Source organism: Streptomyces sp. CAI-85, from assembly GCF_013363615.1.
Lineage (GTDB): Bacteria > Actinomycetota > Actinomycetes > Streptomycetales > Streptomycetaceae > Streptomyces > Streptomyces antibioticus_B.
Genome location: NZ_JAANNX010000013.1, coordinates 1 through 53,847 on the forward strand (window position 1 = coordinate 1; position 53,847 = coordinate 53,847).

At 70.3% G+C, this 53,847-nt stretch carries 63 protein-coding genes and 1 tRNA gene; 37 read left to right on the top strand and 27 right to left on the bottom strand.

The features are described 5' to 3' along the window. The coding region (locus G6W55_RS17175; protein WP_175521725.1) for an Hsp70 family protein at positions 1-145 on the bottom strand (145 nt) is incomplete at its 3' end. A gap of 95 nt (positions 146-240) precedes the next feature. Beyond that, complete coding sequence (locus G6W55_RS17180) at positions 241-1,458, bottom strand: MraY family glycosyltransferase (RefSeq protein WP_175521726.1); 1,218 nt, start codon at positions 1,456-1,458, stop codon at positions 241-243. A gap of 240 nt (positions 1,459-1,698) precedes the next feature. Between G6W55_RS17180 and G6W55_RS17185 the strand changes: the two genes are divergently transcribed. From G6W55_RS17185 to G6W55_RS17195, 3 genes are all read left to right on the top strand, one after another. Next, the gene (locus G6W55_RS17185) at positions 1,699-3,975 is read left to right on the top strand and encodes a heterodisulfide reductase-related iron-sulfur binding cluster (protein ID WP_175521727.1); all 2,277 of its coding nucleotides are present in this window, start codon (positions 1,699-1,701) and stop codon (positions 3,973-3,975) included. Between the two features lie 45 nt (positions 3,976-4,020). Further along, on the top strand, positions 4,021-5,109 hold the full coding sequence (locus G6W55_RS17190) for a Yip1 family protein (protein WP_175521728.1): 1,089 nt from the start codon (positions 4,021-4,023) through the stop codon (positions 5,107-5,109). A 391-nt stretch (positions 5,110-5,500) separates the two neighbouring features. Then, positions 5,501-6,124 (top strand): hypothetical protein, encoded by a 624-nt coding sequence (locus G6W55_RS17195; RefSeq protein WP_175521729.1) that lies wholly within the window; start codon positions 5,501-5,503, stop codon positions 6,122-6,124. Positions 6,125-6,159: 35 nt separating this feature from the next. On the opposite strand, the gene G6W55_RS17200 is transcribed toward G6W55_RS17195, so the two are convergent. After that, positions 6,160-6,669 carry a phosphoribosyltransferase gene (locus G6W55_RS17200; protein ID WP_175521730.1) on the bottom strand — a complete coding sequence of 170 codons (510 nt, stop codon included), beginning with the start codon at positions 6,667-6,669 and terminating at the stop codon, positions 6,160-6,162. A 7-nt stretch (positions 6,670-6,676) separates the two neighbouring features. After that, positions 6,677-7,252 (bottom strand): dCTP deaminase, encoded by a 576-nt coding sequence (dcd, locus tag G6W55_RS17205; RefSeq protein WP_085212264.1) that lies wholly within the window; start codon positions 7,250-7,252, stop codon positions 6,677-6,679. A 511-nt stretch (positions 7,253-7,763) separates the two neighbouring features. On the opposite strand from dcd, the gene G6W55_RS17210 reads away from it, so the two are divergent. Beyond that, positions 7,764-7,834, top strand: a tRNA-Gly gene (locus tag G6W55_RS17210). A gap of 66 nt (positions 7,835-7,900) precedes the next feature. Here the strand turns inward: G6W55_RS17210 and G6W55_RS17215 are convergent. Together G6W55_RS17215 and G6W55_RS17220 are read right to left on the bottom strand one after the other, a co-directional pair. After that, entirely contained in the window at positions 7,901-8,224 is a 324-nt protein-coding gene (locus tag G6W55_RS17215) for a hypothetical protein (protein ID WP_175521731.1), read from the bottom strand. Then, a complete protein-coding gene (locus G6W55_RS17220; protein ID WP_309243743.1) occupies positions 8,221-9,438 on the bottom strand; it encodes a Shedu anti-phage system protein SduA domain-containing protein in 1,218 nt (405 codons plus the stop codon). Before G6W55_RS17220 ends, G6W55_RS17215 begins: the two co-directional genes overlap by 4 nt. Before the next feature lie 555 nt (positions 9,439-9,993). Here G6W55_RS17220 and G6W55_RS17225 point away from each other — a divergent pair. Both G6W55_RS17225 and G6W55_RS39415 read left to right on the top strand, forming a co-directional pair. After that, positions 9,994-10,773 (top strand): hypothetical protein, encoded by a 780-nt coding sequence (locus tag G6W55_RS17225; RefSeq protein WP_175521732.1) that lies wholly within the window; start codon positions 9,994-9,996, stop codon positions 10,771-10,773. 203 nt (positions 10,774-10,976) lie between these two features. After that, positions 10,977-11,822 carry a tetratricopeptide repeat protein gene (locus G6W55_RS39415; RefSeq protein ID WP_175521733.1) on the top strand — a complete coding sequence of 282 codons (846 nt, stop codon included), beginning with the start codon at positions 10,977-10,979 and terminating at the stop codon, positions 11,820-11,822. Positions 11,823-12,003: 181 nt separating this feature from the next. Here the strand turns inward: G6W55_RS39415 and G6W55_RS17235 are convergent, their stop codons facing one another. Together G6W55_RS17235 and G6W55_RS17240 are read right to left on the bottom strand one after the other, a co-directional pair. Next, complete coding sequence (locus tag G6W55_RS17235; protein ID WP_175521734.1) at positions 12,004-12,342, bottom strand: XRE family transcriptional regulator; 339 nt, start codon at positions 12,340-12,342, stop codon at positions 12,004-12,006. After that, positions 12,339-12,725 carry a type II toxin-antitoxin system RelE/ParE family toxin gene (locus G6W55_RS17240; RefSeq protein WP_175521735.1) on the bottom strand — a complete coding sequence of 129 codons (387 nt, stop codon included), beginning with the start codon at positions 12,723-12,725 and terminating at the stop codon, positions 12,339-12,341. The genes G6W55_RS17235 and G6W55_RS17240 overlap by 4 nt, the downstream gene beginning before the upstream one ends. Positions 12,726-13,094: 369 nt before the next feature. Here G6W55_RS17240 and G6W55_RS17245 point away from each other — a divergent pair, with 369 nt between their 5' ends. Continuing rightward, positions 13,095-13,775 carry a calcium-binding protein gene (locus G6W55_RS17245; protein WP_309243744.1) on the top strand — a complete coding sequence of 227 codons (681 nt, stop codon included), beginning with the start codon at positions 13,095-13,097 and terminating at the stop codon, positions 13,773-13,775. Between the two features lie 26 nt (positions 13,776-13,801). On the opposite strand, the gene G6W55_RS17250 is transcribed toward G6W55_RS17245, so the two are convergent. Then, a complete protein-coding gene (locus G6W55_RS17250; RefSeq protein WP_175521737.1) occupies positions 13,802-14,113 on the bottom strand; it encodes a hypothetical protein in 312 nt (103 codons plus the stop codon). 93 nt (positions 14,114-14,206) lie between these two features. On the opposite strand from G6W55_RS17250, the gene G6W55_RS17255 reads away from it, so the two are divergent. Together G6W55_RS17255 and G6W55_RS17260 are read left to right on the top strand one after the other, a co-directional pair. Continuing rightward, positions 14,207-17,479 (top strand): BTAD domain-containing putative transcriptional regulator, encoded by a 3,273-nt coding sequence (locus tag G6W55_RS17255; RefSeq protein WP_309243745.1) that lies wholly within the window; start codon positions 14,207-14,209, stop codon positions 17,477-17,479. Positions 17,480-17,687: 208 nt separating this feature from the next. Continuing rightward, on the top strand, positions 17,688-17,936 hold the full coding sequence (locus G6W55_RS17260; RefSeq protein WP_254876305.1) for a hypothetical protein: 249 nt from the start codon (positions 17,688-17,690) through the stop codon (positions 17,934-17,936). Between the two features lie 21 nt (positions 17,937-17,957). On the opposite strand, the gene G6W55_RS17265 is transcribed toward G6W55_RS17260, so the two are convergent. The 4 genes from G6W55_RS17265 to G6W55_RS17280 form a co-directional block, all read right to left on the bottom strand. Further along, on the bottom strand, positions 17,958-18,806 hold the full coding sequence (locus G6W55_RS17265) for an aldo/keto reductase (RefSeq protein ID WP_175521739.1): 849 nt from the start codon (positions 18,804-18,806) through the stop codon (positions 17,958-17,960). 28 nt (positions 18,807-18,834) lie between these two features. Further along, positions 18,835-19,521: a GAF and ANTAR domain-containing protein gene (locus G6W55_RS17270; RefSeq protein ID WP_175521868.1), complete on the bottom strand. Its 687-nt coding sequence runs from the start codon at positions 19,519-19,521 to the stop codon at positions 18,835-18,837. Positions 19,522-19,679: 158 nt separating this feature from the next. Further along, entirely contained in the window at positions 19,680-20,063 is a 384-nt protein-coding gene (locus G6W55_RS17275) for a DUF5994 family protein (RefSeq protein ID WP_175521740.1), read from the bottom strand. 461 nt (positions 20,064-20,524) lie between these two features. Continuing rightward, complete coding sequence (locus G6W55_RS17280; RefSeq protein WP_175521741.1) at positions 20,525-21,229, bottom strand: hypothetical protein; 705 nt, start codon at positions 21,227-21,229, stop codon at positions 20,525-20,527. A gap of 198 nt (positions 21,230-21,427) precedes the next feature. On the opposite strand from G6W55_RS17280, the gene G6W55_RS17285 reads away from it, so the two are divergent. The 10 genes from G6W55_RS17285 (at position 21,428) to G6W55_RS17330 (ending at position 26,894) form a co-directional block, all read left to right on the top strand. Further along, complete coding sequence (locus G6W55_RS17285) at positions 21,428-21,763, top strand: hypothetical protein (RefSeq protein ID WP_375372454.1); 336 nt, start codon at positions 21,428-21,430, stop codon at positions 21,761-21,763. A 38-nt stretch (positions 21,764-21,801) separates the two neighbouring features. Further along, positions 21,802-22,326: a DUF5994 family protein gene (locus tag G6W55_RS17290; protein ID WP_375372457.1), complete on the top strand. Its 525-nt coding sequence runs from the start codon at positions 21,802-21,804 to the stop codon at positions 22,324-22,326. After that, the gene (locus tag G6W55_RS17295) at positions 22,323-22,679 is read left to right on the top strand and encodes a PRC-barrel domain-containing protein (protein ID WP_175521742.1); all 357 of its coding nucleotides are present in this window, start codon (positions 22,323-22,325) and stop codon (positions 22,677-22,679) included. The genes G6W55_RS17290 and G6W55_RS17295 overlap by 4 nt, the downstream gene beginning before the upstream one ends. Before the next feature lie 39 nt (positions 22,680-22,718). Then, the gene (locus tag G6W55_RS17300; protein ID WP_175521724.1) at positions 22,719-22,892 is read left to right on the top strand and encodes a hypothetical protein; all 174 of its coding nucleotides are present in this window, start codon (positions 22,719-22,721) and stop codon (positions 22,890-22,892) included. A gap of 102 nt (positions 22,893-22,994) precedes the next feature. Next, positions 22,995-23,333, top strand: a complete 339-nt coding sequence (locus G6W55_RS17305) for a MerR family transcriptional regulator (protein WP_175521743.1) — start codon at positions 22,995-22,997, stop codon at positions 23,331-23,333. Between the two features lie 232 nt (positions 23,334-23,565). After that, on the top strand, positions 23,566-23,769 hold the full coding sequence (locus tag G6W55_RS17310) for a cold-shock protein (protein ID WP_005483357.1): 204 nt from the start codon (positions 23,566-23,568) through the stop codon (positions 23,767-23,769). A gap of 277 nt (positions 23,770-24,046) precedes the next feature. Beyond that, positions 24,047-25,648 carry a DEAD/DEAH box helicase gene (locus G6W55_RS17315; RefSeq protein ID WP_175521744.1) on the top strand — a complete coding sequence of 534 codons (1,602 nt, stop codon included), beginning with the start codon at positions 24,047-24,049 and terminating at the stop codon, positions 25,646-25,648. Positions 25,649-25,781: 133 nt separating this feature from the next. Then, on the top strand, positions 25,782-26,117 hold the full coding sequence (locus G6W55_RS17320) for a CBS domain-containing protein (protein ID WP_051780160.1): 336 nt from the start codon (positions 25,782-25,784) through the stop codon (positions 26,115-26,117). Between the two features lie 15 nt (positions 26,118-26,132). Continuing rightward, positions 26,133-26,489 (top strand): hypothetical protein, encoded by a 357-nt coding sequence (locus tag G6W55_RS17325; RefSeq protein ID WP_175521745.1) that lies wholly within the window; start codon positions 26,133-26,135, stop codon positions 26,487-26,489. A gap of 183 nt (positions 26,490-26,672) precedes the next feature. After that, complete coding sequence (locus tag G6W55_RS17330; protein ID WP_175521746.1) at positions 26,673-26,894, top strand: hypothetical protein; 222 nt, start codon at positions 26,673-26,675, stop codon at positions 26,892-26,894. 299 nt (positions 26,895-27,193) lie between these two features. Here the strand turns inward: G6W55_RS17330 and G6W55_RS17335 are convergent, their stop codons facing one another. After that, positions 27,194-28,021, bottom strand: coding sequence for an inositol monophosphatase family protein (locus tag G6W55_RS17335; protein WP_175521747.1), 828 nt, complete (start codon positions 28,019-28,021; stop codon positions 27,194-27,196). Positions 28,022-28,104: 83 nt separating this feature from the next. Between G6W55_RS17335 and G6W55_RS17340 the strand changes: the two genes are divergently transcribed. The 3 genes from G6W55_RS17340 to G6W55_RS17350 all read left to right on the top strand — a co-directional run bounded on the left by G6W55_RS17340 (position 28,105) and on the right by G6W55_RS17350 (position 29,247). Beyond that, positions 28,105-28,317 carry a DUF4287 domain-containing protein gene (locus G6W55_RS17340; protein WP_175521748.1) on the top strand — a complete coding sequence of 71 codons (213 nt, stop codon included), beginning with the start codon at positions 28,105-28,107 and terminating at the stop codon, positions 28,315-28,317. A gap of 56 nt (positions 28,318-28,373) precedes the next feature. Continuing rightward, a complete protein-coding gene (locus G6W55_RS17345; RefSeq protein WP_175521749.1) occupies positions 28,374-28,784 on the top strand; it encodes a VOC family protein in 411 nt (136 codons plus the stop codon). A gap of 103 nt (positions 28,785-28,887) precedes the next feature. Beyond that, a complete protein-coding gene (locus G6W55_RS17350; RefSeq protein ID WP_030781776.1) occupies positions 28,888-29,247 on the top strand; it encodes a carboxymuconolactone decarboxylase family protein in 360 nt (119 codons plus the stop codon). Here G6W55_RS17350 and G6W55_RS39575 read toward each other — a convergent pair. Together G6W55_RS39575 and G6W55_RS17355 are read right to left on the bottom strand one after the other, a co-directional pair. Then, positions 29,148-29,549, bottom strand: coding sequence for a three-helix bundle dimerization domain-containing protein (locus tag G6W55_RS39575; protein WP_354798518.1), 402 nt, complete (start codon positions 29,547-29,549; stop codon positions 29,148-29,150). The two genes, G6W55_RS17350 and G6W55_RS39575, sit on opposite strands and share 100 nt — an antisense overlap. A gap of 36 nt (positions 29,550-29,585) precedes the next feature. Further along, complete coding sequence (locus tag G6W55_RS17355) at positions 29,586-30,206, bottom strand: phosphoribosylanthranilate isomerase (protein WP_175521750.1); 621 nt, start codon at positions 30,204-30,206, stop codon at positions 29,586-29,588. A 156-nt stretch (positions 30,207-30,362) separates the two neighbouring features. On the opposite strand from G6W55_RS17355, the gene G6W55_RS17360 reads away from it, so the two are divergent. Continuing rightward, positions 30,363-31,139, top strand: coding sequence for a hypothetical protein (locus tag G6W55_RS17360; RefSeq protein WP_175521751.1), 777 nt, complete (start codon positions 30,363-30,365; stop codon positions 31,137-31,139). A 16-nt stretch (positions 31,140-31,155) separates the two neighbouring features. Here G6W55_RS17360 and G6W55_RS17365 read toward each other — a convergent pair whose 3' ends face one another. After that, positions 31,156-31,521, bottom strand: coding sequence for a signal peptidase I (locus G6W55_RS17365; RefSeq protein WP_175521752.1), 366 nt, complete (start codon positions 31,519-31,521; stop codon positions 31,156-31,158). Then, a complete protein-coding gene (locus G6W55_RS17370; RefSeq protein WP_175521753.1) occupies positions 31,518-32,795 on the bottom strand; it encodes a wax ester/triacylglycerol synthase domain-containing protein in 1,278 nt (425 codons plus the stop codon). Before G6W55_RS17370 ends, G6W55_RS17365 begins: the two co-directional genes overlap by 4 nt. 206 nt (positions 32,796-33,001) lie before the next feature. On the opposite strand from G6W55_RS17370, the gene G6W55_RS17375 reads away from it, so the two are divergent. Then, positions 33,002-34,180, top strand: coding sequence for a macrolide family glycosyltransferase (locus G6W55_RS17375; RefSeq protein WP_175521754.1), 1,179 nt, complete (start codon positions 33,002-33,004; stop codon positions 34,178-34,180). Between the two features lie 109 nt (positions 34,181-34,289). Next, positions 34,290-34,775, top strand: coding sequence for a VOC family protein (locus G6W55_RS17380; protein ID WP_175521755.1), 486 nt, complete (start codon positions 34,290-34,292; stop codon positions 34,773-34,775). A 578-nt stretch (positions 34,776-35,353) separates the two neighbouring features. Here G6W55_RS17380 and G6W55_RS17385 read toward each other — a convergent pair. The 4 genes from G6W55_RS17385 to G6W55_RS17400 all read right to left on the bottom strand — a co-directional run bounded on the left by G6W55_RS17385 (position 35,354) and on the right by G6W55_RS17400 (position 42,066). Further along, complete coding sequence (locus G6W55_RS17385; RefSeq protein WP_175521756.1) at positions 35,354-36,019, bottom strand: SMI1/KNR4 family protein; 666 nt, start codon at positions 36,017-36,019, stop codon at positions 35,354-35,356. A 252-nt stretch (positions 36,020-36,271) separates the two neighbouring features. Next, entirely contained in the window at positions 36,272-37,585 is a 1,314-nt protein-coding gene (locus G6W55_RS17390; RefSeq protein WP_175521871.1) for an LCP family protein, read from the bottom strand. A gap of 398 nt (positions 37,586-37,983) precedes the next feature. After that, the gene (locus G6W55_RS17395; RefSeq protein WP_254876306.1) at positions 37,984-39,681 is read right to left on the bottom strand and encodes a lysyl oxidase family protein; all 1,698 of its coding nucleotides are present in this window, start codon (positions 39,679-39,681) and stop codon (positions 37,984-37,986) included. A 222-nt stretch (positions 39,682-39,903) separates the two neighbouring features. Further along, entirely contained in the window at positions 39,904-42,066 is a 2,163-nt protein-coding gene (locus G6W55_RS17400; protein WP_175521872.1) for a TerD family protein, read from the bottom strand. Between the two features lie 199 nt (positions 42,067-42,265). Between G6W55_RS17400 and G6W55_RS17405 the strand changes: the two genes are divergently transcribed. The 5 genes from G6W55_RS17405 to G6W55_RS17425 all read left to right on the top strand — a co-directional run bounded on the left by G6W55_RS17405 (position 42,266) and on the right by G6W55_RS17425 (position 46,393). Further along, on the top strand, positions 42,266-42,673 hold the full coding sequence (locus tag G6W55_RS17405; RefSeq protein WP_175521758.1) for a YciI family protein: 408 nt from the start codon (positions 42,266-42,268) through the stop codon (positions 42,671-42,673). 8 nt (positions 42,674-42,681) lie between these two features. Further along, entirely contained in the window at positions 42,682-43,827 is a 1,146-nt protein-coding gene (locus G6W55_RS17410; RefSeq protein WP_175521873.1) for an RNA polymerase sigma factor, read from the top strand. 254 nt (positions 43,828-44,081) lie between these two features. Next, on the top strand, positions 44,082-45,122 hold the full coding sequence (locus tag G6W55_RS17415) for a glycosyl hydrolase (protein ID WP_309243746.1): 1,041 nt from the start codon (positions 44,082-44,084) through the stop codon (positions 45,120-45,122). A gap of 126 nt (positions 45,123-45,248) precedes the next feature. Then, on the top strand, positions 45,249-46,136 hold the full coding sequence (locus G6W55_RS17420) for a M23 family metallopeptidase (RefSeq protein ID WP_175521759.1): 888 nt from the start codon (positions 45,249-45,251) through the stop codon (positions 46,134-46,136). A 68-nt stretch (positions 46,137-46,204) separates the two neighbouring features. Further along, entirely contained in the window at positions 46,205-46,393 is a 189-nt protein-coding gene (locus G6W55_RS17425) for a hypothetical protein (protein ID WP_175521760.1), read from the top strand. A 37-nt stretch (positions 46,394-46,430) separates the two neighbouring features. On the opposite strand, the gene G6W55_RS17430 is transcribed toward G6W55_RS17425, so the two are convergent. Then, positions 46,431-46,916 (bottom strand): hypothetical protein, encoded by a 486-nt coding sequence (locus G6W55_RS17430; RefSeq protein ID WP_175521761.1) that lies wholly within the window; start codon positions 46,914-46,916, stop codon positions 46,431-46,433. 172 nt (positions 46,917-47,088) lie between these two features. Between G6W55_RS17430 and G6W55_RS17435 the strand changes: the two genes are divergently transcribed. Together G6W55_RS17435 and G6W55_RS17440 are read left to right on the top strand one after the other, a co-directional pair. Next, on the top strand, positions 47,089-47,595 hold the full coding sequence (locus G6W55_RS17435; RefSeq protein ID WP_175521762.1) for a hypothetical protein: 507 nt from the start codon (positions 47,089-47,091) through the stop codon (positions 47,593-47,595). 4 nt (positions 47,596-47,599) lie between these two features. Then, a complete protein-coding gene (locus G6W55_RS17440) occupies positions 47,600-48,607 on the top strand; it encodes a hypothetical protein (protein ID WP_175521763.1) in 1,008 nt (335 codons plus the stop codon). Here the strand turns inward: G6W55_RS17440 and G6W55_RS17445 are convergent. Continuing rightward, the gene (locus tag G6W55_RS17445; protein ID WP_175521764.1) at positions 48,582-49,178 is read right to left on the bottom strand and encodes a dihydrofolate reductase family protein; all 597 of its coding nucleotides are present in this window, start codon (positions 49,176-49,178) and stop codon (positions 48,582-48,584) included. The genes G6W55_RS17440 and G6W55_RS17445 overlap by 26 nt on opposite strands. Positions 49,179-49,259: 81 nt before the next feature. Here G6W55_RS17445 and G6W55_RS17450 point away from each other — a divergent pair, with 81 nt between their 5' ends. Both G6W55_RS17450 and G6W55_RS17455 read left to right on the top strand, forming a co-directional pair. Beyond that, a complete protein-coding gene (locus G6W55_RS17450) occupies positions 49,260-49,832 on the top strand; it encodes a TetR/AcrR family transcriptional regulator (RefSeq protein ID WP_175521765.1) in 573 nt (190 codons plus the stop codon). A gap of 47 nt (positions 49,833-49,879) precedes the next feature. Continuing rightward, entirely contained in the window at positions 49,880-50,296 is a 417-nt protein-coding gene (locus tag G6W55_RS17455; protein ID WP_175521766.1) for an SgcJ/EcaC family oxidoreductase, read from the top strand. Positions 50,297-50,310: 14 nt separating this feature from the next. On the opposite strand, the gene G6W55_RS17460 is transcribed toward G6W55_RS17455, so the two are convergent. Genes G6W55_RS17460 through G6W55_RS17470 form a run of 3 tightly spaced genes read right to left on the bottom strand, consistent with a single transcriptional unit; the run spans position 50,311 to position 51,495 of the window. Then, entirely contained in the window at positions 50,311-50,448 is a 138-nt protein-coding gene (locus G6W55_RS17460) for a DUF397 domain-containing protein (RefSeq protein WP_175521767.1), read from the bottom strand. Next, complete coding sequence (locus tag G6W55_RS17465) at positions 50,445-50,636, bottom strand: DUF397 domain-containing protein (protein ID WP_175521768.1); 192 nt, start codon at positions 50,634-50,636, stop codon at positions 50,445-50,447. The genes G6W55_RS17460 and G6W55_RS17465 overlap by 4 nt, the downstream gene beginning before the upstream one ends. Before the next feature lie 7 nt (positions 50,637-50,643). Next, the gene (locus G6W55_RS17470; RefSeq protein ID WP_175521769.1) at positions 50,644-51,495 is read right to left on the bottom strand and encodes a helix-turn-helix transcriptional regulator; all 852 of its coding nucleotides are present in this window, start codon (positions 51,493-51,495) and stop codon (positions 50,644-50,646) included. A 153-nt stretch (positions 51,496-51,648) separates the two neighbouring features. On the opposite strand from G6W55_RS17470, the gene G6W55_RS17475 reads away from it, so the two are divergent. The 3 genes from G6W55_RS17475 to G6W55_RS17485 all read left to right on the top strand — a co-directional run bounded on the left by G6W55_RS17475 (position 51,649) and on the right by G6W55_RS17485 (position 53,831). Next, positions 51,649-52,062 carry an ATP-binding protein gene (locus G6W55_RS17475; RefSeq protein WP_175521770.1) on the top strand — a complete coding sequence of 138 codons (414 nt, stop codon included), beginning with the start codon at positions 51,649-51,651 and terminating at the stop codon, positions 52,060-52,062. A 32-nt stretch (positions 52,063-52,094) separates the two neighbouring features. Continuing rightward, complete coding sequence (locus G6W55_RS17480; protein ID WP_175521771.1) at positions 52,095-52,997, top strand: hypothetical protein; 903 nt, start codon at positions 52,095-52,097, stop codon at positions 52,995-52,997. Between the two features lie 153 nt (positions 52,998-53,150). Then, on the top strand, positions 53,151-53,831 hold the full coding sequence (locus G6W55_RS17485) for a DUF6445 family protein (protein ID WP_175521772.1): 681 nt from the start codon (positions 53,151-53,153) through the stop codon (positions 53,829-53,831). Positions 53,832-53,847 lie beyond the last annotated feature (16 nt).

Consider the following 53,847-nt stretch of genomic DNA (forward strand, 5'->3'; position numbering starts at 1 on the left):
GCACCTCGCCGTTCTTGGCGAAGGCGACGACGGACGGCGTGGTCCTGGCGCCCTCTGCGTTGGTGATGACGGTGGGCTCGCCGCCCTCCAGAACGCTGACGACGGAGTTAGTCGTGCCCAGGTCGATGCCGACCGCACGTGCCATGGTGATCTTCCTCCAACTGACTTGAGTGGAACGGACTCAAGTGTGCACGACGGCTCCCGCCCGGTCAACAGACCTGAGTCGTGCCCACTCAACTCTTATCCGTTCCTTACACGCAAGGAGGCGCTGACCTGCGGCGACACCCGCTGTCCATGACGACCGTCACTCGATCCGGGGAGCCGTACGGCGGACTCGGATTGACGACGCGGGGCGAAGAGGGGCGCCCTGCGGGGGTGGGGGCGCGGACTCTTGCGGGCACGCGTGCGTGCGGCCTCCTCTTCACCGGTACGCGTGCGCGCGGCCTCCCTTTCACGGGCACGCGTGCGCGCGGTCCCCTTTTCACGGGCACGCGCGTGTGCCGGAACCCGCAACAGCCCCAGGACGGCGGCCAGCGCCCCGCCCGCCACCCACCACACGGCGTACGGCCCGGCCCAGCCGCTGTGCACGAGCGTCCCGACGAGCACCGCCGAGAAGGCCGCCGCGCCGAGCAGCACGGTCGCCCCCTGAGGGGTGATCCCGAGCCGCCGCAGCCGGTGGGCGAGATGGTCCGGGCCGCCGCGCAGCAGAGGTCGTCCGGCCAGCCGCCGCGCCACCACCACCAGGACGGCGTCGGCACCGGCCACCGCGGTGAGCGCGAACAGCACGCCCGCCCCGACGGTCTCCTCGTAACCCGCGCGGGCGGTCACGGCCGCCGAGGCGAGCAGAAACCCCGCGAACAGCGAGCCGCAGCCGCCGAGCGCCACGCGCGCGGGAGGCCAGTTGTGCATGAGGAAGCCGGTCAGCGCGGCCGCGAGCACGCTGAGCAGCACCGCGAGTCCGTCCAGGACCTCGAACGCCGCGCACGCGGCCACCCCGAACGCGGTGACCACACCGACCGTGCCGGCCACCCCGTCCGCGTGGTCCAGGGCCCGGAAGGCGAGCGCGACGAAGGTGATCCAGGCGACGGCCACCGCCCCCGCCCAGGCGCCGGTGTCGCCGTACGGCACGACGAAGGCCGCCGCCACCGCCGTACCGAGGACCAGGAGCCGCGTCCTGAGCCGCCACAGGTCCGCGACGAGCCCGAGCACGGCGACGGCCGCGGCGGCCAGCACCAGGGCGCCGATGTCCGGGCCGAGCGGGGCGATGCCGGACCAGTCGCCGGCGCCCGCGACCAGACAGGTGGTGAGCACCACCGCGACACCCCCGGACAGCGGAACGCGGCGCTGCCGCCGGCGCCGGTCGACGAGCCCGAGACGCAGGGCGGGCGGACGCAGCAGCGCGGCAAGGACGGCGGCGAGGAGCAGGGCGGTGGTGGCGGCGGCGATCCCGTAGAGCACGGATATAAATTAGTCATAAATGTACCAATTTGGTACGAATAACACGACGAGATCGCGCCCGCCTAATCCCTCTTTGGCCACTACGGTGGCCACGTCGGCACCCATGCGAACTGAGGTGACCCTCAGCGACTCAGATCACCCCATGGCCAGCTACAGTGCGACGCGGGTTGGGGGTAGTCTCAGACGGACTGCATAAGTTACCGCTTAGTAATTTCCCTCGCAGGCCCGAGGAGCCCCCTCATGCAACTCGCCGCGATCATCGTGTCGCTGGTCCTGACCGTGGTCGGCGTCGCGCTGCTCGCACGCGCCATCGGTCAGTTCGTCCGGTACTTCAAACTGGGCCAGCCGGTTCCGGCGGGCGCCCGTACGGACAACCCCTACGCGCGCAGTGTGACCCTGGTACGGGAGTTCCTCGGCCACACCCGGATGAACCGCTGGGGCATCGTGGGCTTCGCCCACTGGTTCGTCGCGGTGGGCTTCCTGACCCTGCCGCCGACCCTGGCGCAGGCGTTCGGCCAGCTCTTCCAGGCCGACTGGACGCTTCCGGTGATCGGCGGCTTCCTGCCGTTCGAGCTGTACATCGAGTTCATCGGCGTGATGACGATCCTCGGCATCGCCGTCCTCATCGCGATCCGTCTGCTGAACCTGCCGAGCCGTCCGGGCCGCAAGTCCCGCTTCGCGGGCTCCAAGGCGGGCCAGGCGTACTTCGTCGAGTACGTCATCCTCACCATCGGCCTCGCCATCTACGCGCTGCGCGGCCTCGAGGGCGCGATCCACCACGTGGAGCACTACGAGGCCGCGTACTTCGCCTCGTACCCGCTGGTCCTGGCCTTCAAGGGACTGAGCGTCGGCACGCTCCAGAACCTGATCTACCTCACCGCGATGGTGAAGATCAGCACCTCGTTCATCTGGATGATCGTGGTCTCGCTCAACACCAACATGGGCGTGGCCTGGCACCGCTTCCTGGCGTTCCCGAACATCTGGTTCAAGCGCGAGGCGACCGGCGGCACGGCCCTCGGCGGTCTCCAGCCGATGACCTCCGGCGGCAAGCCGATCGACTTCACCGACCCCGGTGACGACGACGTCTTCGGCGTCTCCCAGGTCGAGCAGTTCTCCTGGAAGGGCCTGCTGGACTTCTCCACCTGCACCGAGTGCGGCCGCTGCCAGTCGCAGTGCCCCGCGTGGAACACCGGCAAGCCGCTCTCCCCCAAGCTCCTCATCATGTCCCTGCGCGACCACGCGCACGCCAAGGCGCCGTACCTGCTCGCGGGTGGCGGCAAGACCATGGAGGGCGAGGAGAAGGCGTCCGAGGAGCAGCTCAAGGACGTCCCCGCCGCCGCCCTGGCCGAGGCCGAGCGCCCCCTCATCGGCACCGCCGAGGAGAACGGCGTCATCGACCCGGACGTCCTGTGGTCCTGCACCACCTGCGGCGCCTGCGTCGAGCAGTGCCCGGTGGACATCGAGCACGTCGACCACATCGTCGACATGCGCCGCTACCAGGTGATGATCGAGTCCGCGTTCCCGTCCGAGGCGGGCACGATGCTCAAGAACCTGGAGAAGAAGGGCAACCCCTGGGGCCTGGCCAAGAAGCAGCGCCTGGAGTGGCTCAAGGAAGTCGACTTCGAGGTGCCGGTCGTCGGCAAGGACATCGAGGACCTGTCCGAGGTCGAGTACCTGTACTGGGTCGGCTGCGCCGGCGCCTTGGAGGACCGGGCCAAGAAGACCACCAAGGCGTTCGCCGAGCTGCTGCACATCGCGGGCGTGAAGTTCGCGATCATGGGCGGCGACGAGAAGTGCACGGGTGACTCGGCCCGCCGCCTGGGCAACGAGCCGCTGTTCCAGGAACTCGGCATGGAGAACGTCGCCGCGCTGAACATGGCGTTCGGCGAGGACGACGAGGACGAGTCGACCAAGAAGCCGAAGTCGGCCAAGAAGATCGTCGCGACCTGCCCGCACTGCCTCAACACGATCGGCAACGAGTACCCGCAGCTCGGCGGCGACTACGAGGTCATCCACCACACCCAGCTTCTCCAGCACCTGGTGGACGAGGGCAAGCTCATCCCGGTCACCCCGGTCGAGGGCATCATCACCTACCACGACCCCTGCTACCTGGGCCGTCACAACAAGATCTACACGCCGCCGCGCGAGATCATGACCGCCGTCCCGGGCCTGCGCCAGCAGGAGATGCACCGCCACAAGGAGCGCGGCTTCTGCTGCGGCGCCGGCGGCGCGCGGATGTGGATGGAGGAGCGGATCGGCAAGCGCATCAACAACGAGCGCGTGGACGAGGCTCTGTCCCTCAACCCGGACATCGTCTCGACGGCCTGCCCGTTCTGCCTGGTCATGCTCACGGACTCGGTGAACGGCAAGAAGAACGACGGCAAGGCCAAGGAGTCCATCCAGGTCGTGGACGTCGCCCAGCTCCTCCTGGAGTCCGTCAAGACCCCGGTCGACGACGAGCCCCCGGCGGGCACGGCGGAGGCGGAGAGCGCGCCGGAGCCGGAGCCGGTGAAGTAGGCCACTCTCAGGGGTCCTTGGAGGACCTCGGGGGACCCCTAGGGGATGTCACAGCTCGGCCGCAAAGCCGGGTCCGGGAGCCCGGGCCCGGCACGTCACTCTGCGGGACCAGGTACGTTCGATGACGTGGCTGGATTCAGGATCGGACGCGGCGGACGGAACGACCGCGCCCCGCAAGCGCGACCGCAACACCCTCCCTACGGGCAGCAGGCGCCCCAGGGCCCGTCGGCCGGGCCCTCGGGGCCGTCGTACGGCTACCCGCAGGCACCGCAGCCGCCGTACGGCAGACCGTCCGGGAACGCCGGAGGCGGCTGGCCGGCGGCTCGCAGCGGACACGGCGGCGGTCATGGGGGCGGCCAGGGCGGGTACGGCGGTCATGGGGGCCATGGCGGACACCACGGCGGCCATGGCGGCCAGGGCGGTGAACCGGAGTACTTCGGCGACGGCGGCTACCCGCCCGGCCCCGGCGGACACGCCGCGCACGGCGGTCCTGACCCGTACGCGGCGAACAACCCGGGCCACACCCAGGCGTTCTCCGTCGACGACCACCACCACGCGCCCTACGGCCCGCCGCAGCCGTCCGGACCCATCGGTCCGCGGCTGCACTGGAAGGACCTGCTGCGGGGGATCGTGACGTCCCCCGACCGCACGTTCCTCCAGATGCGCGACTACACGATGTGGGGCCCGGCCCTCGTCGTCACGTTCCTCTACGGCCTGCTCGCGGTGTTCGGCTTCGACACCGCGCGCGAGGACGCGATCAACGCGACGCTGTCCAACGCCATCCCGATCGTCCTGACGACGGCCGTGGCGATGGTGTTGTCGTTCTTCGTCCTGGGCGTGGTCACCCACAGCCTGGCCCGCCAGCTCGGCGGCAACGGCGCCTGGCAGCCGACGGTCGGCCTCTCCATGCTGATCGCATCGCTCACGGACGCCCCGCGTCTGATCGTCGCGATGTTCTTCGGCGGCGACGCGTCCTTCGTCCAACTCCTCGGCTGGGCCACCTGGGTGGCCGCGGGCGCCCTGCTGACCCTCATGGTCCGCCGCTCCCACGACCTCCCCTGGCCGAAGGCCCTGGGCGCCTCGGCGATCCAGCTCATCGCGCTGCTGTCGATCGTGAAACTGGGCACGTTCTAACTCCGCCGGTCGTCAAGACGTACGACGCACAGGGCCCCGGTTCCTCACGAGGAACCGGGGCCCTGCCCACACGCTAGGACCGCCCCCTCCGATGGGTCCCCCACCCGACCGCGGCCAGAATCGTGACGACGAAACCGGCGGCTTCCGTCGTGTCCGCGGTGTCGGCGATGACCCTCTTGAAGCACAGCACCTCAGGGCCTCCAGCCGCTCACCGCCAAGTAGTGGGCTGGGGGCCCTTGTGGGGCGCTGTGATACAACCCTTTCCGGAAAGCTTTTTTGGATTCCTTGATATCGACTTACTAATGATCGCATATATCAAATAATGACGCCCCGTTGGCCTTCAATTACAAGGCTATTCATCGATCTCACCCCTACGGTCTAGGGTTACCGAATGAACAGCAACCCCTGGTTCGTGGTCGAGGACCCCGAAACAGACGGCGAGGAGCCCTGGGCCTTCGACGCGGGCGAGTTGGCCTTCATCGAGGCACTCCAGACCCTGGCCGCCTCCTGGCGCGTGGCTCTGGCCCACAGCAGCGTGGGACGCCCCGAGGACGACTCGTCCCTGATGGTGTGGGTCTCCCTGAGCGACGGTCAACCGCGCCTGGTACTAGGCGAATGGGCGGTGCACTTCTACGGCACACACGTGCGGGCCGGCAGCGTCTGCGACCAGCTCTTCAACCTCGACGAGACTCCCGCGAGCGGCTTCTTCCGCGCGAGCGGGCCGGCGGAACAGCTAGCCGAACGGTGCGCCGCCTGGTTCGAGGCGATCCTGACCCGACCGGTCCTCCGCATGGAGTGGCTGAGCCTGGAGAAGGTGTACGCGACAGGCTGGATCTTCGCGGACACGGCACAACCCCTGGGCGGCAGCAGGGACCACACCCTCACGCCCACGTCCCGCTGGAACCGCCGCACCCCGCACTCCCGCCACCACCGCTGCACCCCGATCCGCGGCGACGCGGAGCCCCAGCCAGAACTCCACGCGCACCTCTGCCCGTACGGCCCGAGGAGACGCTGACGCCGCAGCCCTGCTTGAGAGATCGGCGCCGGTGCTCAGAGCGCCTCTCTGGAGGGAGTGACCGGCTCCCCCGCCTTACGAACCACGGGCAGGACACTCCACGGGAAGTTGATCCACTCGTCGGTCCGCTTCCACACGTACTCGCATTTCACGAGGGAGTGGGACTTCTCGTAGATGACCGCGCTGCGCACCTCGGCGACCGTGTCGAGGCAGAAGTCGCGGACCAGCTTCAGGGTTTTGCCGGTGTCGGCGACGTCGTCGGTGATCAGGACCTTCTTGTCGGAGAAGTCGATCACGTTGGGCACGGGCGCGAGCATGACCGGCATGTCGAGCGTCGTGCCGACCCCCGTGTAGAACTCGACATTCACCAGGTGGATGTTCTTGCAGTCGAGCGCGTACGCCAGCCCGCCCGCGACGAAGACGCCGCCGCGGGCGATGGAGAGGACGATGTCCGGCTCGTAGCCGTCGTCGGCGATGACCTGCGCCAGTTCACGGACGGCGGTGCCGAAATCCTCGTAGGTCAGGTTCTCGCGACGGTCGGTCATCCGGCGCTCACACCTGCGTGCGGTGGAAGTTGAGGAAGGACCGGGAGGCGGTCGGCCCGCGCTGACCCTGGTAACGGGAGCCGTACTGCTCACTGCCGTAGGGGTGCTCGGCCGGCGAGGAGAGCCGGAACATGCAGAGCTGCCCGATCTTCATGCCGGGCCAGAGCTTGATGGGCAGGGTGGCGAGGTTGGACAGTTCGAGGGTCACGTGCCCGGAGAAGCCGGGGTCGATGAACCCGGCGGTCGAGTGCGTGACAAGACCGAGCCGGCCGAGGGAACTCTTGCCTTCGAGGCGCGACGCCAGATCGTCCGGGAGGGTGATCACCTCGTACGTGGACGCGAGCACGAACTCACCCGGGTGCAGGATGAACGGCTCGTCCCCCTCCGGCTCCACGAGCCGCGTGAGATCGGCCTGCTCGACGGCGGGGTCGATGTGGGGGTACCGGTGGTTCTCGAACACCCGGAAGAAGCGGTCGAGGCGTACGTCGATGCTCGACGGCTGCACCATGGATTCGTCGTAGGGATCGATCCGTACCCGCCCGGCGTCGATCTCGGCCCGGATGTCCTTGTCTGAGAGAAGCACGTCCCGAGGATACGCAAGGCGCGCGGACCGACCGCCACCGGACGTCCGCGCGCCTCTGGCCTGTCCTTTACGCCTTCCCGATACCCACGGCCACCGGCACGGGCACCGCGCTGCGGAGCCGGGCACAGCGGGGACACCGGACGAGCCGTCCGGGACCGAGCCGCTCGGCCTGCTGCATCGGGAACGAAGTGGTGCTGAACACGTGCCCATCGGCACAACGGACGACGGTGCGCTCCATCAAGTCCTAGAGTCCCTTCCCCAAGAGCCGCGTCCGACTGCTGCTCGCCGGACACCGAAAGCCACATTACGGGACGAACGGGACGACCCTCCAGGCGGCACTCCGACCCCGTCGGACCCCGCTCGCGGGCCCCCACGGTACGCCCCAACTCCGCCCGCCCGCACCCGGATCCCATCCCCTGAAACGCACTCAGCCCCCGGGCTTCGACGCCGGGGGCCGCACATGAGGTAGAGTGACGGGGCGATCGGACACCGGACGAATCCGGCGTCTTACGCGGGTGTAGTTTAATGGTAGAACATCAGCTTCCCAAGCTGAGAGCGCGAGTTCGATTCTCGTCACCCGCTCTTCTCAAAGCCCCGGACCAATGGTCTGGGGCTTGCTTGCTTATTTATGAGCCGTCGCTTACGTGGTCAGGTCCGTCCCTGCCGTAGATGGCGGGAAGCGGCGAGGCAGGAGGACAGCCATGTCGCCTCCCCACGGTCAATGATCAGGTCCGCAACGGTGATCATCCCGTCCATCGGGCCGTCGAGCCGAATCGAGTGGTCACCGACGGGGAACATCTTCCAGTCCGCGTCGCTGTGCCAGAGTCGAGCGGTTTTCTCGCCCCGCCGCTGCGCGAACACGATTTCCTCTCCGAACTCGTTCATGAAGTACCCGACGTAGTCCTTGTCTGTGATCTCACCGCCGCACAAGCGGGCCAGGAGCTGTTCGATCGCGGGTGGCGTGTCGGTCATGCGAGGGACTCCTCGTCCGGTTCGGGGTCTGCGTCCTGCCGTGCCGATGACAGAGCCAGCATGCGGGAGGCTGAGTCCAGCAGGGTCTCGTATGTGATCACTTCTATGCGCGCCTGATGCGTGTTGTAGGTCCGCAGTGTCTCCGCGATCTCTTGGGAGGTGACGTCCCCAGTCACGTACCGCGGGTGTCCAATCACAACCGTCGCCGATGCCCGCCGGGTGTCGACTCCGTGCTCGGCCAGGATGCTCGGGCGGTTCTCGTCCATGGCCCGGAGGTAGTTCTGCGCCTGGGAGACCGCGCGGTGCGCCGGGGCGCCCAACATGAGGTGACCGGAGCGTCGTATGACCAGGTCCTTGATGTTGGCGCGCTTGAGCTCCACCACGTGCAGGGAACCGTCGCCGCGCAGGAGCGGGATGTCGAGGATGGTGTCCGGGGTGTACTGTCGGCGTGCCAGTTCGGCCACGAAGGCCCCGCCGAAAATCCATTCCTGGTTCTTCAGACAGTCATGGAGGGCACTCTCGGAACTGTCCGGGTCCTTCACCATGGTACGCAGGGACGCGAGGCCGACCTGCCTGGCTCGCAGTTCGAGTAACTGGGCCAGCATGCCGGCGTCGACATCGGCCAGGACGTCGCTCATCATCCGGGCGGCCTCAGCGGAAGCAGGGCGGGGCAGGTTGCGGAGGACCAGTTCCATGTGCCCGTATTCCTGGAGCCGCCTCGTCTCCTTGGTGGAGAGCCGGATCCCGCCCTCCCCGTCCCCAAGGCCCAGGTAGTCGACGGACTGGGCTATGCCGCGAAAGAGGTCACGGGCGTCTGCGGCGCTCGCGCCAGGCTTGTCGCGGCACAGGACGTCCAGGACGGCAACGGCCCTGTCCGCACCCAGTGCGGCCACTTTGCGCATATATTCTTCGCTGCGCTGTCGGGCTTCGTCGTCGTAGTAGTTCTCAAGGGTGTCAAGAAACAGTTCGCCTCCTGCATAGACGGCGAAGCGCTGAAAGCGCTGGGCCAACGCGAAGTTGCCCTGGAGAATGGCCTCTTGGGCCACATCCTCCAAGGCGTTCACCAACGGCCGGCCCTTGCCGTAGGTCCTGCCGCGGCCGCCCATGATGTGCAGCACTGCATCGACGCGCTCCCGGACGCGCGCATCCTCCGTCAGTTCCCGTGCTGTCTGGACCAGTTGCCAGAGTATGGAGCCGGATCGAAATGTCGTCACGCGGGCACACTAGGGCCGACCACTGACAACCACGCGGCAGCAGTCTCTTTGCACGAGCGAGGGCGTTCCTCGACTGGAACGCCAGGCCCAGTCCGGCTCGACTCCTCTGCCCGCCCGAGAAACGCACTCTGCCCACCAGCCTTCGCGCCCCGAGCCCATAGCGTGCCCGTGAGTTCGGACAACCATGGTCTGCAGCGGCGCGATCCAGCTCGCACGACGGCCCCGATCAAATGCCATCTACGCAGGTCATAGGCATAGGGACCAGTCGAGCATCGTCGCTTCCCAAGCTGAGAGCGCGAGTTCGAGTCTCGTCACCCGCTCCATAACAACCCCCGGGTCGATGACCTGGGGGTTGTTTGTTGCCAGACTGGTGCAGGGTGTGGACGCTCCGCCCGCACCGGGTCGGAGCCATGCCGTGGTGATCGAATCGTTGCTGCGTCGCGTACAACCGTGAACAGCCCTTTCCCGTCCGACAGTTAGTCGCAGAGGGATGATCTTCTGGCCGGGGTGCCTATGCGCTCGGTGCGGACCGCAGGGGGAAGGACGGGTTCGAAGATGGGGAAGACGATGTGGCGCGCGGTGGTGGCCGGTGGAGCGGCGATCGTGTTCACAGGGGTGACTGCCGTGCCGGCCGGGGCGGCGGAGGGCGGGGTCTCGTTCAGCCGGGTCACGGTGAACGGCGGGAAGCCGATCGTGATCGGGGTCAATGAGGAGGTCGAGGTACGGGCCGCCTTCCGGATGACGACCAAGCTCAAGTTCGACTTCGGGCCGACGGTGCTTCCTTACCGAGGAAAGCTCAGCTCGGGGGACAGGCTGTACAGCGCCGTCATCACCAGCGACTGCAAGGTCGTGGACAAGGCGAAGGGGATCTGCGACGTCGACGAATGGCTGTACATCGACCCGCGACACGTCGACTTCGGGAACGAGGACGCCGGCACATGGAAAACTGCCGCTCAGGTCTATCTCCCTGGTAACGCCCAGGACATCGACGACGTGAATCTCCCGTTGCAGGTCAAGCGGGCCACACGCGTCACCGTCAACGCCTCGCCGGAGCCGGTCGCGGCCGGGAAGACGCTCACCGTCACCGGACGGGTCACACGGGCGAACTGGAACACCCACACGTACCAGGGGTACGCGGGTCGCACGGTGAGCCTTCAGTTCAAGGCGGCGGGCGCTTCCTCGTACACGAGGGTCAAGAAGGTGACGTCGAGTGGTACGGGGGCGCTCAAAACCACGGTGAAGGCCACCAAGCCGGGGACGTGGCGGTGGACGTACTACGGGAACTCCACCTCCGGGGCGAAGTCGTCGACCGGGGACTACGTCGCCGTGCGGTAGGCGAGCTCTGAGCAGGCGTTCCAGAACCGTGCCAGGTCGTACGGCGAAGACCCGGGGTGCGGGGAGTCTGTGCACGTGAGCCACCTTGATCGACCACCCGGGTCAGGGGCCGTGAGCGGTGGGATTCTGAACCCACGGCGTGGCCCGCGCGGGCGGCCCGCAGATCTGTTCCTCACAGACATCGTCACGTAGCCTCTCGGCCCGTGAAGATCGCATGGGTGATGCGGAGCCGCAGACAGGTAGCGGCCACCTTGGAGGGCCTCCAACAGCTTTGCCTGGAAGGCAAGTACGAGGAGGCCGAGGCCGGAGCCCGAGCGCTGGAGGAAGAAGCGGGGCGCCTACGTCGGCGAGGTCGGCGACTCGCGGTGGGGTGGTACGCCAAGACTCTGGCCACGGCGGTGGCCTGTGCCCACGGGCGTGGGGCACAGGTGCTGGAGGAGCTGGAATCACTCATAGCAGAGTTGCGTGGGATGGACGGTCCCGAGCGGGTACTGCTGCTGTTGATCCGGACCAACCGCATGACGGTCCTCAGCGAGGCGGGGCGCCACCACGAGGCCGAGGCGGAGGGCCTGGACATACTGGGCGACCTGACTCGGCTCAAGCATCTGACACCGGTGTGGCGCCTCGAGCTGAGCGTTCTGGACAACCTGGCCGAGGCGCTGTGCGGGCAGGGTCGCTACGAGGAGGCCGAGGCCATCGCCCGGGGGAATCTTCCCCGCGCCGAAGGGGCGGCCGTCGCTGCTCTGCACAGCGGCTTGGTGCGCAGCCTGAACGGGCAGAAGCGGTACGACGAAGCGCTCACCGAGGCGCAGCGGTTCACCCCGCGCTGGGATCGGGGACGGAGCGGCGATCTGGGCATAGCCACGGCCGTCGCCCTGCATGGCCTGGGGCGCCGAAGCGAGGCGGAAGCGACGGTCCGTGAGGCGCTGAACGAATGCGAGCGGTTTCTGCATCCGGACCACCCTCGTGTCGGGGAGGCCCGCACACTGCTCACCCGCATCACCGCCGAGGATCCTCCGGCGCCGACAGCCGAGCAGGCCACGCACTGACTGCGGCGGCCCCCTCCCGCCAGGTCGAAACCGAGCGGGGGAGGGCTGGCGATGTCCTCACCGCAGACGTCGACCCGACGCCCGTTCGGGGGAGGTCGTGACCGGTCCGCCGGCGTTCGCCGTGTCTCGCCGGTGCCTGTGTTCAGCGGTATGCCCATTGCGTGCCCTCCAGGCCGGGCCATCAGGCGACGGTGTACTCGGCATCCCCGAAGTCTGCGACCACGCGCAGTCGGCCGCCGAGCGCTTCCACGTAGGCCCGGAGGGTCGCGACCTCCGCGCGATCCAGCTCGCCGTGCTCGATCGCGGAGACCCTGGGTGCTGAAACCCCCATCGACGCGGCCACCTGGCGCTGAGTCAGTGCCTGTTCGCGCCTGAGCTCGGCAAGCTTGTGAGCACGTACCTCGGCTGTCAGCCGGTCCATGGCCGCTTGCTTCTCCTGAGCCGACCGCACCGGCAGCCCAGCGGCCGCACGCCGCTCGCGCGCCTTGCGCTTGGTTTCCTCCCAGCCCACGGTGCTCATTCATACTCCCTGGTTTCGAGATCGGCCAGATGTGTCCGATACCGCTCCTCGGCAAGCGGAATGTTGATGTCGTACCAGCGCTGCCAGTTCCCGGCTTTGTCACCAGCCACGAGCAATACCGCCCGGCGCACCGGATCGAAGGCGAAGAGGATGCGGATCTCGCTGCTCCCGGATGACCCTGGCCTCAGCTCCTTCAGGTGATGGTTCTCAGCACCCTTGATCCGATCGACGAGCGGACGGCCGAGCGTTGGACCCGTGGAGGCCAGCATGTCGATCGCGTCTTCTACCTGTTCAGCGCTGTCCCAGTCCTCTTCGGCGAGCGTCTCGAACCACGCCGCGACCTCTCCGACAAGGACCACTTCCCATTGAGCCACAGCCGCCATGTTAACGCAAGCATTAACTTAACTACGGCGATCTGTGAATCCGGGGCCGATGCACGAGCCGGTACTGGGCATGCAGCGACGTGTCTTTCACGCGTCCTGGCCTATGGCCGCCGAGATGCCCGCCATGTGGTCCGTGCCTGCCGATGTACAACCAAGCTGCCGTGCCGGTCGTCTGATCACGCAGGTCAAGTGACTGATCGGATTGCTCGGCCCGACGGAGACAACACGGCGGGCCCTCATACCTACGTGAGGAAACACATGCACAGACAGGTCGCGCCCGCAGTTGTGGCACTCTGCGGTTCTCTGGTTCTGGGTGGGCTCGCGGCCTCTGACGCCAGTGCGGCCGGTAACGGTCCCAAGATCACCAAGGTGGTCGTCAACGGGGGCAAGAACATCGTGGTGGGTCCTACTGCCGTAACCCACTTCACCGCGACCGTGACCGCCTCCGACACCGCTGCCGGCGTGAAGCAGACATGGCTCGACCTCTGGCACGGCAGCGGCGCCTACGACGACCATGACGGCGCGATCGCCCGCGCCGGCGAGCTCAAGTGCACCGTGGTGAGCTCCACTACGACCACCTGCACGAGCTCCTTCCAGGTCAAGGCCAATGCCAGGGCCTACACCAACGAAGTGGCCAACGCGCTCGCAGGCATCTGGCACGTCAGCCCGGGCGCCGTCTCCGGCAACAGGGTCCAGTCGTCGGACTACTCCTACAGCACCGTCAAGGTGCAGCGCGCCTCTCAGCTCACCGTCGACGCCACGCCCGAGCCGGTGAAGAAGGGCAAGACCGTCACCGTCACGGGAAAGCTGTCACGCGCCAACTGGGACACGCACAAGTACGCCGGCTACTCGGGCCAACCCGTCAAGTTGCAGTTCCGCAAGAAGGGCAGCAGCACCTACACGACGATCAAGACCGTCACGACCAGCAGCACGGGCACCCTGAAGACCACCGTGAAGGCCTCGGCCGACGGGTACTACCGCTACTCCTTCGCGGGTACGACGACGACGCCCGCGGTCAACTCCAGCGGTGACTTCATCGACGTGAGGTGAGCGGCGCCCCGGAGTCGGCCGCCTCCTCACGCGTCGACCGTGCCCGCCGTGACGTGGCCCCGGTGGCGGTCCGCGCGGAGTACTGCTCTGGCTGCTGTGAGGATGTCTTCGTCCAGGGTCAGTCGGGTGGTGAGGACCTGGAGGAGGCGGGTGTGCCAGACGTCGGGGTCCGAGTCGTAGGCGTGGAGGACTCGGGTGCCGTAGGAGTCACGTAGGCGGTGGTGGAGTTTTTCCTTCAGTGTGGCGTGGAGGTCTTGGACGGTTCCTGGGGCGGTGCCGGTCAGGCCGGGTGCCGCTCCTGTGGCCAGTGCCGTGGCCACCAGCTCCGCTTCGGTCACGCGGACCCCTTCGGTTGTGCGGGTTGTGCGATGTCGTGGCCGTCACGATGGTCGGGAGTGCTGCAATTCTGATGAAATTCCGATGACGTCGGCGTGAGAGAGCGGGGGTTCCGGGTGCTGCGGTTCGAGGTGCTCGGGCCGTTACGGGCCTGGCGGGGCGGGGATCCGCTGGAACTGGGGCCGGTCAAACGGCAGGCCGTGCTCGCCGCTCTGCTGCTGCGGCGGGGTGCCGTGGTCAGTCATGGCCGGCTGCTCGACTCGGTGTGGGGTGAGGAGCCTCCCGCCGGGGGTCACAAGGTGCTGGCCACGCACGTCAACTCGCTGCGGCGCGTTGTCGATTCGGCTCATACCCCGCCCGCACAGTCGGTGATTCGTAGCGGCAAGGGGTGGTATCGGTTCGTCGTCGACGGGGTTCGGCTCGATACGGCAGAGCTGGAGGAGCGGGGCGAGCAAGCGTTGCGGGCGGTCCGGGGTGGTGATCTGCCCGGCGCTGTAGACCAACTCTCCGACGTCCTCGCGCTGTTCCGGGGCGAGCCGCTCGCCGGGGTGCCCGGGCCCTTCGCCCAGGAGGAGCGGGAGCGTTGGGAGGAGCGGCGGCGGGCGTTTCGGGTGGAGTGGCTCAAGTGCCTTGTCACGCTGCGGCGGTTCGGGGAAGCGCTCGATGATCTGAGTGGGTTGTCTTCCTCCGAGAGTTACGACGAGACTTTGACCGGGTTGCGGATGCGGGCCCTCTACGGGCGTGGGCGGCCCTCGGAGGCGCTCCGTACCTATGAGGAGCTACGCCTGCGGCTGCGGGACGAGTTGGGGACCGATCCCGGTGAGGAGTTGCGCCGGGTGTATGAAGCCGTGCTGAATCAGGATGATTCGATGCTGCTGCGGCCGGATCCGGCGGTCGGGTCAGTGGCGCGGGAGTACGTCGTGCCCGCCGAACTTCCCCATGACATTCCCGGGTTCGCGGGGCGTGCCGGTGAACTCACCTTGCTTCATGAGCTGTTGGAGACCGTCTCGGGCAGCACGGTCGTCGTCTCCGCGATCGGTGGGGCCGCCGGGGTCGGCAAGACCGCGTTGGCCGTGCACTGGGCGCATCAGGTCCGTGATCGTTTCCCGGACGGGCAGCTCTACGTCAACCTGCACGGCTTCGATCACGACCGGCAGCCCCTTGGACCCGGCGAGGCCCTTGAACTGCTGTTGCGCAGTCTGGGGCTCGCGGCGTCGGAGATCCCTGCGCACCATGAGGCGCAGGGGCGGGTGTTCCGGACGCTGCTGGCCGGTCGGCGCATGCTCGTGCTGCTCGACAACGCGGCGTCTGCGGAGCAGGTGCGTCCGTTGCTGCCGTCCAGTCCGAGCTGTTGTGTTGTGGTGACCAGTCGTAATCGGCTCGGTGATCTCGTCGCCCGGGACGGGGCGCGGGTTCTGGCCCTGGGGCTGCTCCAGACGGACGAGGCGCGTGCGTTGCTTCGGCGGATCCTCGGGGGCGAGCGGATCAGTGGAGAGGGAGAGGCTGTTGGTGAGTTGATTCGGCTCTGTGGTGGGCTGCCGCTCGCCCTGCGCGTGGCCGCCGCGCGGCTCGCCGGGGATCCTGCCCTGCGTACGGCCGACCTCGTCGCCGAGATGCGGGAGGGCGGGAAGTTGGAGGCGCTGGAGTTGGATGCCGACGCCGACTCGCCTCTGCGTACGGCGTTCTCGGTGTCGTATCGGGTGCTGGCGCCCGGTGCGCGGCGGCTCTTCCGGCTGCTCGGGCTGTTTCCGGGGGCGGAGTTCACCGGGGAGGCGGCTGCGGCGCTGCTGGACTCGCCCCTGCCTCAGGCTCGGCGGCTGCTCGGGGCGCTGGTCTCGGCTCATCTGGTCGAGCCTGTGGCGGTGGGGCGGTATCGGTTCCACGATCTTCTTCGCGAGTACGCGCGGGAATGTGCGCTGGCGGAGGAGACGGCGGTGGAGCGGGACGCCGCCCTCGAACGGCTGTTGGTCTGGTACCTGTGTGCCGCTCGGGCCGTCGCGGGGCCCGGGCTTTTCCCTGAGCTGCCCGACGGGATCCGGGACATCGGCGTGTATCCGGGGCTGCCGTCGTCGGAGCGCGGGTCGTGGCTGGACGCCGAGCGGGGGAATCTGATCGCCGTCATCAGGTATGCCGCCCAGCACGGGTCCCGGCCCGTCGCCTGGTGTCTGACCTCGACGCTGTTCAGCCACTTCTGGGTCCATCTGCCGCGGAAGACGTGGCAGACCGTCGCGCAGACGGCGCTGGACGCGGCCGTGACGGACGGGGATCCGCGGGGGCGGGCGGCGACGCACTCCAGTCTCGCGGCGGCGGAGTGGGACCGGGGGCACGTCCGGCAGGCGATGGAGCATGCCACGCAGGCGCTGGATCTCAGCCGGGAGAACGGCTGGGTCATGGGCGAGGCGTCGGCTCTCGGGCTACGCGGGTTCGCGCGCTGGAGCATGGCTCAACTCGGCGGTGCGCACGACGACTTCTCCTTCGGTCTGCGCATCTTCCGTGAGGTCGGTCATCGTTACTTCGAGGGCTTCGGGATGATCGGTCTCGGTCTGGCATGCCGGGATCTGGGCCGGCTGCGCGAGGCGGCCGAGAACCTCGAAGGCGCTGTCCGGCTGGAGGCGGAGGACTACTGGTGGGACGCCGGATCGGCCCTTCAGATCCTGGGCGGGGTGTACTGGGAACTCGGCCGCCTCACCGACGGACTCGCGCTCCTCGGGGCGGAGTTGGAGTCCGGGAAGCGTGCCGGGTATCGGGACGGGCGCGCGATGATGCTGGACGCCCTGGCGAAGATCAACGTCGAACTCGGGCGCCATGGTGAGGGGTTGGAGCAGGCGGAGCGGGCGTTCGCACTGGTCGAGGACACGAAGCGGTACTGGGTCCAGTCGGGCATCCTCACCACGGTCGCCATGGCCCGCCGTCGGCTGGGCCAACCGGACGGCGCTCTCGCGGCCGGTGAGCAGGCGCTCGCGCTGGCCCGCGAGGCGCGATTCAGGCGCGCCGAGGCGGACAGCCTCCTGTCCCTCGCCCTCACCCATCAGCAAGCGGGCCGGTACTGCGACGCCCGCGCCTACGCCGATCAGGCGCTGAACCTGGCCCGCGCGCACTCGTTCCGCGTGGTGGAGGGCCAGGCGCTGACCGCCCTGTGCGAAACGGCCCTGGTCGAGGATGCGCACGGGTCGGCCGTCGAACTGGGCCGCGACGCCCTCGCCGTACACCGCGAAACCGGCCACCGCCTCGGCGAGGCCCGCACCTTGCTGACCCTCGCCCACAGCAGAACCGACACGGCCGACACCCAACTGCTGGAGCAGCAAGCGCGGTTGATCTACTCGGAGATCGGCGTTCCCGAGTCGGAGTACGAGAGTCTGGGCCGGTGATGGCTCCGGCCTAGATGGCCTGCGCCGACCTGCCCCGAGGGAGGCGCCGACGAGCGTGACCGCCGCTGTGGGCGCACCATGAAGCCAGTGGTGTGAAGGAGGGCGTGAGATGGGAAGTCGCGACCACTCTCAAGATCCGCAGGCATGGGGGCCACGTGAACCGCAACGGCCACCGCCGCAGGGTCCGCCACCGAAGAAGCGGCGGAGGGTGTTCCTGTGGGTCTTCCTGGCCATTCAGATTCTGTTCCTGATCTGGGTGATCACAGGCGCCGCCTCAGGTAGCGGCACACCCGAAGGATGCCAGGGGCTGACCGGCGACGAGTTGGACACGTGCAACGCCGCCAGTGATGTCGGGACGACGATCGGCGTGGGGCTGGTGATCGGCCTGTGGGCGGCCGTCGACGTCATCCTCGGATTCAGCTACGTGGTCTACCGGCTTGCCAGTCGGCGTACTTGAGGCACGCCGCCCGGCGCAACCTCAGTTGTCCACCCGGACCCGGCCCAGGCGGCTGACCATCGTTGGGTCTCGGTGGTCGAAGAAGGCTGAGCTGCCCGTGTCCAGGGTTGCGAGGGTGGCCATGTCTTCGTCCGTCAGGTGGAAGTCGAAGACGTTGAAGTTCTCCTCCATGCGGGATCGTTGGACGGATTTCGGGATGACGACCACCTCTCGTTGGATCAGCCAGCGCAGGACGATCTGGGCGATGGTGCGGTCGTGGGCCTTGGCGATGGGGGCGAGGACCGGGTGGGTGAAGAGGGCGTTCCTGCCCTCGGCGAAGGGGCCCCAGGATTCGAGTTGGACGCCGTGTTCGCGCATGAGGTGCTGGTCGGCGGTGCGTTGGTGGAAGGGGTGGGTCTCGATCTGGTCGACGGCGGGGACGACGTCGTTGTGGTCGATCAGGTCGACGAGCCGGTCGGTGTGGAAGTTGGAGACGCCGATGGCCCGGGTGCGGCCCTCGCGGTAGAGGTCCTGCATGGCGCGCCACTCGCTGTAGACGTCGCCGTAGGGCTGGTGGATGAGGTAGAGGTCTACGTGGTCGAGGCCGAGTTTGCGCAGGGAGGCGTCGAAGGCGCGTCTGGTGTTGTCCTCGCCCGGGTCCTGGACCCACAGCTTGGTGGTGATGAACAGCTCCTCGCGCGCGATGCCGCTCTTCGCGACGGCCCGGCCCACGGCCTCCTCGTTGCCGTAGGCGGCGGCCGTGTCGAGGAGCCGGTAGCCGACGTAGAGGGCGTCGGTCACGGCCTGTTCGGTCTGCTCGGGCGGGATCTGGTAGACGCCGAAGCCGAGGATCGGCATCTCGACGCCGTTGTTCAGGGTGACGGTCCGCATGGTGGTCCTGCCTCCTTCGGGGGCCGGGTCAGGAGAGGCCGCCCTGTTCACAGACACGGCGGGCGACCTCGCGGAGCTTGAGGTTGTTCTCCTGCGAATAGCGGCGCAGCACGGCGAAGGACTGCTCCTCGGTGAGCCGGTGGCTGCCCATGAGGATGCCCATGGCCTCGCCGATGACATGGCGGGTGGCGACGGCCTGCTCCATCTGGGCCTGCGTGCGGGCGCTGGAGAAGGCCACCGCGGCGTGCGAGGCGAGCAGCCAGCCGGCCAGTTCGCTGGCCTCGGTGAAGGCACCCGGCCGGCGCGAGTAGAGGTTCAGCGCGCCCAGTTCCTCGTCCTCCGTGAAGAGCAGGAAGCCCATCATGCTGCCGACGCCGAGGTCACGGGCGCGCGGGGCGTAGGCGGGCCAGCGGGTCTCGGTGGTGAGGTCGGCGATCCGGAAGACCGGTTCGTCCGTGCCGTGGCGGACGGCGTCGAAGCACGGGCCCTCACCCGCCTCGCCCTGCAACCGGTCGCTGTCCGCGACCAGCGGGTCGGTGGGGGCGAGGGAGCGCACCTCGGTGCCGTGCAGCATGAGGATCCCGGCCGCGTCGCATCCCTCGACCAGCTCGATGGCCGAGGCGGTGATCCGCTCCAGCGTGTCACCGACCGAACGCTGCGCCAGCAGATCGCGCGCCATGGCCGCCATCCGCTGCGCGAACTCCGCCCAGTCCATCCCGCTCGCCACGGTTCGCCTCCGGCCTGTCGTCCGTCGCCGCCGCGCGTCTCGTGCGTACGACCCGGTTCCCACCCTGCCACGACCACCCCGCCGGCGGACGGCAACGACGGCTTCGGCGGCCGCACCCCGCCATCGGGCCGTCGGGGGCGGAGCCGTCAGTGGGCGATCGTCATCAGCCGTGCCGCGGCCTCCTCCGGGGTGTCAGGGGGTACGACCAGCAGGTCCCAGCGGCTCCGGCCCGGGGCCAGCAGGGTGACGGTGTGCGGGGCGGACGCCGTCACGGTTCTGCGCAGTCGTACGACCTGGTTGCACACGAGGATCCGGCCGGGTGTCGCGGACCATGTCGAGCCGTTGACGGTGACGATGGTGATGTGCCCCCAGTCCGGCGGCAACCCGCCGAGGAGCAGCGGGAGTTCGGTGAGCAGGTCGTAGGAGCGGGGCCACCACGCGCCGTCGATGGGCCGGGGCGGGGTGCCGTGCGGCGCGAGGCTGAGGCGGAGGAGGGGCCGGGGCGGGGTGGTGAGTGGGGCGGTGGTCATGTCTGCTCCTGTCGGCGGCGGCCGCCCGTGCACGGCGGCGGCGATACACGGTCGGGTCACGCGGGAGTGCGGGTCGCCGGGCCGGTCGGTGAAGGCGTGACGGCGGTGGTGGGTGGTGGCGGCGGTGGGTGGCGGCCCGGCCGATGACGTCGCCCACCGCCGTCACCGCCGGGTACGACCGGGTACAGCCGGACACAGCCGGGTACAGCCGGTCGCCGCCGTCGCGTGCGGGCGCCGGTACGGCGGCGAGGGCGGCGGCGAGTCCGGAGGCCGCTACGGCGGCGAGGGCGGGATGCGGGTGCGGGTGCGGCTTCGGCGGCCATCGGGCGGAACCTGCCTCGAGCGCGAAGCACCCGGTGTGGTCGGACCACGAGGACGAGACCGGCCTGATTACCGGTGTACGAAGGATCCTCGTAGACCCAACCTACTCCGCCGCGCCCTCGGGAACCCGCGTCAGCCGGTCACGGGCCGAGGACCAGGGCGTGGCACGGCGCGTAGCGGAGCATGTCGTGGGCGCCCGAGGCGTCGGGTGCGACGGAGCGCCAGCCCCAGGAGCGCAGGGCGCGCAGCGTCATGGCGTCCTCGCGCTCCACCAGCGTGACGCCGAGGACACCGGGGACGCCGGGGACGCCGACGACGTCGGTACCGTCGGCACGGTCGGCGAGGCCCGCCATGTGGTCGGCGAGCAGGCGGCGCTGGAGGCGGCGGGCGAGGTTCCAGTCGCGGCCCTGGTGGTGGGTGCGCACCCGCGAGTGGACCACGAGCCCGGAGATCGCGAAGAGCCTCCCGGAGACGGCGAGCCCGAGCACGTCCCGGGGCAGATACCCGTCCAGACCGCGCCACCAGGGGCCGTCGGCGCGGACCGGGAAGCCGTACGCGCACCCCGCCAGGACGGCGCTCTCCCCGCCGGCCGGGGTCCCGGGCACGCTGCGCTCCGCGACGAGCAGGGCGAAGCCCGGCCGCTGCACCTCACCGGCGAGCCGGCGCAGGAACAGTTCACGATCGTGGTTCCAGGCCCGCGAATCGCCGCCGGCGGTCTGCGCGTACAGGTCGCCCAGTTCCGCCAGCCGGTCCTCGATCTGCCATCGGGACAGGGGGCGGATGCGCTCCCCTTCCAGGGGCGACGGCCCCTGCGGGCCCCGCCGGCCGGGCACGTTCACGGTCATGTGGCGCGTCCTGCCCCAGGTCCGGACAGAGCCGGCCCGGCGTCGTGGTTCGCCGAGAACGGCGCCGCGTGGGAGCGGGCGCGCGAAGAGCCCTCGGCCACTTCACCGTACTCCCGCGGGCGGCCCGCGAGACGAGTCGGGCGTGACCGGGCGGGAGTACGGTGGACTTACCGGGGGCCGCGGCAGAGGAGAAACGCAGTGACGTCCACGCACGCGACACGGCCGGGCCACTCGGACGGCACGGACGGCGCCGCCCAGGCGTTCCCGGAGGCCCCGCCCGAGGACGAGGGTCTCGCCGAGGTACGCATCATCGCGGCCGACCCCGATGTCGCCCGCCGGGTCGCGCTCGTCCTGCGCGAGGTCTTCGCCGGCGACGAACCGCGCAGCTACCCCACGGGCCCGGACGGCCGCGGCACCCTGCTCCATCTCACGGTCGACACCCGCACCGCCGACGGCCTCCCCTCCGCGCCCTCGGACTGGCTGGACACCAGCCGCTCCCACGCCCGCCGCTCGCACACCGACGAACCCGGCTGACCGCACGCCGACGCCCACGAGACAGGCAGGTGAGCACCGTGCCCGGCACCGATCCCCCGCCCGCCCCGCCCGCCCGGTCCACGCCGCCGGCCACGGGCCTCCTCTCGGAGGGCGTGCACACCTCCGCGCGGCCGGGGACGGCCCTGCTGCGGCTGGAGACGACCGCCGACCGCCGAGGTGTCCTCGACGGCGGGTGGTGGCCGCGCTCGCGTGACATCGCCGTCGAACTGCCCGGTCTGATCAGTGTGTTGACCGAACACATCGGGCCCGTCGTCCGGGTCGGACTGGACTCCGCCGCCTGGGACGGGCTGCCGACCCGGCTCGTCGTCGACGACCACGTCGTCCACATCGACGCGTCGCCGGTGGGTGACGACACGGTCCTGGTCACCCGGGGCGACCAGGACCTCTTCTCATTGCTCGTCGTCCCGCCGGACACACCCCCCGACGCGGCACGGTCCGCGATGGCGCAGGCCGCTCGTGCCGACAACCGCGAGAACGCCGAGCACATCCTCGCCGTCACCCGTGCCGAGCCCACCGACACCATCACGGAGGACCGCACATGATGCACGCCGCCGACGTCAGGGAGTGGCGGGACCACGACGTGGTCGACGCCAAGGGAAAGAAGATCGGCGTCCTCGAAGCCGTCTACGTGGACACGGCCACGGACGAGCCGGCCATGGCGACGGTCCGCACCGGGCTGCCCACTCGCCAGCGTCTGGTCTTCGTCCCGCTCGTCGAGGCCGTCCTCGGGCCGGACTACGTCAGGGTCCCGCACGGCAAGGGGGAGGTCCGCAAGGCTCCCTCGATCGGCACGGACGACATCCTGCCCGCCGAGCAGGAGGAGTCGATCTTCGTCTACTACGACATGGCGTACCGGCCGGGCGTCAACGGTGAACGTCAACTCGCGCGCCGCTGACCACCCTGGGAACCCGAGACACCCGAGGAGCTGGTCCGCTTGCTGGTGACCTTTCTGCTGCTCCTGCTCGTCGCCGTCGTGCTCGGCATCATCGGCGCGGCGGCGGAGGGCCTGGGCTGGCTGCTGGCCGTCGGCATCGCGCTCTTCGTGGCCGATGTCGTCCTCGCCGTGACGGTGTGGTCACAGCGCGCCCGCCGACGCCCAGTACGGTGACAACGACGATGTCCGCACCTCCACGAAATCCTGTCACGCCGACGACACCTTTTCGTACCCTGCGGAGTTAGGGTTGGGGCAGGTCCCCGAAACGAAGGTGCCATGCCCGCTGAGCAGACCCCGGCCGCCGGGAATCTCGACGACGACGACTACCCCGCCTACACCATGGGCCGGGCCGCCGACATCCTCGGCACCACACCCGCCTTCCTGCGGGCCGTCGGCGAGGCCGAGCTGATCACTCCGCTGCGTTCGGAGGGCGGCCACCGCCGGTACTCGCGCCGCCAGTTGCGCATCGCGGCCCGCGCCCGGGAGCTGGTCGACCAGGGCACGCCCATCGAGGCCGCGTGCCGGATCGTCTCGCTGGAGGACCAGCTCGACGACGCCCTCCGGCAGAACCAGGACATGCGCCGACGGCTCGACGAGAACCGCGCGAATATCTAGTCCGGCCGTTGCAGATATGCCAGGGCCAGCCGGATGACATTCCCCGACCCGTGCCGAAAAGACCTGGGGCCCGCCAGGCGACCTGTGTTAGCGTGATACCAGTTGCAGTTTTGGTTACCAGAGATTTGTTTTCTTTGCAGAGCTTTCCGGATCTTTCCGGAGGGGTGATCATCGCGGCGACTCGGATCCGCAAAGTGCGGGTTCTGGCACTGCCCCCCAAGGGAGATTCAATATGGCATCTGGCACCGTGAAGTGGTTCAACTCGGAAAAGGGCTTCGGCTTCATCGAGCAGGAGGGTGGCGGCCCGGACGTGTTCGCCCACTACTCGAACATCGCCACGTCTGGTTTCCGTGAGCTTCAGGAAGGCCAGAAGGTTACCTTCGACGTCACGCAGGGCCAGAAGGGCCCCCAGGCCGAGAACATCGTTCCCGCCTGACGCTGACGCGAACATCCTGTGACTGGGGCCCGCACCATTGGGGTGCGGGCCCCAGTCAGTTGTTTTCCCGGCCGTCCCGTGCGTCGTCGACGCCGCTGACGTCCCGGAGGCCCCTCATTCGCAGGGGCTCGCGGGTTTCCCGCTCAATCGCCGACCCGGCTTCTTCACGCCGCGTGACTCGGCCTTCGCTTTTTACCCGGCTCATTCTTGTGATTCTCGGCGCGGCCTCCGCCGCCGACCGGAATTCCTCGATACGCCGCATCGAGGAAGGTTCCCCATGAACCGCACCCGCCGAACCGGTGGCTCCGACCGCCTCCGCGCCGACCGCACCGACCGCAGTTCCACCCGTACGACGGGATCGGCCCGCGGCGGCCGCTCCCGTGCCCAGGAGCCGGGCCGCCAGGGTTCCCGCCCGGGCACCGGACGCTCGAACGGCCGACGGCCCGGCGCGAGCACCCGCCGCCAGGAGTTCGCCCCGCCGGTCACCCTCACCGAACCGCTGCCCGCGGTCGAGACGTTCGCCGAACTCGCCATGCCCGCACGGCTGCTGGCGGCCCTCGGCACCGAGGGCGTGACCGTGCCCTTCCCGATCCAGGCGGCCACCCTGCCGAACACGCTGGCAGGGCGGGACGTCCTGGGCCGCGGGCGCACCGGCTCGGGCAAGACCCTCGCCTTCGGCCTCGCCGTCCTGGCCCGGCTCGACGGACGGCGGGCCCAGCCCCGGCAGCCGCTCGCCCTGGTCCTCGTCCCCACCCGGGAACTGGCCCAGCAGGTCACCGACGCGCTCACCCCGTACGCCCGCGCCCTGCGGCTGCGGATCGGCACGGTGGTGGGCGGCATGTCCCTCGGTCGGCAGGCGAGCGTGCTGCGCGGCGGCGCCGAGGTCGTCGTCGCCACGCCCGGCCGTCTCAAGGACCTCATCGAGCGCGGCGACTGCCGACTGGACCAGGTCGAGGTCACCGTCCTCGACGAGGCCGACCAGATGGCCGACATGGGCTTCATGCCGCAGGTGACCGCGCTGCTCGACCAGGTCGCCGACGGCGGCCAGCGGCTGCTGTTCTCGGCCACCCTGGACCGCAACATCGACCTCCTGGTGCGGCGCTACCTGCACGACCCGGTGGTGCACTCGGTCGACCCGTCCGCGGGCGCCGTCACCACCATGGAGCACCATCTGCTCCACCTGCGCGAGGACGACAAGCACGCCGCCGCGACCGAGATCGCCGCCCGCGAGGGCCGGGTGATCATGTTCCTGGACACCAAGCACGCGGTGGACCGGCTGGCCAAGCACCTGCTGTCCGTCGGCGTACGGGCCTCGGCGCTGCACGGCGGCAAGTCGCAGCCGCAGCGCAACCGGACGCTCGCGCAGTTCAAGGACGGGCACGTCACCGTCCTGGTGGCCACCAACGTCGCCGCCCGCGGCATCCACGTCGACAACCTCGACCTCGTCGTCAACGTCGACCCGCCCACCGACCACAAGGACTACCTGCACCGCGGCGGCCGTACCGCACGGGCCGGCGAGTCCGGCACGGTCGTCACCCTCGTGCTGCCGCACCAGCGCCGCACGATGGACCGGCTGATGGCAGACGCCGGGATCACCGCGCGTACCGCCCGGGTCCGCCCCGGCGAGGCCGAACTGAGCCGTATCACCGGCGCCCGCACCCCCTCCGGGGTGCCCGTCACGGTCACCGCACCCGCCACGCCGTCGGCCGGCGGGCGGAGCGAGCGCGCGGGATCCGGGCGAAGCCGCAGGGCACGGGCCGCCGGTCGCGGTGGCGGCGGCGGACGTGGGGGCAGCGGCGGGGGCGGTATCGGCAGTGGCGGGTCCGGCACGCGGGCCGGGGCCCGGACCCGGCGTCCCGCTCCGAGGGACATCCCGTAGCGCCCGGCACGGCCGCCCCAGGACCGATGTCCCCCGCCCCGACGCAGAGGAGAAGCTCTTGACGCCGACCACGACCCACGCACCGCCGGCCGCCGGAACCATCGACGGCACCGGTCTGACCGCCCGTGACGCCATGTACGCCCTCGGCCCCCAGGTCGACGACCACATGACCGTCGACGTGGCCCTGTCCGTCCTCATCGGCGCACGCGTCCCGCACCTGCTCCTGCGGGACGACGATGGCCGGTGCGCGGGACTGGTCACACGGGCCCAGCTCGCCGCCCACCGCGGCGGCTCCTGGTACAGCGACCGCACCCGGCTGCGGGACATCCCGCTCGACCGCGGCCCGTTCACCTCGTCCGCGACCGTGCTCGGCGAGGCCGAGGACGCCATGCGGGTGCGGACCCAGGACGTCTCGCCCGTCGTCGACGAGCACGGCTACGCCCTGGGCGTCCTCAGCCTTCCCCTGTGACTAGGCTGTTCAGGTATGACGCACCCTGACGACCTGCTCGTCGCGATCGCCGCGATGGTCGAGTCGCGGCACAGCAGCCAGATGTCCCTGACCGTGGTGGTTCCGGGAGCCGTCATCACGGGACGGCTCGCCCCCGAGGCCCTGTGGAAGGAGCGGGTGGCCGAAGTCCTGCGGGACTCCGATCACCTGGGGCGGTTCGCTACCGCCTTCACCGCCTCCCACGGCGACAAGGAACCCACTCACCTGCACTTCCATGTGGCCCGCATCCTCCAGGGCAGCTTCGGCATCCCCGACTCGGGCGGCATGTACCGCGTCGCCCTGGAGGACGTGAGCGCCTGGACGATCGGGGACATCGGCTACTCCGACCAGTGAGGGCCGTACGCATCCGGCCGGTGAGCCCGTACGCATCCGGCCGGTGAGGCCCGTACGCACCGCGACACCCGGTCGCCGCCGTTCGGTTCATACGGCGGCGACCTGCGGCGTCCACGTTCGTGCCGAACCTGTGATGTGGTCGACCGCAGCCAACGGGACCCCTCCGGGCGCATACTGGGGTCAATGACTAAGCCTGCTGCTCCGAAGCGCCATCTGCCCACCAGCCCGTTCAAGGCTCCGGCCGTGCCGGCGCCCAAGCACTTCGCCGTGGGCGACCAGGTCACCCATGACATGTACGGCCTCGGCCGGGTCATCGGCATCGAGGACGGAATCGCGGCTCTCGTCGATTTCGGCTCGGCGCAGGAACGGATCCTGAGCCCGTACGCCAAGATGACCAAGCTCTGACCGGTTCATCGTCAGACCGCACCACGGCACCACGGCACCACCGCACACGAAAAGGGAGCACTCCCATCGAGCTGACCTCGCTGTTCTCCGCTGTCGAAGGCGCGCACCACCGCACCGCGGCCGTACTGCCGCCTCCGGCGACCGACCCCTTCCAGGCCCCCGACTTCGGGGACGACGAGACCTTCGCGTCCGACGACGCGCCAGGACAGGTCTCCGGCAGGGGCGCGGCCTGACCCGGGGCCGGTAGGCAGCCGGGTCCGTAGCGTCCGAGCCCACCGGACCGAGCCCACCGTGCCGAGTCAGCGGGGCCGACAGCGGGACCACACCCGCGCCGCCTCCTCCGCCGCGCCCGGCGCCGACAGCAGCAAGGGCTCGTCGTGGGCGGGAAGGCCGGGCAGCGCGAGCGCGCCCGCCTCCTGGGCGATCAGCAGGGCCGGAAGCCCGTCGACCGCGTGGAACTCACCGATCGCCGCCGCCGTCGCCCGTCCCGCCGCCACCTGGACCAGCGACAGGGCCGTCGAGCCCATCACCCGCACGGTGCAGTGGCGGGCCGCCAGTTCCGCGAGCAGCGCGTCCATGCCCGGCCAGTGGGCGTGCGCGGCCCACTCGGTGAGAAAGACATGGCCGGTCAGCGTGGTGTGACCGGCGGCGCGCACCGGGGTGCCGTTCAGACGCGCGCCCCGGCCGCGGACCGCGGTGAACGTCTCGCCGCGCCACGGATCCGCCACCACGCCCAGCAGCGGTGTGCCGTCGGGCGCGGCCAGGCCCAGGGAGAAGGAACACCAGCCGAGGCCGTGCGCGAAGTTGGTCGTGCCGTCCACCGGGTCGACCACCCAGTGCGGGGCGTCCGGACGGCCCTCGGTGGTGCCGTACTCCTCGCCCACGATCCCGTGCCCGGGGAACGCCTCGCCGAGCACGTTCCTGACATGCGTCTCCACCGCCTCGTCGGTGTCCGTGACGATGTCGGCGGGGCCGTCCTTCTGACGTACGGCGGCGGCACCGTACGCGCCACCGGTCCCGGCGTCGCGGATCGTCCGCGCCGCCCAGGCGGCCAGTTGCGTGGCGACGGCGAACGCGCGGTCGAGGTCGGGGTCCAGATCCAGGTCCAGGTCCAGGTCCACGAACATCTCCTCTCCCCACCGATGAGTTCCCGTCCGGACGCCGGTCATACAGAACGACCGACATCGCAACCGACGGGAGAACCGCTGCCATGACCGCCGCCGTGAAGGGCCCCGCGAGCTACTTCCCCTCCATCGAGAAGAAGTACGGCCGGCCGATCGCCGAGTGGAAGGACCTCATCCGCGCCTCGCCGCTGACCCGGCACATGGAGCTGGTGACCTGGCTGAAGTCCGAGCACGGTCTCGGGCACGGTCACGCCAACGCCCTCGTCGCCCACACGCTCGCGGAGCGCGCCGAGTCGTGAGACGCGCGCTACTGTCCGTCCCGCAAGCCCGAAATGCACTGTTCAGGGAGATTCTCATGGCCTCGCGACTCAACCCCTACCTCAGCTTCTCGGGCGACGCCCGGCAGGCGATGGAGTTCTACCAGGAGGTCTTCGGCGGCACGCTGAACCTCAACACCTTCGGCGACTTCGGCCAGGCCGGCACCCCCGAGGCCGACAAGATCATGCACGGCATGCTGGAGACCCCGGGCGGGTTCACCCTGATGGGCGCCGACACACCGCCGGGCATGGAGCAGACCGTGGGCGACAACTTCTCCGTGAGCCTGAGCGGTGACGACGACGCCGAACTGCGCGGCTGGTGGGAGAAGCTGTCCGCCGGCGGCACGGTGTCCGTACCGCTGGAGAAGCAGATGTGGGGCGATGTGTTCGGCATGTGCAAGGACCGCTTCGGCATCCCGTGGATGGTCGACATCGCCCAGTCCCACTGAGCCGGGATCCCCACCGAGCCGGAATGCGGGCGTCCGGGGTGACTCGTACGGTTTAGGGGCATCGCCGATGCATCCCCCCGAGCACGCACAGGAAGGTCTCCCCATGGCCACTGATTCCGAGGCGCCCGTCCTCGAGACGCTCGCCGCCATGACCGTCGACTCGCTCGAACGGTGTGGACTGGACGACGAGACGCTGATCGTCACCCGGCTCGCCGCCCTCGTGGCGATGGACGCCCCGGCGGTGTCGTACCTGGCCCACATCGATCCCGCGATCAAGGCCGGGATGACGGTCGAGCGGCTCCAGGACGTCCTGGTCGCGATCGCCCCCGTGGTGGGCACCGCGCGCGTGATGTCCGCCGCCGGTCATCTCGCCGAGGCGTTCGGGTTCGCCATCGCGCTGGCCGAGACCGAGGCGGAGGCGATCGCGCGGGCGGAGGAGCGGAGCCGGGGCGCCAAGGGCTGATCGCCCGCTCCCGCTCGGCACGCGTCGAGGGTGGCCCGGGCGCGGCGTTCGGTGAGGATCGGGACGAAGGCGCGGACCCGGGCGTCCCGGAAGACCTCGTACGCGTCCCGGACCGCCGCCTCGACGGTGGCGGTGTCGAGGGAGTCGTAGGCGAGGAGCAGACGCCCCACGACATCGCGTACGGCGTCGGACTCCCCCTGTCCCCGCTCGCTACGTCCCTGCTCTCCCTGGCCCCGCGAGGTCGTAGGCGGCATGGATCTCACCGACCTCCCGGGCGCCCGACGCAGTTCCGCCACCCACATTGTGCGGCGGTCCCCGGAAGATCGCCCGCCGTGGCGTCACGCGCCGCCGCGCGCCGCCGCCACGAAGGTTCTGATCAGGGCCGGGTCCTTCACACCGCGCGTCGCTTCCACGCCGCTGGAGACGTCGACGCCCCAGGGGCGGGCCGCGTCGACGGCGGCCCGTACGTTCTCCGGGGTGAGGCCCCCGGCGAGCAGCCACTTCTCGCCCGGGGCGGGCGCGGGGCCGCCGGACCAGTCCCAGGCGACACCGGAACCCGGCACCGGCGCGTCGAGGAGCAGCAGGTCCTCGCCCATCTCCCCGCAGCGCGGCACCGAGTCGCCGAAGGCCGCCGCGCGGATCAGCGTCCAGCCGCCGGCGCCCAGGTCGTCGTAGTACTCGCGGCCCTCGGAGCCGTGGAGCTGGACGGCCCCGATGCCGGCCTCGGCGGCGACGGACCGGACGTCGGCCAGCGGCTCGTCGCGGAAGACGCCGACCGTCAGCACATGCTCCGGGACCCGGCGGCACAGCCGTGCGGCCGTCGCCGGGTCGATCCGGCGCGGGCTGGCGGAGAAGACGAACCCGACGGCGTCCGCGCCGGCCTCGACGGCGGTGTCCACGTCCCGCTCGGTCTTCAGCCCGCAGATCTTGACGAAGAGGTGATCACTGGAGTCGCTCACGGCCCCAGCCTGCCGTATCGGGCCCCTGACCTGCCGACCGGAACCCCGTAAGCGGTTACGTAGTTATACCGACGTGGGCGCTCCCCGCGCGCCGGTACGGTCCGGGAGGGCGCGTCAACGCCCTTCTGTGATCGCGCAGTTCAGGGGGGGTCGGCCGTGCTCGGCTGTCTGGGTGTCGTGTTGTTCCTCGTCGTCGTCGGCGAGTTCCTCGTCCTCCCGGTCTGGATGCACGATCTGCTGGCGGCGCAGACCCCGCCCCAGGAACTGGGCTTCGGCGAGACCGCGTTGCTGACCCTGGGTTCGCTGCTGGCGGCGCTGGTGGTCGTGTGGACGTCGGGCCGTCGCAGGCCGGGGATGCTGTGGGCGGCGGCCGGGCGGGCGGTGCTGCTCCTCGGGCTGTGCCTCGCGGCGGCCCTGGGGGTGCGGCAGCAGTTCGGCACGGAGTACTGGAATCTGCTGGCGGCCGGCGAGAGCCTGGCGGCGGGGGCGACCGCGTTCGGCTTCCGGCGGCTGCTGCGGCGCTGGGAGCGGGGCCGGCCGCAGCCCGGCGAGGTGTGGCTGGCGCTGGTGCCGTTCCGGGACCGTGACGAGGAGGCCCAGCACTACTGCGTGGTCGTGGGACGCGGTCCGGGGCACGCCCGGGTCCTCCAGATCACCTCGCAGAACAAGGACGGGCGGGCCGGGTTCGTGCGGATGCCCAACGACGGCTGGGACGTCCGTTCCGGGAAGGACCACTGGATGGAGCTGGGTCCGGTGCCGCGCGAGGTGCCGTACCGGAAGTTCCTCAAGGAGTACCCGCAGGGGCCGTGCCCGCGGCCCACGTGGCGGCAGATCCGGGCGGGCTATCCGCAGGAGGATCCGCTGCGGGCGGTTCTGGCCGGGGTGCGGCGGGTGCGGGGGAGGATCGCGCGGCTGCGGGCGGCCGGGGGGTGACGCCTCGGGGTTCGAGTCAGGGGCTCGTGGCGTATCCGGGCACGGACGGCCAGCGCACGGTCAGGACGACCGACTCCTCCTCCGCGTACCAGGAGTGGTCGACGCCCCGGCCCCACACCACGTAGTCGCCCTGTTCGGCGAGGAGGACGGTGCGGCCGGGGAGTTCGACGCGGAAGCGGCCGCTGACGAGGACCAGCAGGGCGGTGCGTGCCTCGCCGGTCACCCAGTGGGCGCGCTCGTCGCCGCGCGGGTGGACGCCCCACTTGATCTCGACGTCCTCGCTGTGCCGGGGGTCGGCGGGGTCCTTGAAGTGGCCGAGGAGCCAACCCCGGTCCAGGGCGGCGTCCTTGCCCGCGTTGCCGACGTACACCGTGTCGTTCATGGACCGGGAACGTAGCACCCGCCGCTTCCGGCCTGCCCGAGCGAGCGCAGCTCGTGCAGGAACTCCTCCGCCAGCAACTCGGCGTCCTCCGCACCGGAGTTGGTCGTCACGCTGAGGGTGTGGCCGCGGGCGCAGCCGCCCAGGGCGAAGGTGACGGTGTCGGCCGGCGGGATCATCGGCACGAGGTTCACCGCGCGCAGCTTCCGCCCGGCGAGGGTGCGGCCGCCCTCGCGCAGATGGACGTAACTACAGGCGGCGGGCGCGTAGTCGGGGGCGAAGAGGCGGTCGCGGGCCAGCGCCGAGGTGGTGCCGGGGAGGGCCGTGACGAGGCCCTCGACGAGCCGTTCCACCGCGTTACGGCGTCGGATCGTGGTCGTGAGCAGTCCGGCGCAGGCGGCGAGCCGGGCGGCCGGGCCGGGGAGGGAGACGGGGGCCGGGACGCGGACGTTCGTGAAGGCGTTGCCGAGGAAGTCGCCGCTGTCCGGCGGGCGTTGGTCGACGGGGACGGAGAGCCAGACCTGACGGGAGGCGTCGTCCGGGTCGGCGCCCGGGCCCCTGAGGAGGCAGGACCGCAGGACGCCCGAGACGGCGGCGAGGAAGACCTCGTTGGTCGTGGCGCCGGGGTGCCCGTCGGCGCCGTTCGCGAGGCGGGCGGCCCGGACCTCGTCGGGCGGGAGGCGTACAACCGTGTACGCGGGCGCACGGTCGCCCTTGGCGGGGAGGGGGACCGGCAGTCCGACGGTGAGCACGCCGGGACCGCCGACGGGCACGCGCCGCAGCGGTCCCGGGTCCGCGAGGGACGCCGGGACGTCCACGGGCGGGGCGCCGTCGAGGAGGGCGCGCAGGAGCGTGGTGACGGAGCGGCCGTCGAACAGGCTGTGGTGCATACGGAACAGCAGGGTGAAGTCGCCGTCCGCGGTGCCGCGCAGGAGGTGGAGGTTCCAGGGCGGGCGGCCGTCGGGGAACGGGGTGTGGAACCAGGTGCGGACGGCGTCGGGGAGCGTGACGTCGTCGTGGCGGAGGTGTGCGGACGGGTCGACGCCCCGGGTGTCCGCCGGGAGCCAGCGATGGCGGCGGGCGCCGCGCCGGTCACGGACCAGCGTCCGCGCCAGCCGGGGTACGCCGGCCCAGCGCTCGGCGACCAGGTTCCGCAGTTCGGCGGGGGTGGGCGGGGTGCCCGTGAAGTCCAGGGCGACCCCGGCGTTGGGCGGGCCGAACGGCCAGCGGGCCATGCCCTCCTCCATGAAGGGCAGGCGGGCTCCGGATCCGGGCATGGGCGGCTCCTGTCGTGAGGTCCGGATACCTCAACTGCCGTACGGGGCCGCCGGTCACGCCGTCAACGCGGCGGAGGCCCGTGCTCCCTGATGGAGTGACGTTTCGGCGCGGGAGGGTCACGGACGGGTCCGACGGTTCGTTGAGCAGAGCCGCGCACCACACCGCACCGCCCGCCGTACCCCGCACAGGACAGGACCCTCGCAACGTGTCTGGCACGAGTCCCGCTCACATCGCCTTCGTCAACCTGCCGATGCAGGGGCACGTCAACCCGACCCTGGGCGTGGTCGAGGCGCTCGTACGGCGGGGCCACCGGGTCACGTACGCGATCACCGAGGACTTCGTGCACCCGGTGAAGGCGGCGGGCGCGGAGCCGGTGCTGTACCCGGTGGACCGGGGTGACGGCTCGGAGCCGCCGGAGCGGCTGTCCGAGGGCCTGGCCCTGGCCGTCCACGTCTCCCTGGGCTCCCTCCCGGCGCTCACCCGCGCCTGGGCCCGCGACCGGCCCGACCTGATCGTCCACGACGTCTACGGCTTCGCGGGCCTCGTCCTCGGCGCGCAGTGGGGGATCCCGGCGGTTCTCTTCTCCCCGACCCATCTGAACTACGACGGCATCATCCCGGAACTCTTCGACGGCACCCCGGACTTGACCGCCCTGCCCGGCTACTCCGCCCTCGCGGCCGCCTTCACCGACCGCGGCCTGGACAGCTCCCACATCCGGCGGACCGAGGCCCCGCCCTACGCGATCGCCACGCTGCCCCGCGCCTTCCAGCGCCGCCCGGAGACGGTACGGGCGCGGCGGGTCGCCTACGTCGGTCCGGCCCTGGACGACCGTTCGTACCAGGGGTCCTGGCAGCCGCCGTCCCCGGACGCGCGGGTGCTGCTGATCTCCCTGGGCTCGCAGTTCACCCGGCGGCCGGATTTCTACCGGGCGTGCGTGGAGGCGTTCGCGGACGGGGAGCACCATGTGGTGATGGCGGTGGGCCAAGGCGTGCCCCTGTCCCAACTCGGGCCTCTCCCCGCCAACTTCGAGGTGCGCGAGCAGGTGCCGCAGCTCGCCGTGCTCGCCCACGCGGACGCGTTCGTCACGCACGCGGGGATGGGCGGCACGATGGAGGCCGTCCAGCACGGCGTCCCGATGGTGGCGGTCCCGCAGATGGCCGAGCAACGCGTCAACGCCCGTCAGATCGAGGACCTACGGCTCGGCGTCCACCTCCCGCGCGAGGAGGCGACCCCGACGGCACTGCGAGACGCGGTACGGCGGGTGACGTCCGATCCGCTGATCCGCGCGGGAATCTCTTCCCTGCGCTCCGAACTCGCCTGCGCGGGAGGGGCGTCGGCAGCGGTCGCTCTGATCGAGGAGGCCCTCACCGCCGGGCGAACGTGACGAACTCCGTCCATGCCTGTGGAGTTCTCCAAAACGCCGTCCAGCCGTCTTCCTGGCCTTTGGCTTAAATGCTCGGATCTTTGCGCAAGGAATCGAGTACCGTAACACCATGGGCGTATCAATGCGTGTTGTCGAGCTGGAGTGTACTGACCCGATCGAACTGGGCAAATTTTGGAGCGCTGTACTGGAGTCCCCGATGGGGCCAGGCGTAGACGGCGTCCACATTGGCTCCCAGGGTTCCGATGCCCCGATTTCGCTCTATCTCGTCGAGGAACGTGGTTCTGAACGTTCCCGGGCCCGAATCCGTTTGTGGCTGACCCCCATGGAGGGGTCCCTTGCCGATGAGGTCACGAGATTGACGAGGCTAGGTGCAGTCATCGTCGAGGAACGTTGGACTCTAAAGCAATGGGGCATTGGCGTTGTGGTGATGGCCGACCCCGAAGGAAACGAATTCTGTGTTGAATCCAGCCCCGCTGAGGCAGCCGAGGCGGAAAGGAGATTCGAGGCCGAACCTGACAAGCTGGACGAGGAAATGACAGCAGCCACAGGCAAGGAAAAGGTGGCGTTTGCTGAAGTTGACCGACCGGCGGAGTGAAGCGAAGGGCCGGCCTCTCTCAAGAAGTCGACCCTTCCCTGCGGGCAGCAACGCCAAAGAGCCGCGCCCCGACGCTCACTATCCGCAGTACAAGCTCACCTTGGAGCTGTCAACGATTTTTGTGCCGCACGAGCCCCAACCGCTGTCTTTGTGAGCCACGGTGCCGATACCCCTCATGATGCTCACCTGAAAGCGGCACGCGTCAGGTTTCGGAGTTGTACAGTCTCCGATCTTCCCTGACCCCCCGATCGTTGACTGGGTTATTTACCCAGGACTGTTGGCGGTGAAGTAACACCCGACCACCACTCGGGCGGCTGCCGTTTCCACGTTTGCCTGCGCAGTGGAGGACCCACTCTCTGCAGCAGCCGGCGGGGCGGTCACCCCGACGGCAGCAAACATCGCCACAGCCGCTAATGAAATCTTCGCACGATCTCTGATGACTCCCCCTTGGTCGATCACGCCGGAAATGCGGTCTACATTCGGCGACATCAAGTCTTTCGCCGACCCGGGGGACTCCGCAAGCACATCTCAGCCAAAGGTGCACATCGCGGATCGGCATTCGTAATTTACGAAATAAACTACGCCCCGGTCTGCGCCTCCGCTTTCTCCAGCCAGCCCAGATACCAGTCTGCGAACGTCATCCCGAGGGGTTCGAGGTCGGTGTCGTCGGCTCGGGGGTCGGACCAGACCGTGCCGCGGTGGACGCCCGTGACGACGAGCCATTCGCGCTGGGCGCAGCCGAGGTGGCAGATCGGTATCGCCCCGGCCGTGCGCTCGGGGGCGAACAGCGGGCCCTCGTACCAGCGTTCCTCCCACGCCTCGTACTCCTCGTCGAAGGCGTCAATGTCCTCGTACTCCTCCTCGTCGGGGCGTTCGGCGAGGAGCGCGGCCACCACGTCCGGGTCCGGGCCGTGTTCGGGGAACGGGTGGGACAGCAGGGTGAGGTCGGCGAGGTCCGCGCCGTCGCCCTCCCAGCGCCAGCGGCCGTCCACCCGCCGGACCGGGAAGACGCCGTACGCCGGGCCCGCGCCACCCGCTCCGACCTCGCACAGGAAGGAGCGGTACTGCTCCGGCAGCCGTACCCCGAGCTGGGTCTCCAGGTCGGTGAGCTGCGCCTCGGTGAGCGGGTCGGCCAGCTCCCACCCGTGGCCGTGCGCCCCGAAGACGTCACCGCCGGCCGGCCGCGCGCCCAGTTCCGTCACGCGCCGCCGGACGTCCGCCCAGGTCCGTGTCTCGTCGTTCATGGGCCCGACCGTACGGCCCGCCACCGACAGTCGGGCACAACGAACGAGTCCCACCCCGCCTGACACGGGATGGGACTCGTTCTTCTGGAGCGCCGGGCAGGGCTTGCACCTGCATTTCCCCGCAGGAAGCGGGGCGTCTTACTTGGACCACCAACGCAGAGGGCGTTCACCGTTTTTCTGTGTCCCGGTGACCGGCTCAACGAGATTGATCATAAGTACGACCGGGATCTCGGCGCAAGCCCCGTCCGCACGTCAGGCGACGTCGCCGGTCTTCAGCTCGGGGCCCACGGTGAGGGTGACGACCCCGGCGGCGGCCGCCGGATCCGCCGTGGCCTTGACGCCGGGCAGCCGGGAGGCGATGGCCGCGGCCTGCCGCTCCAGGCCGGGCGGGGCGGTGACGGTCGTCTTCGCCACGGAGGCGGGCGCGTTGCCCGTGCCGGCGACGGTGTAGCCGGCCAGCCGCAGCTTGTCCGCGACGGCGGCGGCGCGGCCGCCGATGCCGGTGCCGTTGAGGACCTGGACCCTCACCTGGGAGGCGTACAGCAGGTCCTCGACGTCCGCCTTCAGCTCCGCCTTGGTCGTCTCCTTGTCCCGGGCCAGCGCGGTGAACAGGTCGGTGGCCTGCGGGTACTGCCAGACGACGTTGGCCTTGTCGGTCGGTACGTCGGCCTCGCGCGGGTAGTTGGGCACGGTGAGGAAGGACAGCCGGTCGCTCGGGATGCCCTTCAGCTCGTCGGCCAGGCCGTAGAGCTGCTTGATGCCGGCCAGGTCGGGGTCGGCGGTGAGGGACTTGGTCGCGGCCTGCATGAAGCCGTACAGCGCGTCGGGGCTGGTGAGCTTCTTCTGCGCCTTCCCGGCGAGGGCGTCCATGAACTCCTGCTGGCGGCCGATGCGGCCGATGTCGGAGTTGTCGCCGACGCCGTAGCGCACCCGGACGTAGCCGAGGGCGGTCTCGCCGTCGACGGTCTGGCAGCCGGCCTTCATGTTCAGCTTGGCCTTGTCCGACTTGATGGGCTGCTCGGGGCAGACCTCGATGCCGTCCAGCGCGTCGACCATGCCCTTGAAGCCGGAGAAGTCGATCGACATGAAGTGGTCGATGCGCAGTCCGGTGTGGGCCTCGACGGTCTTGATGCTGCACGCGGCCGCCTCGGCGACGTCGCCGCTGATGCCGCCTATGGCGAACGCCTCGTTGATCTTGCCCTTGTGGGGGGAGGACGTCTTGCCGTCGCCCATCTGGCAGGCGGGTATCTGCACATAGGAGTCGCGCGGGAAGGACACCACCGCGGCCCATTTCCGGTCGGCCGGGATGTGCAGCACCATCAGCGTGTCCGACTGCATGGTGGTCAGGTCCTTGCCGTACTTGGCGTTGGCGCCGTCCCGGCTGTCGGAGCCGACCAGCATGATGTTCTTCGAGCCCGGGCTGAGGTTCTCGGGCCGGTCGCCGCCGAGCTTGTCGTCCACGTCGGCGGCGCTGATGTTGTCGTTGAGGTCCTGGTAGATCCAGGCCCCGACGCCGCCGATGCCGAGGACGACGAGGGCGGTCACTCCGGCGCCCCAGGCGAGGATCTTTCCCCGCCGGGTGAGCCGCGTGCCGCCGGTGCCGCGACCGCCCGTTCCGGTGCCGCCGGTACCGCCGCTGCCGGTCCTTCGGGCCGCGCCGCGACCCGCCGGAGCATGACCCCGCCTTCTCGTTCCGCTCACCGGCGTTCGCTCCTCCGCATCGGCCGTCTCACCCCGTACACCGTGCTCGGATCGTCGGCTTCGGTCACCGCCGGACGTCGGAACCTTGCACGCGACGTGACATACGTCCCGAGAGCATCGGACGACTCAGGAGACTCACGGAACATCAGAACGGTTGCCCGAATGTGGTGTTCGGCACGTGGGGCCAGGGGCGCCCTCCGTCCCGGCCCCGCGCGGTGCGGGACCGGGACGGCGGGCGTGCCCTCAGGGCGTGTCACCGTGTGTCACGGGGCGTTGATCAGGTCGAACGGCGGGACCTTCACCGTGCGGGCGCCCGGGGTGCCCCCGAGGACGACCTTGCGCAGCGACACGTTGTTCTTGAGGTTGGTCTCCTTCAGCCGCTTGGCCGGGTTGGCGACGACCTCGATGTAGTACGTGCCGTTCGGCAGGTCGGTGATGTCGAAGGACTGGCCGGGACGGTACTGGGTGTAGGTGTCGCCGGAGCCGACGTCGAGGACCTCACGCACCGAGATGGAGTTCTGCTGGCCGCAGGCGGTCGACAGATCGGTGTTGTAGGGGTGCCAGTTGGCGTTCTTCACCGTGTAGTCGATCGCGTCGGTGTTGGCCAGGCAGAACGCCTCCTTGCCACTCTTGACGATCTCCTTCTTGTCGGCGGCGAGCAGGTGGTAGCTGGCGAAGTCCGTGAAGTGCCAGTGCTCGTGGCCGATGCGCGGGTCCCACTCCATGGTGCCGGTGGGCGTGTAGCCGATCTGCTTGCCCTTGGCGTCGTAGAAGTACTGGTAGGCGTCCATCAGGCCGGCGCCGGGCTTGCGGAAGCCGTCGACGACGAGCGGTGCGGGTCCCGCGTTCCACACGTTGGCGCTGAAGGCGAGGTAGTCCTTGCCGGGGGCGTCGCCGTCCTCGCCGTCGGTGACCGCGATGTCCCAGGCCGGGAGCGAGCGCAGGTCGGGCTTGGGGGCGTCGGCCGGCACGGAGGCCCGGCCGGTGGGCCGCTTGGCGGCGGCCTTCAGCGCGGGCGAGACCCGGGAGCCGTCGGTGTGACCGGGGCCGTCGCCCAGGTGGTGGGCGAGGCCGCGGTCCTCCAGCGCGTGCGAGAGGGCACCGGGGGTCGGGGCGTCGGCGCCGCGGGGGCCGTAGTGATGCCCGCCGCCCTGGGAGTGAGCACCGCCGTGCCCACCGGCGTGCGCACCGCCATGGGCCATGGAGGAACGGCCGGCGGCACCGGCGCCGCCCTCTCCGCCGCCCTCCCCCTCGCCGACCTGCCGGACCGTCACCTTGATGGTGGGCCGGGTGTCGGGGATCCCGAAGAGGTCGCGGTACTTCTTGGCCACGGACACCTTGGCCGTGTACTCGCCGGCCGGCAGGTCGACCGGGTGGTCGTAGTCGACGGCGGTGGTGTTGGCCGCCCAGCCCTTCTCGACGCCCCAGACGGAGCCGAGCGTGAAGGGGTTGCCGGGGCAGCTCTGCGGATAGTGCGAGGTGGCCGGGGCGTCCGGGCGGAGCCGGCCGGAGGCGTTGTTCGGACAGAAGGTGCCGGTGGTCTTCTGGACCTCGGCGCCGGCTGCGTCCTTGATGGACACCTCCAGGAAGCCGGGCAGCCCGGAGAAGTCCTTGACGGTCCCGGCGGGCAGGGTCTTCGTCGTGGTCCGGGTGCCGTCGCGCAGGATCTGCTGGGCGACCACCGGGTCCTTGTACGACTTGCGCGTCACCTTGAACTCCAGCGGAGCCTTGTCGACGGTGACGTAGGTGCCGAGGTCCAGGAAGACCCCGGGCTCCCCCTCCCAGCGGTCGAGGGTCACGGCCGTGGACGCGGCCACGAGCTTGAGCACCGGCTTGCCGGGCGTGGCCGGCGCCGCGCCGGCACCGGGGGCGGCCCCGGCGACGGCGGCGACGACGGTCAGCGCGGCCCCCGCGGCGAACGCCCCGCGCCTGATTCCCTTGCGGTGTTGCGGTCTGGTCATCGGTTCCTCGTCTGCGAGTGCCATGGTCAGTGGCAGCGGACCGGACAGCCCACCCCGGCCATCGCACGAACGCGTCCCCACGCGCCCCGGCCGAAACTGTGAGCACCCTGTCAGAGAGGCAAAGGGCTTGCGAGGGTTGCCTGTTGCCCCGAACTCCCGCGAAACACCACCCCTGCGAGTGAGCCGTGAACCGATCCGCCCCCGGGAAACGATGAGTGTTCGTCAGCCCCCCGCCGCCGGCTCCACGGCGGCCGGCCGCCGTACGGCAGGAGGATCGAGATGCGTGAGGACCGTCCCGTGGAAGCGCTGTACGGCGTCGTCGACACTGCGGATGAACCCGGTCTCGGCGCTGCCGCGGCCGTTGCCCATGCCCTTGAAGAGGGTGAGGCGGAAGCCGGTGATGCGCGCGCCGCTCCGGGGCAGCAGATCGGCGGGTTCCGGGCGCAGCCGCTCCAGCGTGCCGCGCGGACCCGCGCCCTCCTCCACCAGCGTCTCCACATGAAGGTCCGCCGGCGCCTCCGCCAGCCGCCGCACGAGCCGCTTCGCCCAGGTCAGGGGGTAGCCCTGCTCGGGTGCCGGGATCTCGACGGAGGTGCGCAGCCGCCCGGTGCGCAGATCGGCGCCGACCGCGAGGACACCCGGTGCCCCCTCGATGCGCAGTTCCGCCCGCAGCCTGCCCTCGGCGCACAGTTCGTCGGCCATCCGGGCGCGCCGGGCCCCGGGGTCGGTGCCGCGCCGGGCGCGCTGGACGGGCAGGACCTTCTGGCCGAGTTCACCGCCGAGCCCCAGGGACACCTGGCGGACGAGCCGCTCCCAGCTCTCCACCACCTCCAGCGCCCGCGGGTCGCCCTGGCACAGGGTCTCGTCCTCGATGCCCTTGCGGACGGGCACCCAGGCGGCGCCCATGTTCTGGAAGCCGTGGCAGCCGGAGTTGTCGTGCTGGAGGTAGTGCAGGAGTTCCTGGAGCAGCCAGGCGTGGGCGCTGTTGCCGACGCCCTCGTGCCGGATCAGCAACTGCGCCTGGTGGGCGACCTCGGCCCAGGACAGATGGCGCAGGGCCACCTTGTGCTTGCGCCGCCCGTCGATCTTCACGTCGACCAGCGGGCTGCCCTCCAGGGCGACGTCGTTGGAGAGGGTGATGACCGCCTCGTAGCCGCGCCGGGCGGCGATGTCCATGTACGCCTGCACCTGCTCGGACCTGAGCGGGTTGCCGTTGGTCTTGGTCTCGACGAGCGCGGTCCACAGCTTTCCGGCGCGCTCCACCCGGATGATCCCGTCGGGGCGCCTCGGGGTGTCGCCGTGCGGCAGGGAGACCTCGGTGAAGGTCTCCATCCGGCCCGTGGGCGCGCCGAAGGCGGCCGTGAGCCGGCGCCCGAACTCCGGGACCTGCGCCATCACGGACAGCAGGACCGAGGTCGCCCGGGTCTCGCGGTCCCGGTCGCTCTTCAGCGCGGAGACGGGGAAGAGCCGGGCGCCCTTCCAGGAGTCGTTCTCCGCGAGGGACTTCTTCACCGCCTTGGGGAGCGTGACCTTCTTGCGGGCGGTGCGGGGGCGGGCGGCGGCCTTGGGCGGCTTCCCGTCGTCTCCTGCGGGGCGCGGCGAGGGCAGCGCGGGGAGGGCGTCCGGGGGCGGGGCGGGCAGCGGGGGTTCCGATTCCCCGGGGGCGGCGGGGGCCGGGTGCGCTCCGGACGCGGCCCCGGCCCCGATCTCGGCCTCAGCCCCGGTCTCGGCCTCAGCCCCGGTCTCGGTCTCGGTCTCGGTCTCGGTCGAGGTGCCCTCTTCCGCCGCCTCGGCGGCCGCCTGTGCCTCGGCCTCGGCCTGTGCCTCCGCCGCCGTCTCGGCCTCCGCGTCGTCGTCGATGTCGACGCCGAAGTCCGTGGCGAGACCGGCGAGACCGCTGGCGTAGCCCTGTCCGACCGCCCGGAACTTCCAGTCGTCCCCGCGCCGGTACAGCTCCCCGAAGATGAACGCGCTCACCGCCCCGGGGTCGTCCACGGCGAACCGGAGCAGGTCCTCGCCCGATCCGTCGGCGAGGGTGACCCGCAGGTCCTCGAGTTCGTCGAAGCGGGCGCCCTCGTAGCGGCTCGCGGCGACGACGATCCGGTCCACCTCGGCCGGGATCGCGGTCAGATCGAAGCCGATCCGGTCCTCGCTGCCCTCGCCGACCGGCACCTTCCCCAGCAACTGGACGCTGCCGTCCGGGGCGACCGGATGGTTGTAGAAGTAGAAATCGGCGTCGTCACGGACCTTTCCGTTCGCGTCCAGCAGCAGCACCGACACATCGGCATCGCCCTCGCCCGTCGGGCTGGCCCACCCCAGGCTCACGATCACCGCGTCGACGTTCTCGCTCAGCGACGCCAACCCCACGTTGGCGCCCTTGACCATGTCGTGCACAAGACCCCCCTTGTACGACCCCACCAGTACGACCCACTTTTGTGACGCGCGACACACGCAGCGCCCGGGGAGACTCTAGTGGCACGGGAGCCGCCCGGGGCGTGATGTCGAGAAGCGGCGGGCGGCTCCGTCCCCGGGGTGAGCGTGGCCGATCGGAGCCGCGTCGGGCGTATCCAGAAGGAGAAGGACGATGGCCAAGTACCTGCTGCTGAAGCACTACCGGGGCGCCCCGGCCGCGGTGAACGACGTGCCCATGGAGCGGTGGACGCCGGAGGAGATCTCGGCGCACATCCAGTACATGCGGGACTTCGCGGACCGGCTGGAGCGGAGCGGCGAGTTCGTGGACGGGCAGGCGCTCGCTCCCGAGGGGATGTGGGTCCGGTACGACGGTGAGGGGCGGCCGCCGGTCACCGACGGGCCGTTCGCCGAGACCAAGGACCTCATCGCCGGCTGGATGGTGATCGACGTCGACGGTCAGGAGCGTGCCCTGGAACTGGCCGGGGAGCTGTCGGCCGCCCCCGGCGCGGGCGGGAAGCCGATCCACGAGTGGCTGGAGGTGCGCCCGTTCCTGGCCGCGCCGCCCACCATCACGGACTGATCCCGGTGCTGGACGAGGCGCTGCTGCGGAGTCTCACGCCGGGTGTGCTGGGGATCCTCGTCCGCCGCGGAGCCGACTTCGCGGCAGCCGAGGACGCCGTACAGGACGCGCTGGTCGAGGCCGTCCGGGTGTGGCCGGAGGATCCGCCGCGGGACGCGAAGGGGTGGCTGGTCACCGTCGCCTGGCGGCGGTTCCTGGACGCGACCCGGGCGGACACGGCCCGGCGCCGGCGGGAGGACCTGGTCGAGGAGGAACCGGCGGCCGGGCCCGCGTCCGCCGTGGACGACACGCTCCGGCTCTACTTCCTGTGCGCGCATCCGTCGCTGACGCCGTCGTCCGCCGTCGCGCTCACTCTGCGGGCGGTCGGTGGGCTCACCACCCGCCAGATCGCCCGCGCCTATCTGGTGCCCGAGGCGACGATGGCGCAGCGGATCAGCCGGGCCAAGCGCACCGTCTCCGGGGTGCGCTTCGACCGGCCCGGCGATGTCGCCACCGTGCTGCGGGTCCTCTACCTGGTGTTCAACGAGGGCTACTCCGGCGATGTCGACCTCGCCGCCGAGGCGATCCGGCTCACCCGGCAGCTCGCCGCCCGGGTCGACCACCCCGAGGTGGCGGGGCTGCTCGCGCTGATGCTGCTCCACCACGCCCGGCGCGCGGCACGCACCGGGCCCGACGGCAGCCTGGTGCCGCTCGCCGATCAGGACCGGAGCCGCTGGGACACCGCGTCGATCGCGGAGGGCGTGGCGATCCTCCAGGCGGCCCTGGCCCGGGACCGGCTCGGCGAGTTCCAGGCGCAGGCCGCCGTCGCCGCCCTGCACGCCGACGCGCCCAGCGCCGAGGACACCGACTGGGTGCAGATCGTGGAGTGGTACGACGAGTTGGTGCGGCTGACGGACAACCCGGTCGTCCGGCTCAACCGCGCGGTGGCCGTCGGCGAGGCGGACGGACCGCGCGCCGGACTCGCCGCGCTCGCGGCGCTGGACGACTCGCTGCCCCGTCACACCGCGGCGGCCGCGTACCTCCACGAACGCGACGGCGACCTGGCGACGGCGGCACGCCTGTACGCCGAGGCGGCCCACAAGGCACCCGACCTCGCCGAGCGCGACCATCTGACCCGTCAGGCCGCCCGGCTGAACGCCCGCCTCGGCCGCTGACGGTGTCCCGGCGAGGGTGTCCCGACGGCGTTCCCGACGACGGTGTCCTGACGGCGTTCCCGACGACGGTGTCCTGACGGCGTTCCCTGCGAGGGTGTCCTGACGGCGTTCCCGACGAGGGTGTCTTGACGGCGTCCACGGCAAAGGTGGGTTGACGGGGTCCACGGCAAAGGTGGGTTGACGGCGTCCCCGATACGGGTGTTTCGGGGGCGAATCGGGCGCGTGCACGGGGCGCGTGGCGTCATCATGAGCCGGTGCCCCCACCCGTGGCTTCCTCGCCTCGCCCCCCGCGCGCCCTGCTGTCCCTGATCCTCGTCGTCCTCGTCCTGCTCGCGGCACCCGCCTGCACACCGGGCGGGGAGCGGGCGACGGGCGCGCCCGACGCGAAGGCGCCCGACGGCCCGCGCCCCCGGGCGACGACCCGGGCCGCGCCCCCGCCCTTCGGGGCGTATCTCGGGCACGGTCAGGAGGGGGTGCGGCGGGTCTCCGGGCTCGACGGCTGGCTCGGCCCGGCCACCCCCAAGGTCGGACACGCCTATCTGCCGGGCGACCGCTGGTACAACATCGCGGGCGCCACGAACGACCTCGACCACTGGGCGCGCTGGCGCAAGGCCCGCTCCGACCGGCTGTTCGTGCTGAACGTGCCGATGCTGGAGCGCGCCGAGGCCCATCTGCCCGACTCCGTCGTACGGCGCGAGCTGCGCAGGGGCGCGGACGGGGCGTACGACGGGCACTTCCGCACGCTGGCCCGGCGGCTGATCTCGGTCGGGCTGCCGGACACCGTGCTCGTCGTCGGCTGGGAGATGAACGGCATCACCTACACCCACCGGTGCGGCCCCGACCCCGCGGCCTGGAAGGCGTACTGGGTGCGGATCGTGACGGCGATGCGGTCGGTGGACGGTCAGCGGTTCCGGTTCGAGTTCGCGCCCAACCGGGGCATCGACGCCGTCCCGTGGCCCCGGTGCTACCCGGGCGACCGGTACGTCGACGTGATCGGCATGGACGCCTACGACCAGCCGAACGGCATGACCTTCGCCCAGCAGCGCGACGAGCCGTACGGGCTGGCCGAGCACGTGCGGTTCGCGCGGGCGCACGGCAAGCCGATCGCGTACCCGGAGTGGGGGCTGTTCCGCAACGGCGACAACCCGGCCTATGTGCGCGGCATGCTGAACTGGTTCGCCCGGCACCGGCCGCTGTACCAGACCATCAGCGACTACTGCCCGCACGGTGTGTGGTGGTGCTCCGGGAACCCGAAGTCGTCGGCGGAGTACCACCGGCTGATGACGGGGCGGTGAGGGTGGGGGTGTTGGTGGGGGTGATGGTGGGGCGTGACGTGGTTGCGGGGCCGTTCGGTTGAATGAACTGCGCGTGTCCTGCCCCGTGGCCCGCCCTGGGGATCCCACCGGTCCGATGATCCCAAGATGCGACGAGTATCTTGCGCCCGCGTCCTCCCACTGGCCCTTCTGCTGGTGACGCTCGCCGCCGTGCCCGCCGACGCGGGGGCGGGCGGTGCGGGGGCCGGTGCCGGTGCCGGTGCCGTCGGGACTGTCGACTCCGCCCGGGGTGAGGCGGCGCGTGCCGTCCGCGCCCACGAGACGGCCCGCGCGCGCGTCGACCGGCTCCGTGCGGCCGACGCCCTGCCCACGAAGATCAAGTCCGCCGAGCGTCGCCGTAAGAAGATCCGCGCGGACCTGTGGGACATGCTGTGGGCGGCGGGGCGCGCCTCCGGCGACCCGGTCGCCGTGAACAAGTCCGGCCGGGGCGGGAAGTGCGCGTTCCAGAGCCGGGGCAAGAAGAAGAGCAAGGGCAAGAACACCGGTAAGAGCACGGGCAAGGGCAAGGTGACGGCGAAGGGAACAGCCAAGGCGACCGCGGAGAAGAAGGCCAGGGACACCGCCCGTTCCTGGACCGCCCCCACCCGTGACTACTGGCTCTCCGCCGGATACGCCGCCTCGGGCGCCCGGTGGGTCCACCGGCACACCGGGCAGGACTTCGCGGTGCGCACCGGCACCCCCGTGTACGCGGTCGGTCCGGGCACGGTCCGTGCGACGACCTGCGGTGACGGGTTCGGCAACCAGGTGGTCGTACGGCATCCCGACGGCTACTTCACGCAGTACGCGCATCTCTCCCGCATCGACGTCCGCGCCGGCAAGCGCGTCAAGGCGGGCCAGCGGCTCGGACTGTCCGGCGCCACCGGCAACGTCACCGGCCCCCACCTCCACTTCGAGGTACGGATCACCCCGTACCTGGGCTCCTCGGTACCGCCCCTGCCGTGGCTGCGCCGGAAGGACGTACGGGTGGTCCGCTGACCACAGGTGGGACACTGCGCGCGTCGTACGTCGCACGTCACCGCGACGGAGGGGGAGGGAGCCGGGGGATGAGCCGACGGCGTTATGTGGCCCGGGGCGTGCCCGGCGGCTACCGGATCTGGGACAACCGCCGCCAGGGTCCCTGGGGCGACTTCTACGAGCTGTGCCCTGACGAGCTGATCGCCGCGCTGAACTCCGGGGCGGACCAGGCGCGGATCGTCGAGTTGATGCGCCGGTACAAGAAGGCGCGCCGCTGACCGGGTCCGCAGCCGTCCGCCGTCCAGCGCCCCCCGCCTACCGCCCCCGCAGATCCGGTCGGTACGCGAGCAGGGCCCAGATCACGATGATGTCCAGGGCGATGAGGATGACCGACCAGACCGGGGCGTAGGGCAGGAACAGGAACTGCACGATGACGCTCAGGGAGGCGAGCGCGACGCCGCTGTAGCGGGCCCACTCGGCATCGCGGAACAGCCAGGCGCCCGTCGCCGTCGTCACGACGCCCACGCACAGCAGGATCCAGCCCCACGCGGTGAGGTTCATCTCGTAGGCGTAGCTGAGCAGCACCGCGTACACGTCGTCCTCGGCGATCGCGGCGATGCCCTGGAGGATGTGCAGCAGCCCGCTGACCAGCATCAGCACACCCGCGAGGGCGACTCCCCGGTGCGCCGCGCCGCCGCGTCCGGCCCAGTGCGGGGCCGGTCCCGAGGGGTCGGTGCCCTGGTGGGAGGGGTCCCAGATCGGCGGGCCCTGGGAGGGGCGGGACTGCGACTGACCGCTCATGGCACTACCCCGTCTCTGTCGCTCTGTCGCCGGGTGGATCCGCCCTACGAGCATCCGTCCGGGTGAAGCCCCGCACCACGGGGACTGGGCCGTCCGGGCGAGCCGGCATGCGGGCCGGAGCAGGCGGGCCTTCACTGGAGGGAGGCCCCGCAGGTAGCACCAGGAGGCAGTCATGCCGCGCACGCCGCGCATCAAGAGCACGTTGCTGCTGACGGCCGCGGCGGTCTGCTGCGCCACCGTCCTGACCGGCTGCTCGGACGACAACACGCCGTCGTCGGTGTCGTCCGCCGCCAGCCAGGCCGCCTCCGCCGCCGAGTCGCTGGGCCGGGAGGCGGGTTCGGCCGCGTCGTCGGCGTTCGCGTCGGCGACCGCGGAGGCGGGCCGGAAGCTGGACGAGATCCAGGACGGCGTCGATGTGAAGTCCGACGTGAAGCTGGGCACGCCCGGTACGGACGGGGGCCGTGCGACCGTCGAGGTCACCGTCACCAACACCGTCGACTCGGCGAAGTCCTTCGCCGTCCAGGTCGACTTCACGGACACCAGCGGCAACCGGCTCGACGCGGTCGTCGTCACCGTCTCCGACGTGGCCGCCGGCGCGGACGGCACGGCGACCGCGCGCAGCAACCGCGACCTGTCGGGCGAGGTGAAGGCGGAGGTGGCGCGGGCGGTGCGGTACTGACGTCGTGGGCCGGCGCGAGAAGCCGCCGCCGGGCTCGCGACCCGGCTCGCAACCCGGTTCACTTCCCGGCTCGCTGCCCGGTTCGCTCCTGCGGGAAGGTCTCGCCGATCCACACCGTCTGCCCGAGCATCTGGCCCTGCTGGCGGTGCGCCGACTGGGCCCGGTGGCCCGCCGTACGGTGTCCGCCGAGCCGCCGCCCGACCGGGCCGGGGTGATCCGGCGCGGCCGCCGGGCCACGGTGACCGAGGGCGCGTTCGTCGGCGGACCGTTCCTGCTGCTGATCCCGGTGGCGTTCTGCGCGGCGCTGCTGCGGCAGACCCGGATCTGTCTGGAGCTGGCCGCGCTCACCGGCCGCGACCCGACCGACCTGGAGCGCGCGGCCGAACTGCTGGTCCTGCAAGGGGTGTACGACGATGTCGGCGCCGCCCGTGCCGCGCTCGCCGTGCACGCGGCGGCGCCCTCGCACGGGGTGCGGCCCACCGCCCTGTGGACCCTCACCCTGCGCATGGCCCGGCTGCTCGGCCTGCTCGTCCCCGACGAGCCCGGTGCCGCCCGTCCGGGACCGTGGGTCCAGGCCGGGCGCTGGCTGCTGCTGGTCGCGGTGATCCTGGTGGGCACGGTCGCGCCGCTGGTCTGGCTGCCGTACATGGCGCGCTCGTACGACCGGGCCACCCGGCAGCTCACCCGGCGGGCGGAGCGTTTCTACTTCCCTGGGGAGCCGGACGCGCTATCGGACACGGTGTCCGGCACCCCGGCCGGGTCCGGGCGCCGCCGTCGCGTGGACCCGGCGCGGCTGGCCGGTGCGGGGCGCGCGCTGCTGTCGGTGCTGTCCCTGCTGGTGCCGGTGATGCTGGTGTTCGGGGTGGTCGTGGCGGACGTCCGGATCGCGGGCAGCCGGTGGCCGGTGCTGGGGATCGTGCTGGTCACGGGCTCGGTGGTGACGGGCGGGGTGTGGTGGCTGCGGCACCGCCGCGGGTCGGCTCCGGCTACGGACGGCGGAGGAGACGGGTGAGGGTGACGCCGTTGGGGAAGGCGGTGCGTTCGGTGACGTCGAAGACCGTGGGGTCGAAGGTGCCGTCGAAGGCGGGGATGCCGGTGCCGACGATCACGGGGTAGTTCTTGATCACCAGTTCGTCGATCTCGGGCAGGAGGGTGCCGGCGAGCTTGCCGCCGCCGCAGAGCCAGATGTCCAGGGCGGTGTCCTCCTCCTTCTTGAGCCGGCGGACCAGGCCGAGCGGGTCGTCGGGGACGACCGTGACCGCCGGGTCGATGTCGGGCGGGAGTGTGCTGGACACGACGTACTGGCGCAGATGGCCGTACGGGCTGGTGAGTCCGGCGTCCAGCGCGGGGCGGAAGGTGCCGAGGCCCATGACGACCGTGTCGAAGCGCCGGTTGGGGGTGCCGGTGAGACCGGCGGGGGCGCGGGCGGGCGTGGGGACGGTGTCCGGGTACACGGCGTTGGTCCAGGCGGTGTAGGCGGCGGCCTGTGCGGGGTCGCCCATGGGGAAGAAGTCGTACTCGCCACCGGGGCCTGCGATACGGCCGTCGAGGGTGACGCCGACGTAGTACACGAGCTTGCGCATGCGTAACTCCAACCGTAGTACTGTGGATGTAGTGGTTCGCTTGACTGCTGCGACCGTAGTACTACGCATGGAGTGGTGTCAATGGTGAGACGGAACGACGAACGGCGCGCGGCGCTCGTCGACGCGGCGATCGAGGTACTGGCGCGGGAGGGGGCGCGCGGTCTGACCTTCCGCGCCGTCGACACGGAGGCCGCCGTGCCCAACGGCACCGCCTCCAACTACTTCGCCAACCGCGACGACCTCCTCACCCAGGCCGGCGCCCGCGTCTACGAGCGGCTCCAGCCGGACGAGGCGACGATCGAGCGCCAGCGGACGGCGGGGCGGGACCGGGAGACGTACGTGGAGCTGATGCGGGAGCTGGTCGGGCGGGTGTCGTCCTTCCGGACCGGCTACCTCGCCCTCCTCGAACTCCGCCTGGAGGCGACCCGCCGCCCCGAACTGCGCCGGGTCCTCACGGAGCGGGTCCGCGCGGACGTCGACGCGAACGTGACGTACCACGAGGCGTCCGGCCTGCCCGGCGACGCGACGGCCGTCAAGCTCCTGATCCTCACCCTGAACTGGCTGATCGTCGAACAGCTCACGCTCCCGGACGTGTTCGACGAGACGGAGCGGGAGGAGTTGGTGAGGGCGGCGGTGGAACGGATCGTGAACTAGGGGAGGGCCTTGACCTGAAGCACGGTTGAGGTCACAAGCTGAGGCACATGACTGCCGACACCACGCACACCACGAAGTCTGCGAGCCCTGCGGACATCAAGGCGATCAAAGAGATCGTGGCCACCGTCGAACGCACCCAGCGCGCCAAGGACACCGAGGGCTTCCTCGCCCTCTTCCACCCCGACGCCCTGTGGACGACGGCCCACGGCAAGGTCCTGATCGGTTTCGATGCGATCGCCGAGTTCACGCGCGCGGTACTGCCCGCCGCCAGTTGGGACGGCGAGGTCACGTACGAGGCGATCCACATCGAGTTCCTGCGCCCGGACGTGGCGGCGGTCAAGATCCGCCAGATCTACCACTCGCCGGAGGGCGACTCAGAGGGCTCGCCCCTGTATGTGATGACGAAGCGGGCCGATGGAAGGTGGCTGGTGCATGCGGGGCAGAACACGGAGGTTCGGGGGTAGGGGGGACACCCCCTTCACAGAAGCCCGTCACGTACGGCGCGTAGGAGATCGCCGAGGGGGGCCGGGGTAGGGGTGGAGGAGGCGAGTTCGACGCAGTCGTTGCCTTCACCGCCTCCGGAGAAGGACGACCTCTGCCAGACGGGGTGCCTCACAAGTCACCGTCCCGTATGGCGCGGAGCAGGTCGTCCACCGAGGTCGCGCCGGCCGTGAGGATCGTGGAGGGGCAGTCGGACTCTCGGAGGTGGAGGGCGGCCGGCAGGGAGAAGGCGAGTTCGAGGCAGTCGTTCCCATCACCGCCACCGGAGAAAGAGGACTTCCGCCAGTTGTCGGGGGTGGTCATGGTGTCCTCACAGTTCCTTGGCCAGCCTATGGATGAAGTCCCGCGAGCGGGCGGGGTCGAATGACGCGGCCTCCATTTTATGGAAGATCGTTCGAGAGGCGTCGAGTTGAGCCTCTGAGTCGATGAAGACCGTACCGAGGGGCGTGTCGCGGACAACCGTGTCCAGCTTGGACACAGCGCCGCCTACGTACGTCATGGCGCTGCCGGCACGAGTGAAGTTGTCCAGGTCGAAAGGGATGACCCTGACGCTCACGTTGTCGAGTTCGGAGAGCGCCAAGATGCGGGCGAGCTGCTCTTGGGAGGCCGCACGATCGCCGACGCGAAAGCGAAGGGCCGCCTCGTGAATCACCGCCTGGTACGGGATGGCTGAGGCGCCTTCGATGATCGCCTGGCGCCTTCTGCGGTGCTGAACACGCAACTCAAGCTCTTCCTTGGCGAGTTCAGGAACCCGGGAGGAGAACACGGCACGGGCGTATGTCTCTGTCTGAAGCAGGCCCGGGACGTACAACACGGCAACGTCGCACCGGAACCTCGCATGGCGATCCAGCTCCGACAGATCCAGGAACGACGTCGGTAGCAGCCCCCGATACTCCTCCCACCACCCCCGCGTCCGATCCGTGGCCATCGCCACGAGCGCATCGATGAACTCGCCGTCCGTGCAGGCGTAGTGGGAGGCGAGGCGCCGCAGGCGTTCTTCGCTCACTCCCGAGAGCCCTGACTCGATGTGGCTGACCTGGACGGGACTCACCCCCAGCAAAGCCGCCGCCTGCCGGGCGCTGAGGCCGGACGCCTCACGGAGCCTTCGCAGTTCCACCGCCAACCGCAACTGACGTGCTGTCGGTTCACGCCTCGTCGTCATCGACGGCTCCTCGGTGCAACGCGCTTACAGGCGGGACTCGTTCGGGTTCAGATTACGCGAGCGGCTTGCACGACCGAAACATTAACCCCTACCTTCGGTGACGCGCCGCTCACTCTGCGGTGACATTCCCATCCCCTGCCCCGGAGTTGACGCATGCCCGAAACCCAACCGGACGCCTGGGAGTACACCCTCTACATCCCCACCGACCCCGTCGCCGTCCCCCTCTGCCGCCGCACCCTCCGCCTGATCCTCGCCCTGCACGAGCTGCCCCACCTCAGCGAGACCGCCGAGCTGCTGGTCTCCGAGCTGATCTCCAACGCCGTACTCCACACGAAGGGCCCCGCCGCCCTACGGATCCGTTTCCGCGACGGCGTTCTTCAGATCGGCGCCTGGGACTGCGACCCCCAACCCCCCGAACCGCCCGGGAAGTTCGACCAGCTCACCGACTCCGAGAGCGGACGCGGGTTCGCGATCGTGCGGGCCTGTTCCGACACTTGGGGGTGGCAGCCCATGTCCCGGCTGGGGCGGCTCGGGAAGCTCGTGTGGTGTGACTTGCCGGCGGCATAGTCGTTGATCACGTCGGACAGAAAGGAGAGCCGATGGTCGGCTCGTCGCACGAGGCGTTGCACCGGATCTTTCAGAAGGATCCGGAGCTTCTGACACGTGCTCTGCAAGAGGTGTTACAGGTCCCCTTCCCCCGGCCCTACGACTTCGCCGCCATGAACGTCGACCTCACCGAGATCGAGCCCGTCGAACGACGCGTCGACACGCTGCTGAGGGCCGAGACCGACGAGGGCAGCTACCTGCTGGTCGTGGAGTCGCAGGGCGAACGGGACGACAGGAAGCGCGGTAGCTGGCCCTACTACCTCAGCTACCTCTACGAGAAGTACCGCTGCGAGCCCGTGCTCATCGTCGTCACGCAGAGCAGGGCCACCGCCCGCTGGGCGTCCCAGCCCATCCATCTCGGCGTGCGCGAGACACCCTCGCTGACGGTACGGCCGTTCGTGCTCGGGCCGGACAACGTCCCCCTGATCGCCACCGAGCGGGAGGCCCGGCAGGACGTACCCCTTGCGGTGCTTTCCGCGATGACACACGGCCGGGGACGCAAGGCCCCGGCCATACTGGAATCCCTGGCCGCCGCCCTGAAGGACGTCGACCGCGACAACGCCGCGGTCTTCGTACAGTTCGTCGACTCGTGCCTGACAGACCCCCAGGCCCAGCAGATGTGGAGGGACCTCATGACCGCCATGCAGTACTTCTGGCGCCACCCCCTCGCCCAGGAAGTCCGGGAACAAGGACGTGAGGAGGGCAAGGAGGTGGGTCGGGTCGAGATGCTCGCCGAGACGATCCTGAACATCCTCCGCTGGCGCGGCATCGAGGTCCCCGACACCGTCCGCACCCGTGTCGAGTCCTGCACCGACCTCGACCTGCTCACGACGTGGTCCGAACGTGCCGTCCACGCCACGACCGCCCACGACCTCTTCGCCGACGAACGTCCCTGACGCCACCGTCGACCCCGGGGCGCCCGGTAAGGGCGCCCCACCCAACAACCGCCCACACCCCCATCCCTGTTGACGAAACATTGACCACTCCCCGCCCCACTCCGGAGGATTCCGCGGGCGAGTCATGACGTGTCCCCGGCCTACATTCCAGGCATGGCCATGTCACAGCAGCGTGTCCTTCCCGTTCTGCCGTATCGGAAGCCCACCAAAGGGCGTGACTACTGGGTTCTGGACGATGTGCTGCCCGAGGCTGACATCGACGCCGTACGCGCGCGGTGTCTTGCGAAGGACGACTGGGTGGAGGGGTACCCGTACACCTCCGAGAGCTGGCCGGGGCTGCGGGCCATGCCGGGGCTGGAGCCCGGTGAGCTGGAGCGGGTGGAGCGGCTGGTGCGCAGGGCGACCGGGGCGGAGAAGTTGTGGGTGCAGCGGGCGCCCGGCGGTGGGACGCTCAACCACAACTGCGTGCAGGTCGTCGGCGAGGGCGAGAGCACGCCCCGGCCGCACAGCGACTCCCGTTCCCTGTGCCGGTACGCCGCCGTGCTGTATCTCAACCCCTCCGCCCCCAAGGACTGCGGGACCAGCTTCTACCGGCAGGCCCTGCCCGGCGGGCGGCTCGGCGGCAATGTCGTACAGGCCCCGCACAACAACCTCGTCGACGCCCTCGGCACCCGTTTCGTCCCGCCCGACGCCTTCGAGGAGGACGTCCGCGTCCCCCACAAGCACAACCGGCTGCTCCTCTACCACGCCAACCTCGTCCACAGCGCCACCGGTTACTGCGGTACGACGCTGGAGGAGAAGCGGATGACGGCCGTGTTCTTCTGGATGGCCTGAGCCCCCCCCCAGAACC

Excerpts from the sequence above, each read along its gene's own strand:
- G6W55_RS17185 (WP_175521727.1), top strand. The coding sequence starts at position 1,699 with ATGCAACTCGCCGCGATCATCGTGTCGCTGGTCCTGACCGTGGTCGGC.
- G6W55_RS17190 (WP_175521728.1), top strand. The coding sequence starts at position 4,021 with ATGTCACAGCTCGGCCGCAAAGCCGGGTCCGGGAGCCCGGGCCCGGCA.
- G6W55_RS17195 (WP_175521729.1), top strand. The coding sequence starts at position 5,501 with ATGAACAGCAACCCCTGGTTCGTGGTCGAGGACCCCGAAACAGACGGC.
- G6W55_RS17200 (WP_175521730.1), bottom strand. The coding sequence starts at position 6,669 with ATGACCGACCGTCGCGAGAACCTGACCTACGAGGATTTCGGCACCGCC.
- G6W55_RS17215 (WP_175521731.1), bottom strand. The coding sequence starts at position 8,224 with ATGACCGACACGCCACCCGCGATCGAACAGCTCCTGGCCCGCTTGTGC.
- G6W55_RS17225 (WP_175521732.1), top strand. The coding sequence starts at position 9,994 with ATGGGGAAGACGATGTGGCGCGCGGTGGTGGCCGGTGGAGCGGCGATC.
- G6W55_RS17235 (WP_175521734.1), bottom strand. The coding sequence starts at position 12,342 with ATGAGCACCGTGGGCTGGGAGGAAACCAAGCGCAAGGCGCGCGAGCGG.
- G6W55_RS17240 (WP_175521735.1), bottom strand. The coding sequence starts at position 12,725 with ATGGCGGCTGTGGCTCAATGGGAAGTGGTCCTTGTCGGAGAGGTCGCG.
- G6W55_RS17265 (WP_175521739.1), bottom strand. The coding sequence starts at position 18,806 with ATGCGGACCGTCACCCTGAACAACGGCGTCGAGATGCCGATCCTCGGC.
- G6W55_RS17270 (WP_175521868.1), bottom strand. The coding sequence starts at position 19,521 with ATGGACTGGGCGGAGTTCGCGCAGCGGATGGCGGCCATGGCGCGCGAT.
- G6W55_RS17275 (WP_175521740.1), bottom strand. The coding sequence starts at position 20,063 with ATGACCACCGCCCCACTCACCACCCCGCCCCGGCCCCTCCTCCGCCTC.
- G6W55_RS17280 (WP_175521741.1), bottom strand. The coding sequence starts at position 21,229 with ATGACCGTGAACGTGCCCGGCCGGCGGGGCCCGCAGGGGCCGTCGCCC.
- G6W55_RS17295 (WP_175521742.1), top strand. The coding sequence starts at position 22,323 with ATGATGCACGCCGCCGACGTCAGGGAGTGGCGGGACCACGACGTGGTC.
- G6W55_RS17305 (WP_175521743.1), top strand. The coding sequence starts at position 22,995 with ATGCCCGCTGAGCAGACCCCGGCCGCCGGGAATCTCGACGACGACGAC.
- G6W55_RS17310 (WP_005483357.1), top strand. The coding sequence starts at position 23,566 with ATGGCATCTGGCACCGTGAAGTGGTTCAACTCGGAAAAGGGCTTCGGC.
- G6W55_RS17315 (WP_175521744.1), top strand. The coding sequence starts at position 24,047 with ATGAACCGCACCCGCCGAACCGGTGGCTCCGACCGCCTCCGCGCCGAC.
- G6W55_RS17320 (WP_051780160.1), top strand. The coding sequence starts at position 25,782 with ATGTACGCCCTCGGCCCCCAGGTCGACGACCACATGACCGTCGACGTG.
- G6W55_RS17325 (WP_175521745.1), top strand. The coding sequence starts at position 26,133 with ATGACGCACCCTGACGACCTGCTCGTCGCGATCGCCGCGATGGTCGAG.
- G6W55_RS17330 (WP_175521746.1), top strand. The coding sequence starts at position 26,673 with ATGACTAAGCCTGCTGCTCCGAAGCGCCATCTGCCCACCAGCCCGTTC.
- G6W55_RS17335 (WP_175521747.1), bottom strand. The coding sequence starts at position 28,021 with ATGTTCGTGGACCTGGACCTGGACCTGGATCTGGACCCCGACCTCGAC.
- G6W55_RS17340 (WP_175521748.1), top strand. The coding sequence starts at position 28,105 with ATGACCGCCGCCGTGAAGGGCCCCGCGAGCTACTTCCCCTCCATCGAG.
- G6W55_RS17345 (WP_175521749.1), top strand. The coding sequence starts at position 28,374 with ATGGCCTCGCGACTCAACCCCTACCTCAGCTTCTCGGGCGACGCCCGG.
- G6W55_RS17350 (WP_030781776.1), top strand. The coding sequence starts at position 28,888 with ATGGCCACTGATTCCGAGGCGCCCGTCCTCGAGACGCTCGCCGCCATG.
- G6W55_RS39575 (WP_354798518.1), bottom strand. The coding sequence starts at position 29,549 with ATGTGGGTGGCGGAACTGCGTCGGGCGCCCGGGAGGTCGGTGAGATCC.
- G6W55_RS17365 (WP_175521752.1), bottom strand. The coding sequence starts at position 31,521 with ATGAACGACACGGTGTACGTCGGCAACGCGGGCAAGGACGCCGCCCTG.
- G6W55_RS17370 (WP_175521753.1), bottom strand. The coding sequence starts at position 32,795 with ATGCCCGGATCCGGAGCCCGCCTGCCCTTCATGGAGGAGGGCATGGCC.
- G6W55_RS17380 (WP_175521755.1), top strand. The coding sequence starts at position 34,290 with ATGGGCGTATCAATGCGTGTTGTCGAGCTGGAGTGTACTGACCCGATC.
- G6W55_RS17385 (WP_175521756.1), bottom strand. The coding sequence starts at position 36,019 with ATGAACGACGAGACACGGACCTGGGCGGACGTCCGGCGGCGCGTGACG.
- G6W55_RS17395 (WP_254876306.1), bottom strand. The coding sequence starts at position 39,681 with ATGACCAGACCGCAACACCGCAAGGGAATCAGGCGCGGGGCGTTCGCC.
- G6W55_RS17400 (WP_175521872.1), bottom strand. The coding sequence starts at position 42,066 with ATGGTCAAGGGCGCCAACGTGGGGTTGGCGTCGCTGAGCGAGAACGTC.
- G6W55_RS17405 (WP_175521758.1), top strand. The coding sequence starts at position 42,266 with ATGGCCAAGTACCTGCTGCTGAAGCACTACCGGGGCGCCCCGGCCGCG.
- G6W55_RS17420 (WP_175521759.1), top strand. The coding sequence starts at position 45,249 with ATGCGACGAGTATCTTGCGCCCGCGTCCTCCCACTGGCCCTTCTGCTG.
- G6W55_RS17425 (WP_175521760.1), top strand. The coding sequence starts at position 46,205 with ATGAGCCGACGGCGTTATGTGGCCCGGGGCGTGCCCGGCGGCTACCGG.
- G6W55_RS17430 (WP_175521761.1), bottom strand. The coding sequence starts at position 46,916 with ATGAGCGGTCAGTCGCAGTCCCGCCCCTCCCAGGGCCCGCCGATCTGG.
- G6W55_RS17435 (WP_175521762.1), top strand. The coding sequence starts at position 47,089 with ATGCCGCGCACGCCGCGCATCAAGAGCACGTTGCTGCTGACGGCCGCG.
- G6W55_RS17445 (WP_175521764.1), bottom strand. The coding sequence starts at position 49,178 with ATGCGCAAGCTCGTGTACTACGTCGGCGTCACCCTCGACGGCCGTATC.
- G6W55_RS17450 (WP_175521765.1), top strand. The coding sequence starts at position 49,260 with ATGGTGAGACGGAACGACGAACGGCGCGCGGCGCTCGTCGACGCGGCG.
- G6W55_RS17455 (WP_175521766.1), top strand. The coding sequence starts at position 49,880 with ATGACTGCCGACACCACGCACACCACGAAGTCTGCGAGCCCTGCGGAC.
- G6W55_RS17465 (WP_175521768.1), bottom strand. The coding sequence starts at position 50,636 with ATGACCACCCCCGACAACTGGCGGAAGTCCTCTTTCTCCGGTGGCGGT.
- G6W55_RS17470 (WP_175521769.1), bottom strand. The coding sequence starts at position 51,495 with ATGACGACGAGGCGTGAACCGACAGCACGTCAGTTGCGGTTGGCGGTG.
- G6W55_RS17475 (WP_175521770.1), top strand. The coding sequence starts at position 51,649 with ATGCCCGAAACCCAACCGGACGCCTGGGAGTACACCCTCTACATCCCC.
- G6W55_RS17480 (WP_175521771.1), top strand. The coding sequence starts at position 52,095 with ATGGTCGGCTCGTCGCACGAGGCGTTGCACCGGATCTTTCAGAAGGAT.
- G6W55_RS17485 (WP_175521772.1), top strand. The coding sequence starts at position 53,151 with ATGGCCATGTCACAGCAGCGTGTCCTTCCCGTTCTGCCGTATCGGAAG.